63 protein-coding genes and 1 riboswitch (2 of these 64 only partly in view) are annotated in these 54035 nt (G+C 77.1%); of the genes, 33 read left to right on the forward strand and 30 right to left on the reverse strand.

Features of this window, described 5'->3' with window-relative positions; translation table 11 throughout:
- Nucleotides 1-1773 carry the 3' portion of a SpoIIE family protein phosphatase gene (locus ACWIZO_RS07145; RefSeq protein ID WP_448641801.1) on the forward strand. 312 nt of this gene lie to the left of the window's left edge, so the window shows 1773 of its 2085 coding nt (coding positions 313-2085); its start codon lies off the left edge, out of view; the stop codon is at nt 1771-1773.
- A 56-nt stretch (nt 1774-1829) separates the two neighbouring features.
- Here ACWIZO_RS07145 and ACWIZO_RS07150 read toward each other — a convergent pair whose 3' ends face one another.
- From ACWIZO_RS07150 to ACWIZO_RS07175, 6 genes are all read right to left on the reverse strand, one after another.
- Complete coding sequence (locus ACWIZO_RS07150; protein ID WP_448641802.1) at nt 1830-2192, reverse strand: ATP-binding protein; 363 nt, start codon at nt 2190-2192, stop codon at nt 1830-1832.
- A gap of 186 nt (nt 2193-2378) precedes the next feature.
- Nucleotides 2379-2957: a thiamine phosphate synthase gene (locus ACWIZO_RS07155; protein WP_448641803.1), complete on the reverse strand. Its 579-nt coding sequence runs from the start codon at nt 2955-2957 to the stop codon at nt 2379-2381.
- On the reverse strand, nt 2954-3766 hold the full coding sequence (locus tag ACWIZO_RS07160; protein WP_448641804.1) for a thiazole synthase: 813 nt from the start codon (nt 3764-3766) through the stop codon (nt 2954-2956). Before ACWIZO_RS07160 ends, ACWIZO_RS07155 begins: the two co-directional genes overlap by 4 nt.
- Nucleotides 3767-3967, reverse strand: coding sequence for a sulfur carrier protein ThiS (gene thiS / locus ACWIZO_RS07165; RefSeq protein WP_448641805.1), 201 nt, complete (start codon nt 3965-3967; stop codon nt 3767-3769).
- Entirely contained in the window at nt 3968-5080 is a 1113-nt protein-coding gene (gene thiO, locus ACWIZO_RS07170) for a glycine oxidase ThiO (protein ID WP_448641806.1), read from the reverse strand. It lies immediately after the preceding gene.
- Nucleotides 5077-6405: a purine-cytosine permease family protein gene (locus ACWIZO_RS07175; protein WP_448641807.1), complete on the reverse strand. Its 1329-nt coding sequence runs from the start codon at nt 6403-6405 to the stop codon at nt 5077-5079. Before ACWIZO_RS07175 ends, thiO begins: the two co-directional genes overlap by 4 nt.
- Before the next feature lie 135 nt (nt 6406-6540).
- Here ACWIZO_RS07175 and ACWIZO_RS07180 point away from each other — a divergent pair, with 135 nt between their 5' ends.
- The 5 genes from ACWIZO_RS07180 (at nt 6541) to thiD (ending at nt 10092) form a co-directional block, all read left to right on the forward strand.
- A complete protein-coding gene (locus ACWIZO_RS07180) occupies nt 6541-7128 on the forward strand; it encodes a thiaminase II/PqqC family protein (protein ID WP_448641808.1) in 588 nt (195 codons plus the stop codon).
- Nucleotides 7125-7769 (forward strand): TenA family protein, encoded by a 645-nt coding sequence (locus tag ACWIZO_RS07185; protein WP_448641809.1) that lies wholly within the window; start codon nt 7125-7127, stop codon nt 7767-7769. The genes ACWIZO_RS07180 and ACWIZO_RS07185 overlap by 4 nt, the downstream gene beginning before the upstream one ends.
- Nucleotides 7762-7858: riboswitch (TPP riboswitch) on the forward strand. It overlaps the preceding gene by 8 nt.
- Nucleotides 7859-7865: 7 nt before the next feature.
- Nucleotides 7866-8636, forward strand: a complete 771-nt coding sequence (gene thiM / locus ACWIZO_RS07190) for a hydroxyethylthiazole kinase (RefSeq protein ID WP_448641810.1) — start codon at nt 7866-7868, stop codon at nt 8634-8636.
- Complete coding sequence (gene thiE, locus ACWIZO_RS07195; RefSeq protein WP_448641811.1) at nt 8633-9265, forward strand: thiamine phosphate synthase; 633 nt, start codon at nt 8633-8635, stop codon at nt 9263-9265. Before thiM ends, thiE begins: the two co-directional genes overlap by 4 nt.
- Nucleotides 9262-10092, forward strand: a complete 831-nt coding sequence (gene thiD / locus ACWIZO_RS07200) for a bifunctional hydroxymethylpyrimidine kinase/phosphomethylpyrimidine kinase (RefSeq protein WP_448641812.1) — start codon at nt 9262-9264, stop codon at nt 10090-10092. Before thiE ends, thiD begins: the two co-directional genes overlap by 4 nt.
- Nucleotides 10093-10101: 9 nt before the next feature.
- Here the strand turns inward: thiD and ACWIZO_RS07205 are convergent, their stop codons facing one another.
- A complete protein-coding gene (locus ACWIZO_RS07205) occupies nt 10102-11202 on the reverse strand; it encodes a MerR family transcriptional regulator (protein WP_448641813.1) in 1101 nt (366 codons plus the stop codon).
- A 209-nt stretch (nt 11203-11411) separates the two neighbouring features.
- On the opposite strand from ACWIZO_RS07205, the gene ACWIZO_RS07210 reads away from it, so the two are divergent.
- Nucleotides 11412-12410 carry an alcohol dehydrogenase catalytic domain-containing protein gene (locus ACWIZO_RS07210; protein WP_448641814.1) on the forward strand — a complete coding sequence of 333 codons (999 nt, stop codon included), beginning with the start codon at nt 11412-11414 and terminating at the stop codon, nt 12408-12410.
- A 79-nt stretch (nt 12411-12489) separates the two neighbouring features.
- Nucleotides 12490-13764 carry an FAD-dependent oxidoreductase gene (locus ACWIZO_RS07215; protein ID WP_448641815.1) on the forward strand — a complete coding sequence of 425 codons (1275 nt, stop codon included), beginning with the start codon at nt 12490-12492 and terminating at the stop codon, nt 13762-13764.
- Nucleotide 13765: 1 nt separating this feature from the next.
- Here ACWIZO_RS07215 and ACWIZO_RS07220 read toward each other — a convergent pair whose 3' ends face one another.
- Complete coding sequence (locus ACWIZO_RS07220; RefSeq protein ID WP_448641816.1) at nt 13766-14254, reverse strand: hypothetical protein; 489 nt, start codon at nt 14252-14254, stop codon at nt 13766-13768.
- Between the two features lie 165 nt (nt 14255-14419).
- On the opposite strand from ACWIZO_RS07220, the gene ACWIZO_RS07225 reads away from it, so the two are divergent.
- Nucleotides 14420-15055: a class I SAM-dependent methyltransferase gene (locus ACWIZO_RS07225; protein ID WP_448641817.1), complete on the forward strand. Its 636-nt coding sequence runs from the start codon at nt 14420-14422 to the stop codon at nt 15053-15055.
- A gap of 87 nt (nt 15056-15142) precedes the next feature.
- Here the strand turns inward: ACWIZO_RS07225 and ACWIZO_RS07230 are convergent, their stop codons facing one another.
- The gene (locus ACWIZO_RS07230; RefSeq protein WP_448641818.1) at nt 15143-15751 is read right to left on the reverse strand and encodes a TetR/AcrR family transcriptional regulator; all 609 of its coding nucleotides are present in this window, start codon (nt 15749-15751) and stop codon (nt 15143-15145) included.
- 75 nt (nt 15752-15826) lie between these two features.
- On the opposite strand from ACWIZO_RS07230, the gene ACWIZO_RS07235 reads away from it, so the two are divergent.
- Genes ACWIZO_RS07235 through ACWIZO_RS07245 form a run of 3 tightly spaced genes read left to right on the forward strand, consistent with a single transcriptional unit; the run spans nt 15827 to nt 17164 of the window.
- Nucleotides 15827-16774, forward strand: coding sequence for an alpha/beta fold hydrolase (locus ACWIZO_RS07235; protein ID WP_448641819.1), 948 nt, complete (start codon nt 15827-15829; stop codon nt 16772-16774).
- The gene (locus ACWIZO_RS07240) at nt 16771-16941 is read left to right on the forward strand and encodes a hypothetical protein (protein ID WP_448641820.1); all 171 of its coding nucleotides are present in this window, start codon (nt 16771-16773) and stop codon (nt 16939-16941) included. The genes ACWIZO_RS07235 and ACWIZO_RS07240 overlap by 4 nt, the downstream gene beginning before the upstream one ends.
- Nucleotides 16942-16993: 52 nt before the next feature.
- Nucleotides 16994-17164 (forward strand): hypothetical protein, encoded by a 171-nt coding sequence (locus ACWIZO_RS07245; protein ID WP_446758069.1) that lies wholly within the window; start codon nt 16994-16996, stop codon nt 17162-17164.
- A gap of 101 nt (nt 17165-17265) precedes the next feature.
- Here the strand turns inward: ACWIZO_RS07245 and ACWIZO_RS07250 are convergent, their stop codons facing one another.
- The 3 genes from ACWIZO_RS07250 to ACWIZO_RS07260 form a co-directional block, all read right to left on the reverse strand.
- Entirely contained in the window at nt 17266-18561 is a 1296-nt protein-coding gene (locus ACWIZO_RS07250) for an Nramp family divalent metal transporter (RefSeq protein ID WP_448641821.1), read from the reverse strand.
- A 152-nt stretch (nt 18562-18713) separates the two neighbouring features.
- Nucleotides 18714-19343, reverse strand: a complete 630-nt coding sequence (locus ACWIZO_RS07255; protein WP_448641822.1) for a superoxide dismutase — start codon at nt 19341-19343, stop codon at nt 18714-18716.
- A 112-nt stretch (nt 19344-19455) separates the two neighbouring features.
- The gene (locus ACWIZO_RS07260) at nt 19456-20133 is read right to left on the reverse strand and encodes a Mut7-C RNAse domain-containing protein (RefSeq protein ID WP_448641823.1); all 678 of its coding nucleotides are present in this window, start codon (nt 20131-20133) and stop codon (nt 19456-19458) included.
- A 94-nt stretch (nt 20134-20227) separates the two neighbouring features.
- Between ACWIZO_RS07260 and ACWIZO_RS07265 the strand changes: the two genes are divergently transcribed.
- From ACWIZO_RS07265 to ACWIZO_RS07285, 5 genes are all read left to right on the forward strand, one after another.
- On the forward strand, nt 20228-20659 hold the full coding sequence (locus ACWIZO_RS07265) for a lipocalin-like domain-containing protein (protein WP_448641824.1): 432 nt from the start codon (nt 20228-20230) through the stop codon (nt 20657-20659).
- A 107-nt stretch (nt 20660-20766) separates the two neighbouring features.
- Nucleotides 20767-21570: an SDR family NAD(P)-dependent oxidoreductase gene (locus ACWIZO_RS07270; RefSeq protein WP_448641825.1), complete on the forward strand. Its 804-nt coding sequence runs from the start codon at nt 20767-20769 to the stop codon at nt 21568-21570.
- Between the two features lie 25 nt (nt 21571-21595).
- The gene (locus ACWIZO_RS07275; RefSeq protein ID WP_448641826.1) at nt 21596-22186 is read left to right on the forward strand and encodes a GNAT family N-acetyltransferase; all 591 of its coding nucleotides are present in this window, start codon (nt 21596-21598) and stop codon (nt 22184-22186) included.
- A 74-nt stretch (nt 22187-22260) separates the two neighbouring features.
- Nucleotides 22261-22926: a GntR family transcriptional regulator gene (locus ACWIZO_RS07280; protein ID WP_448641827.1), complete on the forward strand. Its 666-nt coding sequence runs from the start codon at nt 22261-22263 to the stop codon at nt 22924-22926.
- On the forward strand, nt 22910-23932 hold the full coding sequence (locus ACWIZO_RS07285) for a 1-aminocyclopropane-1-carboxylate deaminase (RefSeq protein ID WP_448641828.1): 1023 nt from the start codon (nt 22910-22912) through the stop codon (nt 23930-23932). The genes ACWIZO_RS07280 and ACWIZO_RS07285 overlap by 17 nt, the downstream gene beginning before the upstream one ends.
- Here ACWIZO_RS07285 and ACWIZO_RS07290 read toward each other — a convergent pair.
- The 9 genes from ACWIZO_RS07290 to ACWIZO_RS07330 all read right to left on the reverse strand — a co-directional run bounded on the left by ACWIZO_RS07290 (nt 23911) and on the right by ACWIZO_RS07330 (nt 28735).
- The gene (locus ACWIZO_RS07290) at nt 23911-24045 is read right to left on the reverse strand and encodes a hypothetical protein (RefSeq protein ID WP_448641829.1); all 135 of its coding nucleotides are present in this window, start codon (nt 24043-24045) and stop codon (nt 23911-23913) included. The genes ACWIZO_RS07285 and ACWIZO_RS07290 overlap by 22 nt on opposite strands.
- Nucleotides 24046-24165: 120 nt before the next feature.
- Nucleotides 24166-24981, reverse strand: coding sequence for an alpha/beta fold hydrolase (locus tag ACWIZO_RS07295; protein ID WP_448641830.1), 816 nt, complete (start codon nt 24979-24981; stop codon nt 24166-24168).
- Between the two features lie 4 nt (nt 24982-24985).
- A complete protein-coding gene (locus ACWIZO_RS07300) occupies nt 24986-25459 on the reverse strand; it encodes a hemerythrin domain-containing protein (RefSeq protein WP_448641831.1) in 474 nt (157 codons plus the stop codon).
- Complete coding sequence (locus ACWIZO_RS07305) at nt 25456-25866, reverse strand: nitroreductase/quinone reductase family protein (RefSeq protein WP_448641832.1); 411 nt, start codon at nt 25864-25866, stop codon at nt 25456-25458. The genes ACWIZO_RS07300 and ACWIZO_RS07305 overlap by 4 nt, the downstream gene beginning before the upstream one ends.
- 158 nt (nt 25867-26024) lie before the next feature.
- Nucleotides 26025-26318 (reverse strand): hypothetical protein, encoded by a 294-nt coding sequence (locus ACWIZO_RS07310; RefSeq protein ID WP_448641833.1) that lies wholly within the window; start codon nt 26316-26318, stop codon nt 26025-26027.
- The gene (locus ACWIZO_RS07315) at nt 26315-26713 is read right to left on the reverse strand and encodes a DUF1622 domain-containing protein (RefSeq protein WP_448641834.1); all 399 of its coding nucleotides are present in this window, start codon (nt 26711-26713) and stop codon (nt 26315-26317) included. Before ACWIZO_RS07315 ends, ACWIZO_RS07310 begins: the two co-directional genes overlap by 4 nt.
- A 30-nt stretch (nt 26714-26743) precedes the next feature.
- Nucleotides 26744-27442 (reverse strand): alpha/beta fold hydrolase, encoded by a 699-nt coding sequence (locus ACWIZO_RS07320; RefSeq protein ID WP_448641835.1) that lies wholly within the window; start codon nt 27440-27442, stop codon nt 26744-26746.
- Between the two features lie 7 nt (nt 27443-27449).
- Complete coding sequence (locus tag ACWIZO_RS07325; RefSeq protein ID WP_448641836.1) at nt 27450-27650, reverse strand: hypothetical protein; 201 nt, start codon at nt 27648-27650, stop codon at nt 27450-27452.
- Nucleotides 27651-27712: 62 nt separating this feature from the next.
- The gene (locus ACWIZO_RS07330) at nt 27713-28735 is read right to left on the reverse strand and encodes an NADP-dependent oxidoreductase (protein ID WP_448641837.1); all 1023 of its coding nucleotides are present in this window, start codon (nt 28733-28735) and stop codon (nt 27713-27715) included.
- Between the two features lie 98 nt (nt 28736-28833).
- Here ACWIZO_RS07330 and msrA point away from each other — a divergent pair, with 98 nt between their 5' ends.
- The 4 genes from msrA (at nt 28834) to ACWIZO_RS07350 (ending at nt 33305) form a co-directional block, all read left to right on the forward strand.
- Nucleotides 28834-29487 carry a peptide-methionine (S)-S-oxide reductase MsrA gene (gene msrA, locus ACWIZO_RS07335; protein ID WP_448641838.1) on the forward strand — a complete coding sequence of 218 codons (654 nt, stop codon included), beginning with the start codon at nt 28834-28836 and terminating at the stop codon, nt 29485-29487.
- Between the two features lie 77 nt (nt 29488-29564).
- On the forward strand, nt 29565-30482 hold the full coding sequence (locus ACWIZO_RS07340) for a haloalkane dehalogenase (protein WP_448641839.1): 918 nt from the start codon (nt 29565-29567) through the stop codon (nt 30480-30482).
- Nucleotides 30479-31597 (forward strand): class I SAM-dependent methyltransferase, encoded by a 1119-nt coding sequence (locus ACWIZO_RS07345; protein ID WP_448641840.1) that lies wholly within the window; start codon nt 30479-30481, stop codon nt 31595-31597. Before ACWIZO_RS07340 ends, ACWIZO_RS07345 begins: the two co-directional genes overlap by 4 nt.
- A 115-nt stretch (nt 31598-31712) precedes the next feature.
- Nucleotides 31713-33305: a methyl-accepting chemotaxis protein gene (locus tag ACWIZO_RS07350; protein WP_448641841.1), complete on the forward strand. Its 1593-nt coding sequence runs from the start codon at nt 31713-31715 to the stop codon at nt 33303-33305.
- Between the two features lie 28 nt (nt 33306-33333).
- Here ACWIZO_RS07350 and ACWIZO_RS07355 read toward each other — a convergent pair whose 3' ends face one another.
- Nucleotides 33334-33774 (reverse strand): GNAT family N-acetyltransferase, encoded by a 441-nt coding sequence (locus ACWIZO_RS07355; protein WP_448641842.1) that lies wholly within the window; start codon nt 33772-33774, stop codon nt 33334-33336.
- 293 nt (nt 33775-34067) lie between these two features.
- Between ACWIZO_RS07355 and ACWIZO_RS07360 the strand changes: the two genes are divergently transcribed.
- The 5 genes from ACWIZO_RS07360 (at nt 34068) to ACWIZO_RS07380 (ending at nt 42366) form a co-directional block, all read left to right on the forward strand.
- Complete coding sequence (locus tag ACWIZO_RS07360; RefSeq protein ID WP_448641843.1) at nt 34068-34322, forward strand: hypothetical protein; 255 nt, start codon at nt 34068-34070, stop codon at nt 34320-34322.
- Between the two features lie 203 nt (nt 34323-34525).
- A complete protein-coding gene (locus ACWIZO_RS07365) occupies nt 34526-35452 on the forward strand; it encodes an alpha/beta fold hydrolase (protein WP_448641844.1) in 927 nt (308 codons plus the stop codon).
- Nucleotides 35453-35548: 96 nt separating this feature from the next.
- Nucleotides 35549-40651, forward strand: coding sequence for a SpoIIE family protein phosphatase (locus tag ACWIZO_RS07370; RefSeq protein WP_448641845.1), 5103 nt, complete (start codon nt 35549-35551; stop codon nt 40649-40651).
- A 170-nt stretch (nt 40652-40821) separates the two neighbouring features.
- Complete coding sequence (locus ACWIZO_RS07375) at nt 40822-41829, forward strand: anti-sigma factor RsbA family regulatory protein (protein ID WP_448641846.1); 1008 nt, start codon at nt 40822-40824, stop codon at nt 41827-41829.
- 33 nt (nt 41830-41862) lie between these two features.
- On the forward strand, nt 41863-42366 hold the full coding sequence (locus tag ACWIZO_RS07380; protein WP_448641847.1) for a MarR family winged helix-turn-helix transcriptional regulator: 504 nt from the start codon (nt 41863-41865) through the stop codon (nt 42364-42366).
- Here the strand turns inward: ACWIZO_RS07380 and ACWIZO_RS07385 are convergent.
- A complete protein-coding gene (locus ACWIZO_RS07385) occupies nt 42363-43376 on the reverse strand; it encodes an ATP-dependent DNA ligase (protein WP_448641848.1) in 1014 nt (337 codons plus the stop codon). The two genes, ACWIZO_RS07380 and ACWIZO_RS07385, sit on opposite strands and share 4 nt — an antisense overlap.
- Nucleotides 43377-43607: 231 nt before the next feature.
- Here ACWIZO_RS07385 and ACWIZO_RS07390 point away from each other — a divergent pair, with 231 nt between their 5' ends.
- Nucleotides 43608-44180: an NADPH-dependent FMN reductase gene (locus ACWIZO_RS07390; RefSeq protein WP_448641849.1), complete on the forward strand. Its 573-nt coding sequence runs from the start codon at nt 43608-43610 to the stop codon at nt 44178-44180.
- A gap of 29 nt (nt 44181-44209) precedes the next feature.
- On the opposite strand, the gene ACWIZO_RS07395 is transcribed toward ACWIZO_RS07390, so the two are convergent.
- Complete coding sequence (locus ACWIZO_RS07395; RefSeq protein WP_448641850.1) at nt 44210-44749, reverse strand: NUDIX domain-containing protein; 540 nt, start codon at nt 44747-44749, stop codon at nt 44210-44212.
- Between the two features lie 34 nt (nt 44750-44783).
- On the opposite strand from ACWIZO_RS07395, the gene ACWIZO_RS07400 reads away from it, so the two are divergent.
- Entirely contained in the window at nt 44784-45269 is a 486-nt protein-coding gene (locus ACWIZO_RS07400) for a hypothetical protein (protein WP_448641851.1), read from the forward strand.
- Nucleotides 45270-45303: 34 nt separating this feature from the next.
- Here ACWIZO_RS07400 and ACWIZO_RS07405 read toward each other — a convergent pair whose 3' ends face one another.
- Both ACWIZO_RS07405 and ACWIZO_RS07410 read right to left on the reverse strand, forming a co-directional pair.
- Nucleotides 45304-45555 carry a nuclear transport factor 2 family protein gene (locus ACWIZO_RS07405; RefSeq protein WP_448641852.1) on the reverse strand — a complete coding sequence of 84 codons (252 nt, stop codon included), beginning with the start codon at nt 45553-45555 and terminating at the stop codon, nt 45304-45306.
- Between the two features lie 22 nt (nt 45556-45577).
- Entirely contained in the window at nt 45578-45976 is a 399-nt protein-coding gene (locus tag ACWIZO_RS07410) for a hypothetical protein (RefSeq protein WP_448641853.1), read from the reverse strand.
- A gap of 87 nt (nt 45977-46063) precedes the next feature.
- Here ACWIZO_RS07410 and ACWIZO_RS07415 point away from each other — a divergent pair, with 87 nt between their 5' ends.
- The 4 genes from ACWIZO_RS07415 (at nt 46064) to ACWIZO_RS07430 (ending at nt 48160) form a co-directional block, all read left to right on the forward strand.
- Nucleotides 46064-46900 (forward strand): helix-turn-helix domain-containing protein, encoded by an 837-nt coding sequence (locus tag ACWIZO_RS07415; protein WP_448641854.1) that lies wholly within the window; start codon nt 46064-46066, stop codon nt 46898-46900.
- On the forward strand, nt 46897-47076 hold the full coding sequence (locus ACWIZO_RS07420; RefSeq protein WP_448641855.1) for a hypothetical protein: 180 nt from the start codon (nt 46897-46899) through the stop codon (nt 47074-47076). The genes ACWIZO_RS07415 and ACWIZO_RS07420 overlap by 4 nt, the downstream gene beginning before the upstream one ends.
- A gap of 113 nt (nt 47077-47189) precedes the next feature.
- A complete protein-coding gene (locus ACWIZO_RS07425; protein WP_448641856.1) occupies nt 47190-47384 on the forward strand; it encodes a hypothetical protein in 195 nt (64 codons plus the stop codon).
- Between the two features lie 11 nt (nt 47385-47395).
- A complete protein-coding gene (locus ACWIZO_RS07430; RefSeq protein ID WP_448641857.1) occupies nt 47396-48160 on the forward strand; it encodes a GPP34 family phosphoprotein in 765 nt (254 codons plus the stop codon).
- 106 nt (nt 48161-48266) lie between these two features.
- On the opposite strand, the gene ACWIZO_RS07435 is transcribed toward ACWIZO_RS07430, so the two are convergent.
- From ACWIZO_RS07435 to ACWIZO_RS07445, 3 genes are all read right to left on the reverse strand, one after another.
- Nucleotides 48267-50135: a hydantoinase B/oxoprolinase family protein gene (locus tag ACWIZO_RS07435; protein ID WP_448641858.1), complete on the reverse strand. Its 1869-nt coding sequence runs from the start codon at nt 50133-50135 to the stop codon at nt 48267-48269.
- A complete protein-coding gene (locus ACWIZO_RS07440) occupies nt 50132-52204 on the reverse strand; it encodes a hydantoinase/oxoprolinase family protein (RefSeq protein WP_448641859.1) in 2073 nt (690 codons plus the stop codon). The genes ACWIZO_RS07435 and ACWIZO_RS07440 overlap by 4 nt, the downstream gene beginning before the upstream one ends.
- An 81-nt stretch (nt 52205-52285) precedes the next feature.
- On the reverse strand, nt 52286-52483 hold the full coding sequence (locus ACWIZO_RS07445; RefSeq protein ID WP_448641860.1) for a hypothetical protein: 198 nt from the start codon (nt 52481-52483) through the stop codon (nt 52286-52288).
- Nucleotides 52484-52847: 364 nt separating this feature from the next.
- Here ACWIZO_RS07445 and ACWIZO_RS07450 point away from each other — a divergent pair, with 364 nt between their 5' ends.
- Nucleotides 52848-53708: a GGDEF domain-containing protein gene (locus ACWIZO_RS07450; RefSeq protein WP_448641861.1), complete on the forward strand. Its 861-nt coding sequence runs from the start codon at nt 52848-52850 to the stop codon at nt 53706-53708.
- Between the two features lie 56 nt (nt 53709-53764).
- On the opposite strand, the gene ACWIZO_RS07455 is transcribed toward ACWIZO_RS07450, so the two are convergent.
- Nucleotides 53765-54035, reverse strand: partial view of a DUF1707 SHOCT-like domain-containing protein gene (locus ACWIZO_RS07455; protein WP_448641862.1) — the 3' portion only. It continues 158 nt past the right edge of the window; the window shows 271 of its 429 coding nt (coding positions 159-429); the start codon falls outside the window, past its right edge; the stop codon is at nt 53765-53767.

Below are 54035 nucleotides of genomic sequence, written 5' to 3' on the forward strand. Positions count from 1 at the left end.
TCCGCGGAGTTCCGGGCGGTGCTGCCCTCCGGGGAGATCCGCTGGGTGCAGGGCCGGGGCCGGGCGCTCGCCGACGCCTCGGGCGTGGCTGCGCGGCTGCTCGGCGCCGGCATCGACACCACGGTGGTCCGCGAGGGCGAGGCCCGCGTCTCCCGGGTGCTGGAGACGATGCGCTCGGCGTTCTTCGCCCTCGACCAGGAGTGGCGCTTCACCTACGTCAACGCCGAGGCCGAGCGGGTGCTGCACCGCTCCCGCGAGGAACTGCTGGGCGGGGTCGTCTGGGAGCTGTTCCCGGCCGCCGTCGGCAGCGACTTCGAGGTCAACTACCGCGGTGCGGTCGAGGCCGGCGAGGAGCGGGTGTTCGAGGCCCACTACCCAGTGCCGCTGGACGCCTGGTACGAGGTGCGCGCCTGGCCCGGCCCCGACGGGCTGTCGGTGTACTTCCTCGACGTCACCGAGCGCCGGGCGGCCGAGCAGCGCGCCCGTGACGGTGCCGCGCGGCTGTCCCTGCTGGCCGAGGTGAGCGCGCTGATGTCGCCGTCGCTCGACTCGCCCGTCGCCGAGGAGGCGGCCCTGCAGCGGGTGGCCGAGGCCGTCGTCCCGGTGCTGGGCGACTGGGTGGTCATGACGCTGTCGAGCGGCCAGGACGGCCGGATGCACGACGTCGCCAACTGGCACCGCGACCCGGCGCTGCGGGCGGCCGCCGCCACCTACGCGCGTCTGCGGCTGTCCTCCGTCCCACCGGACGCCCCGGTGCTGCGGGCGCTGGAGTCCGGGCAGCTGCTCACCGTGCCCGACGTCCAGGCGGTCATCCGGCCGACGCTGCCCGAGGGCGAGGTGCGGGAGGCCTTCGACGCGCTGGCGCCCCGCTCGGCGCTGACCCTGCCGCTGCTCGCCCGTGGGCGCACGCTCGGCGCGCTGAGCCTCTACCGCGGCGAGGACCGCCCGGTCGCCGGGCCCGAGGACGTCGCCACGGCCCGCGAGGTCGCCGACCGGGTGGCGCTGGCGCTGGACAACGCCCGGCTGTTCGGCCAGCAGCGCCGGCTGGCCGAGGCGCTGCAGCGCAGCATGCTCACCGCGCCGCCGCAGCCCGACCACGCCGAGATCGTCGTGCGCTACCAGCCGGCCCTGGAGGTCGCCCAGGTCGGCGGCGACTGGTACGACGCCTTCCTGCAGCCCGACGGCGCCACGGTGCTGGTGATCGGCGACGTCGTCGGCCACGACATCGAGGCCGCCGCGAGCATGGGGCAGCTGCGTGGCATGCTCCGCGGCATCGCCCACCGCGGCGACACCCCGCCCGACGCCGTCCTCGCCGAGCTCGACGCCGCCGTCGGCGCGCTGGGGCTGCACACGATGGCCACCGCGGTGGTCGCCCGCGTGGAGCAGACGCCGGAGCAGCGCGCGGCCGGCCTGACCACGCTGCGCTGGTCCAACGCCGGCCACCCACCGCCGCTGCTGCTCACGCCGTCGGGCGCGGTGCGGACGCTGGGGGGCGGCCGCGGGGAGCTGATGCTCGGCGTCGACCCCGAGGCGCGGCGGACGTCGTCGCAGGTGGAGGTGCACCGCGGCTCGACGCTGCTGCTCTACACCGACGGGCTGGTCGAGGGCCGCGACCTGCTGCTCGACGAGGGCACCGAGCTACTGCGGACGGCGCTGGCCCAGCTCGCCGACCTGCCGCTGGAGCGGCTCTGCGACGCCCTGGTCACCCGGCTGCGCCCCGAGGGCCTGCAGGACGACGTCGCCCTGGTCGCCATCCGCCTGCACCCGCAGTAGCAGCGGGCCTCGGGACGGGGCCTCGGGACGGGGCCTCGGGACGGGGCCTGGGGCGGTCAGCGCGGGGGGAGGACGGCCCAGACGGTCTTGGCGTCGCCGTCGACGTACCAGCCGTGCGCCGTGGACAGCTCGGCGATGAGGTAGAGGCCCAGGCCGCCCTCGCTGGGGTCGCGGTCGACGGCCGGGGTCGGCGGGGTGGCCGCGTCGCCGTCGGAGACGGCGACGAGGAAGGCGTCGCCGGTGCGGCGGACGGCGGCCTGCACGCGACCGCCGCCGTGGCGCAGCGCGTTGGAGGCCATCTCGTCGAGCACCAGCAGCAGCCGGTCGCGCAGGTCGGCCGTGCCGTCGGCGTCCAGGCGGAGCCGCACCTCGTGCCGCACGCGGGGCAGCTCGGTGACGTCGGAGAGCTGCCACGCCATGCCGTCCCCCGCCGGAGGAGGGGACGCCGCGGGCCAGCCGAGCCCGGCCGATCCGCGTCCCACCCCGTGACTCCCCGTGCGTCGAGCCCGCGGCAGGGGCTGGATGTCGAACACCTGCGTATGACTCGGCAGACCTCACCGCAAACCTGACTGCGAGCCGGGTCACAGCCGGCCGGCGGCCGGTCCTCAGCCGGCCAGGGCGGTCAGGTGTTCCCGGACGACGGACGGGTCGCGCATGACCGGGCCCATGACGGCGACCCCGTGCGCGCCGGCGGCGAGCAGCGCGGGGACGTCGGCGGGGGTCACGCCACCCAGCGCCAGCACCGGTGGGGCACCCGGGGCGAGTGCGGCCAGTCCCCCGGTGCCCAGCGCCGGGCCGTACCCGGGCTTGGACGCGGTCGGCGCGAACGGCGACAGCGTCACCCAGTCGCAGCCCTCGTCGGCGGCCCGCGCCACCTCGGCGGCCGAGTGGCAGGACCGGCCCACCAGCGGGGGGCGCACGGCGGGGAACGGGTCGGCGGCCGCCAGGTGCACCGCGGTGCCCTCCGGCGCCCCGGCCGCGCCGCCCCACACCAGCAGCCCGCCCACCGGGTCGAGCACCACCTGCAGCTCGCCGGCCAGCGCCCGCCGCTCGACGGGGGGCAGGTCGCGGTCGCGCAGCCACACCGCGCGGGCGCCGGCGTCCACGGCGGCGGCGACCACCTCGGGCAGCGGCCCGGCGGCCTGTGTCCGGTCGGTGACGACGAGCAGCCGCGGCGGCCTCACAGCTCCGGCAGCCCCTCGAAGGGGGTGGACGCCTCGGCGTGCCAGCGGCGGGGGATCCGGCCGGCCAGCTTCGCCAGCCGCCCGCCCTCCACGGCCTGCCGCATGGCCAGCGCCATGCGCTCGGGGTCGCGGGCGCGGGTCACCGCCGAGGCCAGCAGGACCGCGTCGCAGCCGAGCTCCATCGCCAGCGCGGCGTCCGACGCGGTGCCGATGCCGGCGTCGAGCACCACCGGCACGGACACCGCCTCCCGCAGCAGCGCGACGTTGTGCGGGTTGCGGATGCCCAGCCCGCTGCCGATCGGCGAGCCCAGCGGCATCACCGCCGCGCACCCGGCGTCGGCCAGCCGGCGGCCGAGCACGGGGTCGTCGGTGGTGTAGGCGAGCACGGTGAAGCCCTCGGCCACCAGCTGCTCGGCGGCGTCGAGCAGCTCCACGGCGTCGGGCAGCAGCGTGCGCTCGTCGCCGATCACCTCGAGCTTCACCCAGTCGGTGCCGAAGGCCTCACGGCCCAGCCGGGCGGTGCGCACCGCTTCCCGCGCGGTCATGCAGCCGGCGGTGTTGGGCAGCAGCCGGACGCCGCAGCGGTCGAGCACGTCCATCATCGAGCCGCCGGCCGACGCCTCCACGCGGCGCAGGGCGACGGTGACCAGCTGGGTGCCCGAGGCGCGCACCGCGGCCTCCAGCGCCTCCAGGCTGGGCACGCCGCCGGTGCCCAGCAGCAGCCGGGAGGTGAAGGTCTGCCCGGCGATCCCGAACGGGTCGGTGGCCTCCTCGCGCTCGAGTGCCGGCGCGAGCTCGGACGTGCTCATCTAGCCTCCTGCGGTCGGAGCCAGCACCTCGACGGCGTCGCCGGGTGCCAGCGGGGTCTGCGCCCAGCTGCTGCGGGGGACGACGTCGCCGTTGCGCGCGACGGCGACCCGGTCGTGGCCGGGCGCCCGCTGGGCCACGAGGTCGGCCACGGTCGCGCCGTCGGCCAGCTCGGCCGGGGCGCCGTTGACGGTCAGCTCCACTCAGTCCCTCCGGAACCGCTCGGCGGAGAAGGCGGCGGCCACCTCGGGCAGCGCGCCGCCAGCCAGCAGGTCGGCGACGGCGTCGGCGGTCACCGGGGTGAGCAGCACGCCGTTGCGGTGGTGCCCGGTGGCCAGCACCAGCCCGGGCAGCGCCGAGGCGCCCAGCAGCGGCGCGTTGTCCGGCGTCCCGGGCCGCCAGCGGGCCAGCGTCTCGGTCAGCTCCAGCTCGGTGATGCCGGGGACGACGTCGATCGCGTCGTGCAGCAGGTCGTGCACCCCGCCGGCGGTGACCGCGGGGTCGAAGCCGCGGTCCTCGGTGGTGGCGCCGACGACGAGCCGGTCGCCGCCGTAGGGCACGAGGTAGACCTGCCGGCCGCGGACCAGCGCGCGCACCGTGCCGTCGAGCAGCCCGTCGGCGCCGGCCAGCCGCAGGATCTGCCCCTTGACCGGCCGCACCGGCAGCGGCGGGACGCCGGGCAGCTGCCCGCTGCGGGCGCCGAGCGCCAACACGACCTGCCCGGCCGGCAGCGTCGTCCCGCCCGCCAGCCGCAGCCCCGCCGCGCGGCCGCCGTCCACCACGAGCTCCTCGACCCGGTCGCGCACCAGCTCGACGCCGGTCGCCCCCGCGGCGGCGAGCAGGGCGGCGTGGACGGCGCGGCCGTCGACGGAGTGGTCGCCGGACACCAGCAGCCCGCCGCGCACCCGCGGGGTCAGCGAGGGCTCGCGGCGGCGGGCGGCGCGCGGGGTCAGGCGCTCGGCGGCCAGGCCCAGCTCGAGCTGGAAGGCGTGCAGGGCGTCGAGCGCGCGGACGTCGTCCTCGTCGAACCCGACCACCAGCGTGCCGGCGGTCCGCAGCCCCACGGGCCGGCCGGCGGCGGCCTCGAGCTCGGCGGCGAAGGACGGCCAGCGCTGCAGCGAGGCCAGGCCGAGGCGCAGCAGCGGCTCCTCGCGGTAGCCGGCCTCGGTGACCGGCGCGAGCATCCCGGCCGCGGCGGCCGAGGCGCCGGTGCCGGGGGCGTCGTCGACCACGGTCACCGACAGCCCCCGGCGGGCGGCCTGCCAGGCGACCGCCAGCCCGATCAGCCCGCCTCCCGCGACGGCGACGTCGGTCACCGCCGCCGGCTCCTGAGCAGCAGCGGCAGGGTGAGGACGACGGCGACCGCCAGCCCGACCAGCGACGCCGACCAGCCGTTGGCGGGGTCGATGCCGAGGTCGGCCTGCCGCGCCGTCCACCACGCCGTCCAGCCCGCGCCCGCGCCGGGGAGGTACGTGGGCAGGGTGAGCTGGTAGGCGACGAAGCCGGCCAGCCACGGCAGGAGCAGCAGCGGGCGGGCGGGCGCGGTCCCGGAGGTGTCCCAGCCGCCGCGCGGGGTGGTCCAGTAGGCCACGATCAGCACACCGGCCAGGGGCACGAACACCGCGCCGATGAGGAACAGGAACGGCTCGTAGGCGGTGACGTCGACGGTCAGCGCGAGCAGCGTGGCGAGCACGCCGACGCCCAGGGCGAGCACCCGCCGGTCGAGCCGGGCGACGACGTTCTGCGCCGACACCGCCGTCGAGTAGAGGTTGGCGAAGGCCTCGTCGAGCTCGACGGCCACCAGCACGAGCACCGCCACCGCGCCCAGCGGCACGGCGAGCAGCGCGTCGATGACGTCGAGGCCGGCGCTGCCGTACGCGGCCAGCGCGAGCACGCCGAGCACGAACATGAGCACGGTGGCCAGGCCGTAGCCGACCGCCGAGCCGACGCCGGCGGCGCGGGCGCTGCGCGCGTGGCGTGTGTAGTCGGCGGCCAGCGGCAGCCAGGAGACCGGCAGCGCGACGACGACGTCGGCGGCGGTCCAGAACGACGTCGCCCCGCCGCCCTCGACCGGCGGCAGCGGCTCGCGCAGCACCCCGACGAACAGGTAGGCGACGGCGGCCAGCGCGGCCCACACCGCGTACCGGGAGAGCACCCGGACGACGCCGAGGGGCTTGAGCGCCATCGCGGTGGCCAGCACCCCGGCGGCGACGACGAACGGCCAGCGCGGCGCGTCGAGCACCCGGGCGGCGGCCTCGGCGATGACGACGATCTCGAAGGTCGCCCAGCCGACGCACTGCACGAGGTTGAACGCCGTAGGCAGCCAGGAGGTGCGCCGGCCGAGCAGCCCGCGCAGCAGCACCATCCCGGGCACGCTCTCCCGCGCCCCGGCGGCGGCGACCAGGCCCAGCAGCGCCGACCCGATCGCCGCGCCGACGACGACGGCGGCTCCCGTCACCCACAGCGGCCGTCCCGGCAGGACGACGAAGACCGCGGCCACGGGCAGCAGCACGCTGACGCCGAGGTTGGCCCACAGGCCCAGGTTGGCCCCGAACCCGAGCGTGCGCGGCGGCGCCTGGTCGAGGGTGAGGGGCGCGTCGGTGCTGGTCGCGGAGCCGGAGGCCCGGACGTCGGTGCTCACGGCTGCTCCCTACGCCGGCATTACCCGGTCAGGTTCCAGCGGTCGGCGGCGCGCTCAGCCGCCCTCTCAGCCCGGTCGCCCCGAGCTCCCGCACATGGCGGGGCCCACTGTAGGCCGGGCGTAGGGTCGCCCGCCGTGCCGGTCGCCGAGCTGCCCTCCCGCCACCCCGACGCCTGGCGGGGCGCCACCACCTCCCCCTTCCTCGACGCCGTCCGCGACGGGACGCTCCCCGCCGGGGCCCTCGACACCTGGCTGGTGCAGGACGCGCACTTCGTCGCCGACCTGCTGCGCTTCCAGGCCCGGCTGCTGGCCCGCGCCCCGCGGCCGGCGCGGGCGGTCCTGGCCGGCGGCTGCGTCGCGCTGGTCGAGGAGCTGGACTGGTTCACCCGCGTCGCCACCGAGCGGGGACTCGACCTCGCCGTGCCGCGGCTGCCGGCCACGATCGCCTACGGCGACCTGCTGTACCGGCTCGACGCCGCCGACGTCGGGGTCGCGCTGACCGCGCTGTGGGCCGTCGAGCGCGCCTACCTCGACGCCTGGTCGACCGCGCGGCCCGGCGCCCCGCAGTACCGGCAGTTCGTCGAGCACTGGACCGTCCCTGGCTTCGCGTCCTACGTCGCCGCGCTGGAGGCGGCGGCCGACGAGACGGGCCCGGCGGACGACGCCGTGTTCCTGGAGGTCGTGGCGGCCGAGACGGCGTTCTGGGAGACGGCGCTCCCGTGACCTCCCTGTCCGCCGGGCTGTGGGCCGGCAGCGCCGACCTGGCCGCCGCGGCGCTGGCGCACCCGTTCGTCACCGGCATCGCCGACGGGGCGCTGCCGCGGGAGCGGTTCGCCGGCTACGTCGCCCAGGACGCGTTCTTCCTCGAGGCCTTCGCCCGCGCCTACGCCCTCGGGGTGGCGCACAGCCGCGACCGCGCGACGCTGGAGGCGTTCGCCGACCTGCTGGCCGGCGTCCGGGAGGAGCTGCGGCTGCACGACGGCTACGCGGCGCGGTGGGGGATCGACCTGGCCGCCGTGACGCCGGCGCCGGCGACGCTCGCCTACACCGACTTCCTGCTGGCCACCGCGGCGCTCGGCGACGTCGGGGAGGTGGCTGCTGCGATGACGCCGTGCATGCGGCTCTACGCCCACCTCGGCCGGGCGCTGGTCCCCCGTGCGACCGGGCCGTACCGGGAGTGGGTGGACACCTACGCCGACCCCGGGTTCGCGGAGCTGGCCGCCACGCTGGAGGCGCTGCTCGACCGGCTGGCCGCCGACACCCCGGCGGTGCGCCGGGCCTACCGGCGGGCCATGGAGCTCGAGCTCGGGTTCTTCGCCGCGGCCTGGGACCCCGCGGCCTGGGGTACCGTCGGCGGCCAGTGACACGGGGTGTCCGCCGTCGGGCGGGCTGAGAAGACACCCGTCGAACCTGACCAGGTCATGCTGGCGGAGGGATGTCACGGCGTGGATGCCGCTGCGTTGAGTTCTGCCCGGTCGGCGCTGAGCGCCGCCGCCCCGCTCGTGCACTGCCTGACCAACACGGTGGTGCAGACGCTCACCGCCAACGCGCTGCTCGCCGTCGGCGCGGCGCCGGCGATGGTCGACGAGCCGCTGGAGGCCGAGGGCTTCGCCGCCGTGGCCTCCGCGGTGCTGGTCAACCTCGGCACGGTCGACCAGCGCACCGCGGAGGCGATGCGGCTCGCCGCCCGCTCGGCGTCGGCCGCCGGGACGCCGTGGGTGCTCGACCCGGTCGCCGTCGGCGGGCTGGCGTTCCGCACGGAGCTGGCCGCCGAGCTGCTGGGGTCCCGTCCCGCGGTGGTGCGCGGCAACGCGAGCGAGGTGCTGGCGCTGGCCGGCGCCGGGTCCGGCGGGCGCGGGGTGGACTCCACCGCGTCGGCCGACGACGCCCTCGAGGCCGCGGTCGCGCTGGCCGGGCGCACCGGCGGGGTGGTGGCGGTGAGCGGGGAGGTCGACGTCGTGACCGACGGCTCGCGCACCGTGCGGGTGGGCGGCGGGTCGGTCCTGCTCACCCGCACCACCGGCGCCGGGTGCGCGCTCGGGGCGCTGGTCGCGGCCTACGTCGCCGCCACCGGCGACCCGCTGACCGGCGCGGTCGCCGCGCACGCCCACGTCGCGCTGGCGGCCGAGGCCGCGGCCGCGGTCGGCCCCGGGCCGGGCACCTTCGCGCCGCTGTGGCTCGACGCGCTCGACGGGGTCCGGGACCTCTCCGCCGCGCAGGTGACCGCGTGAGGCCGCCGCTGGATCCGACGCTCTACCTGGTCACCGACACCGCGCTGTCGGCGCCGCGCACCGTGCCCGACGTCGTCCGCGCGGCGGTGGCCGGCGGGGTCACCGCGGTGCAGGTGCGCGACAAGACGGCGTCGCGGCGGGAGCTGTACGAGCTCACGCTCGCGGTGAAGGCGGTGCTCGACCCCGGCGTGGCCCTGTTCGTGAACGACGCGGTCGACGTCGCGCTGCTGGCCGGCGCCGACGGCGTGCACGTCGGCCAGGACGACCTGCCGCCGGCCGAGGTCCGCGCGCTGATCGGCCCCGACCGGCTGCTGGGGCTCTCCGCCGGGTCCGACGACGAGCTGGCGGTCGCGCTGGCGCTGCCGCCGGGCACGGTCGACGTCGTCGGCATCGGCCCGGTGTGGACGACGCCGACCAAGCCCGACGCCGGCACCGGGCTCGGGCCCGAGGGGGTGGCCGCGCTGGCCGCGGCCGCCCGGGACGGCGGGCTGCGGTCGGTGGCCATCGGGGGGATCTCCGCCGAGCGGGCGCCGCAGGTCACCGGCGTCGACGGGATCTGCGTCGTCTCGGCGGTCTGCGCCGCGCCCGACCCGGCCGGCGCGGCCCGCACGCTCCGGGCGGCCCGGTGACCGGGCGGGCGGGGGTGCCCGTCGCGCTGACCGTCGCCGGCAGCGACCCCAGCGGCGGCGCCGGCATCCAGGCCGACCTCAAGACCCTCAGCGCGCTGGGCGTCTACGGCACGGCCGTGCTCACCGCGCTGACCGCGCAGAACACCCGCGGCGTCACCGGCGTGCACCCGGTGCCCGCGGCGTTCGTGGGCGAGCAGATCGCCACCCTGCTCGACGACGTGACCGTGCACGCCACCAAGACCGGGATGCTCGGCACCGCCGACGTCGTCCGGGAGGTCGCCGCGGCGCTGGCGTCCCGCGCGGCCGGGCCGGTGGTGTGCGACCCGGTCATGGTGGCCACCAGCGGGGACCGGCTGGTCGACGACGACGCGGTGGCCGCCGTCCGCGAGGTGCTGCTGCCGGTCACCGACCTGGTGACGCCGAACGTGCCCGAGGCCGCCGCGCTGCTCGACGTGCCGCCGGCCACGACGGTCGACGAGCTGCCCGGGCAGGCGCAGGCGCTGCTGCAGCTCGGGCCCGGCGCGGTGCTGCTCAAGGGCGGGCACCTGGGCGGGAGCGAGAGCGTCGACGTGCTGGCCACCGCCGACGGCGTCGTCGTCACCCGGCGGCCGCGGGTGGACACGACCGCCACGCACGGCACCGGCTGCACGCTGTCCTCGGCGATCGCCGCGCTGGTGGCCCGCGGCGTCGGCGGCCCGGGGGAGTGGGAGCCGGTGGTCGAGCAGGCGCGCGACCACCTGCAGCGGATGCTCCAGGCGGGGGAGTCGCTGGGGATCGGCTCGGGCCACGGCCCGGTGCACCACTTCGCCGGCATCTGGCCCGCCTGAGCCCGCCGGTCACCTCCGGGGGCGACCGGGAGGTCGACCACGAGGATCGTGGCGTTGTCGGGGGCACCGGTCGCCGCGACGGCGTCCTGCACCCGGCCGACGACGTCCTCGGGACCGGCACCGTCCACCAGGAGCGACGCGAGCCGGCCGGCCGGCAGCACGGCGTGCACGCCGTCCGTGGTGAGGACGAACCGGTCGCCCGGCCGGGTCCGGTGCAGCGAGACGTCCGCCGCCGTGGACGCGCCGGGCACGAGCGCGCGGTCGAGGTCGGCGCGGCGCCGGTGCGAGCGCGCCTCGTCCTCGGTCAGCCGTCCCTCGTCGACGAGGGACTGCACGTGGGTGTGGTCCCGGGTGAGCCAGGTCAGCCGGCCGTCGCGGACGAGGTACGCCCGGGAGTCGCCGCCGTGGGCGAGGGCCAGCCTCCCCGGCGCCGAGGACGAGCGCGGTCAGGGTGCACCCCGATCCCTCGCCGGAGGCGTCCCCGGACGGGCGCTCCGCGACGGCCGCCGAGGCCGCGGTGACCGCCTCGTCGATCACCCGGACCGGGTCGCCGAGGCCGCTGACGCGTTCGAGCACCGCCAGCGCGCCGAGCGCGCGGGTCGCCACGCCCGGGTCGCTGCCGAACCCGTCGGCGACGGCGAACACGCGGCGGCCGGCCGTGACGGCGTCCAGCTGGTCGTCCCGGGACCCGACCAGGGTGCGGGCAGCCGCCACGGGCCGGGGGTCGTCGTCGACGAACACGTCGCTCTCCTCGCTGCGCATCTCCTCGACGAGGACGGCGACCAGGGCGCGCCGGGACGCCGTGTCGGCCTCCACCTGGCGCCAGTACGACCCCAGCTCGGCCGCGCCGGCCCCGGACGGCAGGTCGGCGACGACCTCGATGCGGGGCAGGGGCATCCCGACCAGGCGCAGCCGGGCGACCAGGCGGGCCCGGTCGAGCTGCTCGGCCCGGTGGTACCGGTAGCCGCTGAGCTCGTCGACCTCCGCCGGGCGCACCAGACCCATCTCGTCGTACAGGCGCAGCGCCCTGGGCGTGAGGCCGGCCGCCCGGCCGAACTCCCCGATGCTCATCAGGTCCACGGTCCCGTCCTCGTCACCGGTGAGGCTCACCGGTCACCGCAGCCTGTGCTCTGCCCTGGGGGGAGGGTCAACACGGGCAGGAGCGGGCCGTCCGGTGGCAGCGCCCACCGCGGCGCTCCCAGGCCCGAGCGGCGTGTGCCCCGGGCGTCGGCCTGGGTAGGCGTGGTGGGGGCGGCGCGCGGGCGTCGTCCCGTTCGACGTCCCGGGCGGTGCGCCACGGCGTCGAGGAGGAGGACCAGATGCGGGCAGTGCAGGTGGCAGCGCCGGGAGCGGACTTCGAGCTGGTCGAGCGGGACCGCCCGGAACCGCGGCGCGACGAGGTCCTCGTGCGGGTCGCCGCGTGCGGGGTCTGCCACAGCGACGCCATGGCCAAGAACGGGCTGGCCAGCTCCTATCCGCGGGTGCCCGGTCACGAGGTGGCCGGCATGGTGGAGGCGGTCGGCGAGGGCGTGACGAACTGGACGCCCGGCCAGCGCGTCGGCGTGGGCTGGTTCGGCGGCGCCGACCACACCTGCGACTCCTGCCGCCGCGGGGACCCCATCTCCTGTGCCAACGGCGCGGTCACCGGGCTGACCGGCGACGGCGGCTACGCCGACCACCTGCTGGCCCCGGTCGACGCGCTGGCCGCGATCCCCGACGCGCTGACCGACGCCGAGGCCGCGCCGCTGATGTGCGCCGGCGTGACCACCTTCAACGCGCTGCGGAACAGCGGGGCGCGCGCCGGGGACCTCGTCGCCGTCCTCGGCCTCGGCGGTCTCGGCCACCTCGGCGTGCAGTTCGCCGCCCGGATGGGGTTCGAGACCGTCGCGGTCGCCCGCGGCCCGGAGAAGGCGTCCTTCGCGCGCGACCTCGGCGCCCACCACTACGTCGACAGCACCGCCACCGACGTCGCCGAGCAGCTGACCGCGCTCGGCGGTGCGGCCGTCGTCCTGGCCACCGTCACCGACGCCGCCGCGATGAGCGCCACCGTCCCCGGGCTGCGGCCCCGCGGCCGGCTGATGGTGGTGGGCGCGCCGGAGGAGCCCCTCCGGATCAACTCCGTCGACCTGATCCTCGCCAGCCGGCTCGTCGCCGGCCACGCCTCCGGCACCGCCAAGGACTCCGAGGACACGCTGCGCTTCGCCGCCCTCACCGGCGTGCGGCCGATGGTCGAGACCGTCCCGATGGAGGAGGTCTCCACCGCCTACGAGCGCATGATGGCCGGCCGGGCGCGCTTCCGCATGGTCCTGACCACCTGAGGGTCGGCCCGCACGGAGCCGGCCCGCCCCGGTCGGATCGGCGGGGCCGCCCGGGCGGGTGCCCTCCTACGGTGGGTCCGTGCGGGTCATCGTCGTCGGCGCCGGCATCGGGGGCCTCACGCTGGCCCAGGCGCTGCACCGGGCCGGTGACGACGTCAGCGTCCACGACCGCGACCCCTCCGCCTCGGCCACCGGTGGCTACCGCCTGCACCTCGACGAGCGCGCCTGCGCCGCGCTGCGCCGCCACCTGGCTCCCGCGCACCACCAGGCCCTGCTGGCCAGCTCGGCGGGCCCCGGGTCGTTCCGCCGGCTCGCCGTCACCGACCACCGGCTGCGCGTGCTCCTGCTCGCGCGGCAGGACCCCTCGGGCGAGCGGCTGCTGATCGGGCGGGTCCCGCTGCGCCGGCTGCTCGCCCACGGCCTGGACGGCGTCGTGCGCTTCGGGCAGGAGTTCACCGGCCACGAGGTGCACGCCGACGGCAGCGTCACCGCGCGCTTCGCCGACGGCAGCAGTGAGCGGGGCGACCTGCTCGTCGGCGCCGACGGCGTGGGCTCCCGGGTGGCGCGGGCCCTAGCCGGACGGCCCACCTCGGCCCCGGTCGGCGTCACCGGGATCGCCGGTCGCACCCCGGTCGACGCGCGCACCCGCGAGCTCGTCCCCGACCTGCTGCGCGCGGGTCCGGCCCTCGCCTTCGCGCCCGACGGGGTGGGGGCCTTCCTCAGCCTGCACGACCCGGCCACGGTCCCCGCGGTGGACCCCGCGGCCTGCCGGGACGTGCCGGCCGACGTCGAGGCCCCCGGCGTGGTGTGGGGACTGCACGCGCTCGACCACCGCCTGCCCGGCGACGTGCGGGAGCGCGACCCCGCCGGCCTGGCCGAGCTCGTCACCGACCTGCTGCGGAGCTGGTCACCCGAGGTGCGGGCCCTGGTCGCCGCCGCCGACCCGGGCAGTCCGGCGTCCTTCCGCTTCTCCGCCGTCGACCCCGACGCCGACCTGACGCCGTGGCCGGCGGGTCCGGTGACCTGCCTGGGCGACGCCGTCCACGCCATGCCCCCGACCGGCGGCTCGGCCGCGGCCACCGCGATCCGCGACGCCGACCTCCTCGCCGGCCACCTGGCCGCCGTGCGCACCGGGTCGACCACGCTGCCCCTGGCCGTGCACGACTACCAGCGGCAGATGGCCGCCTACGCGCCCGACGCCGTCCGTGGGTCACTGGCGCCACTGCGGTGGATGCGCGCGGCCGGACACCCGGCCGGGAGCGTGCTGGCCCGCGGGGCGCTGCCCGCCGCGGCGCTCGCCGCGCACGCCGCCCGGTCCCTCCGCGAACGGGGTCGCCCGGGACGGGCGACGTGACTCACCCGGGCTCGTCGAGGCGGGTCTCGGTGGCCGCGTAGCCGCCGCCGGGCCACTCCCACCGCCCCGCGACGGTGCCGGCGGCGCGGTCGATCCTGCCGCTGAAGCGCGCCGGGGAGTCCCGGGACCCGTGCCAGATCGTGAGGTCGTCGCCCTCGATCCGCCAGACGTACTCCAGCGCGAACGAGCAGAACGGACCCGGTCCCTCGCGGCTGAAGAGCATCGAGCGCAGCGTCTCCTGGGCGTGGTCCCAGCCGATGTACTCGGTGCCCTCCTGCTCGTCCCCGTCGATCCTCATCTGCTGGACGAGGAAGTGGCCGCCCGGCAGCCAGCGCCGCGTCACCGTGCCGGTGAAGGGCGCGCCGCCGCCGAGGTCGTGGCCCTCGAGCCGCCAGCTGCCCTCCAGCACGTCGAGCCTGCGGAGCTCCGGGTGGGGAGCCGGCGCGCGGGGGCCGCCCGCCTGGTCGGTGGGGTCGGGTCCGGTCGTCACGACGGTCCTCCTCGCGGGTCGGTGGTGGTCGGGACCGGCGGGGCAGGCGGAAGTCATCGCCACGACGTCGTCCGACGGGCGCGGAACGCTCGACAGCCCGACGCCCCGCGTCGCCGGCGTCCGGCCGGCTTGACGCGGCCGTGGCGCTCCCGCGACCGTGCGGGCATGGCGACCGACCTGCCGCGTCCCGTCTTCAGCCGCTGCTACGAGCGGCTGAGCCCGCGGCTGGAGGAGGCCGGGATGGCCGGCCTCCGCCGCGAGCTCCTCGACGGGGCGCGCGGCGGAGTGGTCGAGGTCGGCTGCGGCAACGGGCTGAACTTCGCCCACTACCCGTCGACGGTGGGCCGGGTGGTCGCGGTCGAGCCCGAGCCGCGGCTGCGCGCCGCCGCCGAGCGGGCCGCACGGGCGGCGGACGTCGACGTCGAGGTCCGCGCCGGCACCGCCGCGGAGCTGTCGCTGCCGGACGCCTCGGTCGACGTCGCCGTCCTCTGCCTCGTGCTGTGCAGCATCGCCGACCGCGCACGGGCACTGCGGGAGCTGCGCCGGGTCCTGCGTCCGGGCGGCGAGCTGCGCTTCCTCGAGCACACCGTGGCCGAGGACCGGCGGCTGCGCGGCGTCCAGCGGGTGGTCGACGCGACCGTCTGGCCGCTCCTGGCCGGCGGCTGCCACACGGCCACCGACCAGGTCGGCGACATCGAGGCGGCGGGCTTCACCGTGGCCCGGGTCCGCCGGTTCGACTTCCCGCCGGCGCGGGTCCGGGCGCCGGCCAGCCCGCACGTGCTGGGGACGGCGGTGGCCTGACCGGTCCGGCGACGGTGTGCGCACCAGCCCGGTCCCCCGCAGCGGAACGGTGCGCCGGCGCACCCCGTCGGGGCCGGGACGCCTAGGTCAGCCGGCCGCCGGGCCGAACAGCCGGTCCAGCCGGTAGCGGACGACGGCGAGGGCGTCGTCCACGGTGCGCTGCCGGCCCAGCACGCTGCTGACCAGGCCGTTGGTGAGCGCCAGCAGGCTCACCACCTCGATCCGCGGGTCGGCGTCGGCGGCCACCTGGCCGTCGTCCACGGCCCGGCTGACGACGCCGGTCAGCCACCGCTCCAGCGCGTCCGGGGCGTACCGGCCGTCGACCGCCTCGGCCGGGTCGGTGAGCCCGGCCGCGTAGTAGGCGGTCCAGGCGAGCTGGTCGGCGCGGCTGTCGTCGTCCGTGGGCAGGATCGCGCCGAGGACGACCTCCAGCACCGTCCGTGGCGGGAGGCCGGTGCCGAGCACCGCGGCACGCTCGCGCACGCGCCGGTCGAGACGCGCGGCCAGCTCGGTGATGCCCGAGGCCATGAGGGTGGCCTTGTCGGTGAAGTAGTACTGGACCACCCGCAGCGACACGCCCGCCTCCGCGGCGACCTCGCGCATCGACACCGCCTGCAGCCCACGGGTGCTCGCGATGCGCAGCAGCGCGGCGGTCAGCTCCCGCCGCCGCTCGTCGTGGTCGACCCGCCGGGGCACCGCACCTCCTTCGGGATACACGTGTACCGAAACCTGTGGTACGACTGTATCCCGACACCGACCGAGGAGGCAGCCGTGGCCGTCCTGACCGCCCGTTCCGGAGACCTGGAGATCGCCTACGAGGTGATCGGGGAGCCCGGCGGCGAGCCGCTCCTGCTGGTCATGGGCCTGGGTGCCCAGATGGTCGGCTGGCCCGACGGGTTCTGCGCCGAGCTGACCGCCCGCGGCTTCCGCGTCGTCCGGTTCGACAACCGCGACGTCGGCCTGTCCACCCACCTCGACGGCCCCGTGCCGAGGCGCGCGTGGTCCCGGGTGCCGGCCGCCTACACGCTGTCGGACATGGCCGGCGACGCGGTCGCGGTGATGGACGCCGTCGGCTGGCCGGCCGCGCACGTCGTCGGCGCCTCGCTCGGCGGGATGATCGCCCAGCTGCTCGCCGTCGAGCACCCCGACCGCGTGCTGTCGCTGACGTCGATCATGTCGAAGCCCGCGCCGCGGATCGGCCGGATGCGCGCGCGGACGACGATGGCGCTGGTGCGTCGCGCCCGGGCGCTGGCGAAGGAGCAGGGCCGGCCGACGACCCCCGAGGCGATGGCCGACTTCATGGTCGCCATGCAGGAGGTCACCGGCTCTCCCGGCTACCCCACCGACCGCGAGGACCACCTGGCGATGCTGCGGGTGGCCATGGCCCGCGACGACCAGGGGCTGACCGGGCCGGGCGTCAAGCGGCAGCAGGCGGCGGAGCAGGCCGCCCGCGACCTGCGCGCGGAGCTGGCCGCCGTCCGGGTGCCGACGCTCGTCGTTCACGGCGACGGCGACGTGGTGATCCGCCCGGAGGGCGGGGAGGCGACGGCGGCCGCGGTGCCCGGCGCCCGGCTCGTCGTCCACCCGGGGATGGGGCACGAGCTGCCCCGCGCGCTGTGGCCGGGGATCGCCGACGACGTCCGCGCCACCGCCGACCGGGGGGAGCCCCGGCCCGGGCGCCCGGACGGCGAGGCCGCGGGGACCCGGAGCTCCTCGTGAGGTCCGTCCTGGTGACGCTCGTCCTCGCCCTGGCGGTCGGCGGGCTCGCCGCCGCGGTCGTCCACCCGTCCGCGCCGCAGGAGCCGTGGCGCCGCCGCCTGGTCCGGCTGGTGCCGCTGTCCCTCGTCATGGGTGCCGTGCTCGCGAGGTGCAGCGCCGGGGCCTGAGGAGATGCCCGGTCGCTGGCCTGCCGGCGTGCGTCGCTGGTTGACTCGGTGGATGGTCTCGCCGATCCCCGAGCCGGAGCCCGTCATCGACCCGACCGAGCCGGTGCCCGACGACCCGGGGGAGCTGCTCCCGGACGCCCCGGAGCCGCTGCCGCCCGCGCCGGTCGAGCCGACACCCGACGACCCCGGCGGCGACCCAGGCGGCGTGCCGGAGCCCGCCTGAGGACCCCGCCCCGGCGACGGTGTGCGCAGGTGCACGGTTCCGGCACGGGAACTGCGCACCAGCGCACACCGTCGGGCGGTTGCCCCTGCAGGTCGCCGCCGTCAGAGCACGAAGCCGAGCAGCAGGTGCGCGTTCAGGCCGATGATCAGCGCGGCCACGACCGCCCCGACCGCGGTGGTGACCCGCCGGTTCACCCACCCGCCCATCAGGTCGCGGCGGCTGGTCAGCCACAGCAGCGGCACCAGCGCGAACGGGATGCCGAAGCTGAGCACGACCTGCGACCACACCAGCGCCGTCGTCGGGTCGCCGCCCAGGACGAGCACCGCCAGCGCCGGGGCCAGGGTGATCAGCCGCCGGGCGAGCACCGGGACGTGCCGCTTGAGGAAGCCGGCCATCACGACCTGGCCGGCGTGGGTGCCGACCGAGGAGGAGGCGAAGCCGCTGGCCAGCAGCGCGACCGCGAAGGCGAGCGCGGCGCCGGTGCCGAGCTGGTCGCCGAGGCCGGCGTGCACGCCCTCCAGCGAGGTCGCCTGGTCGCTGCTGCCGGTGAACAGCTGCGCGGCGATCACCAGCATCGCGGCGTTGACCAGGCCCGCGAGCCCCATGGCGAGCAGGACGTCGAGGCGCTGGGCCCGCAGCAGCCGCCGCCGTCCCTCGTGCGTGCGGCCGGCGGTGACGACGTCGCCGTAGCGGCCCGGCGTGAGCGCCGAGTGCACGTAGATGACGTGCGGCATGACCGTGGCGCCGAGGATGCCGGTGGCCAGCACCAGGCTCTCCGGGCCGTCGAAGGTGGGCACCATCCCGCCGGCGACGCCGCCGAGGTCGACGCCGGAGCCGACCAGCGTGTAGCCGAAGCCCAGCCCGATGACCAGCAGCAGCCCGGTGATGACCCGCTCGAAGGGCCGGTGCCCGCGTGACTGCGCCCCCAGCAGCACGAAGGCGACGACGGCGGTGATCAGCCCGCCGATGGGCAGCGGCACCCCGAACAGCAGGTTCAGCGCCACCGCGCCGCCGACGATCTCGGCCAGGTCGGTGGCGATGGCGACCGCCTCGGCCTGCACCCACAGCCCCCAGGTGACCGGCCGGGGCAGCCGCTCCCGGCACAGCGTGGCCAGGTCGCGGCCGGTGGCCAGGCCCAGCTTGGCGGTGAGGCTCTGGATGAGCATCGCCATGAGGTTGGCCGCCACGATCACCCACAGCAGCGTGTAGCCGAAGGAGGCGCCGCCGGAGAAGTTCGTGGCGAAGTTGCCGGGGTCGACGTAGGCGACGGCGGCGACGAAGGCCGGGCCGAGCAGCGGCCAGATGCGGCGTCGTCGTGCGGTCGGTGCCGGCGACGGGCGGGGGGTGCCGACGAGCGTCGTCGGCAGGACGGCGGCCTCGGTCTTCGACAGGTACACGGGGGCCTCGCAGGGGACGGGGGAGGGGGCGTGCTCCGGGTCTGCCCACCGCGGGTGTCACGGGCGGGCCAGGCGGTGGCCCCTGCGGGCCGAGGTGAGCCTGACCTCAGGCGCCCCGGGGCCGCGGCACGTGCCGGGGCCCCGGGGAGCGCTCAGGCCGCCGGGACGACGAGCCCGGCCGTGGCCGTGCGCGCCGTGGTGAACCGCTGCGTGACGTCGGCCCAGTTGACGACGTTCCACCAGGCCTTCACGTAGTCGTTCTTCACGTTGCGGTACTGCAGGTAGAACGCGTGCTCCCACATGTCGAGCATCAGCAGCGGCACGAGACCGACGGCGAGGTTGCCCTGGTGGTCGTGGAGCTGGCAGATGAGCAGCTTCTGGCCCACCGAGTCCCAGGTGAGAATCGCCCAGGCCGAACCCTGCACCCCGTTGGCGACGGCGTTGAAGTGCGACTGGAAGGCCTCGAACGACCCGAACTGGTCGTCGACGGCCGCCGCCAGCTCACCGTCGGGGCGGTCGCCGCCGTCCGGGCTCATGTTGGGCCAGAACACCGAGTGGTTGACGTGCCCGGCGCGGTTGAACGCCAGGTTCGTCTCGTACAGGTTGGCCGCCCACAGCCCGTCGCCCTCCCGCGCCTCGGCGAGCTGCTCCAGCGCCGTGTTGGCCCCGGTGACGTAGGTCTGGTGGTGCTTGTCGTGGTGCAGCTGCATGATCTCGCCGGAGATGTGCGGCTCCAGTGCCCCGTAGTCGTAGGGCAGGTCGGGGAGCACGTACTCGGGCACGGGGTTCCCTCCGTCGGGGCCGGCTCTGACGTCCGTCGTCCTGCCCGGCCGGGGTGTCACGCCCGGGCCGACCCGTGGCCCCCGCGGGCCAGTGCCGCCGGTCGGCCGCCGCTCAGCCGCCCGTGAGGCGGCGGGCGCGCTCCACCAGCGGGTCGATGCGGCGGGCGTGGGCGCCGCGCCAGTGGACCCGCCCGCACCCGGTGCAGCAGGAGGAGTCCGTGGCCGTGCGGCGGGTGCCGGGCTCGAGCCGGTCGGCCACCTCGGCGGCGCCGACGGCGGCCAGGGTGCCGTTGCACGGGGAACACCGGGTGAGCGGGGCCAGCGCCGGGCGGAAGCGGTCGAGCACGTCGGCCAGCCGGTCGTCCGGCGTCGCGCCGCGCACCCACGCCCCGGCCGGCAGCGCCCGGCGCACGAGCAGGCCGCGGTCCTGGGTGAGCAGCACCCGGTCCTCGGTGACGGCGGCGGCGACCGGCTCGGCGTCGTCGGCGTCCGGGGCGCGCGCCTCCGGCGACCACGCGGTGTCCAGGCCGAGCAGCCGCATCCGGCGGGCCAGGGCGCCCAGCCCGGCGTCGAGCAGGAAGCCCCCGGCCGGCTCCGGCTGCGGCCGGGGAGCCGCCTGCACCGCGACCGTCGCGCCGGGCGGCGGCCGGCCGGCCTCGGTCAGCAGCACGCCGGCGGCCTGCACCCGGTGCCCGACGGTCGCGTCGGGGTCGGCGGCGAGCACCCGCCGGCCGGCCGCGCGGTCGCGGGCCGGCAGCAGCGGGCGCAGCGCGTCGTCGACGACCGTCACTCGTCGACGGCGTCCCGCGCCGGGTCCGGTCACGGCGCCGACGTCCGGTACCGCGATGACCCACACGGACGACGCCTCACCTCCGGAGGTCCCCGTGACCGACGCGCGGCAGCTGGCCGGACGGTGGCGCCTCGTCTCCTGGACGGCCGTCCACGACGACGGGCACGTCGGGCACCCGTTCGGCGAGCGGCCCGAGGGGGTCGCCGTGTTCGAGGAGGACGGCTGGGCGGCGGTGCAGATCGCGGCCACCGGGCGGCCGGAGATGAGCGGCCGCGACCCGTTCGGCGCGCCGGAGTCCGAGCAGGCACGGGCCTTCGCCACCTACCTGGCGTACGCAGCCAGGTACGAGGTGCACGAGGACAGCGTGGAGCTGCACGTGGAGCTCAGCCTCCACCCGCCGTGGGTGGGCACGACCCAGGTGCGTCAGTACGCGTTCGACGACGGCGAGCTCGTCCTCCGCCCGCCGGTGCTCGAGACGCCAGGCGGGCGCGTCACCCACGAGCTGCGCTGGCGGCGCGAGAGCTGAGCCGGCAGCGGCGTCCTGCCGGCCGCGGATCCCGGCCCGAGGGGTCGGACGGCGGCAGGGTGGGCATGCCCACCGGGACCGTCCGCGTGCGACCCCGGGAAGCTCCCGTGACCCTGCCCACCGTCCGTCCCCTCGCCCTCGTCACCGGCGCCTCCAGCGGCATCGGGCTGGAGCTGGCCAAGCAGTTCGCCGAGCACGGCTACGACCTGGTGATCGCCGCCGAGGACGACGAGCTCGACGCCGCCGCCGAGCAGCTGCGCGGGATGGGCGCCGCCGTCTCGCCGGTCCGCGGTGACCTGACGCGCTACGAGGACCGCGAGGTGCTGGTGGCCGCCGTCCGCGGCTCGGGCCGGCCGCTGGCCGCCGCCGCGATCAACGCCGGCGTCGGCGTCGGCGGGGCGTTCACCGACACCGACCTCGACGCGGAGCTGGGCATCGTGGCGCTCAACTGCGGCTCGACGGTGCACATCGCCAAGCGGGTGGCGCAGGACATGGCTGTCGCGGGCGAGGGCCGCATCCTGTTCACCTCCTCGGTGGCCTCGCAGGCGCCGCAGCCGTTCCAGGCCGTGTACGGCGCGAGCAAGGCGTTCGTGCAGCACCTGGCGCTGTCGCTGCGCGAGGAGCTCTCCGACCGCGGGGTCAGCGTCACCGCGCTGCTGCCCGGGCCCACCGACACGGAGTTCTTCGACCGCGGCGACCTCACCGACACCCGCCTGGGCGCCACGGACCAGAAGGACGACCCGGCGCTGGTGGCCCGCCAGGGCTACGAGGGACTGATGAAGGGCGAGGCGTCGGTGTTCGCCGGGTCGCTGGCCAGCAAGGCGATGGGCCGGCTGTCGGCCCTGACGCCGGGCAACGTGGCCGCCAAGCTCAACCGGAAGATGGCCGAGCCGGGCTCCGGGGAGAGCTGAGCCGCCGCCCGGGACGGCCGGCCCCGTGGAGCCGCTCCCCGTCGAGGTGCCCGCCGGGCCACTGCTGCTGCGGCCGTGGCGGGCCGGTGACGCCGGTGCCGTCCGTGCCGCGCTGACCGACCCGGCCACCGACGTGTGGAGCAACCCCGGCCGGGTCCGCTCCACCGCGGACGCCGAGGTCTGGGTGGCCCGCCGGGCCGACTGGAGCAGCGGCACCCAGGCCACGTGGGCCGTCGTCGACGCTGCGACCGGGGACCTGCTCGGCTCGCTGTCGCTGCACTCGATCGACGTCTGCCAGGGCAACGCCGAGGTGGGCTACTGGGCGGTGCCCGCCGCCCGCGGCTGCGGGCTGACCGCCCGCGCCGTCGACGCCGCCTGCCGCTGGGGCTTCGCCACCCTGCCGGTGGACCGGGTCGAGCTCGTGCACGCCGTCGACAACCCCGCGTCGGGGCGGGTGGCCGAGAAGGCCGGCTTCACCGTCGAGGGGCGGCTGCGGCAGTCGCACCGGTACGGCGACGGGGTCAAGCGCGACGAGCTGCTGTGGGCCCGGCTGGCCGACGACGACGTCCCCGACCTCGCCCGGGTCACGCCGACGCCACCCGGCCTCGGGCGGTAGGGGGCCACCGGTACGGACCGGTCCGGCAAGCGGGGGTCTTGACGGCGGGACGACTGACATCTGAGATGTCAGTGGTGACCGCTCCGCTCGCGCCCGTCGGACGGGTGCTGCTGCGCGACACCGCGCTGGCGCGCATCCGGGCGGCCATCGTCAGCGGCGAGCTGCCGCCGGGGAGCGTGGTGAAGGACGCCGCCCTCGCCGCCCGCCTCGGGCTGTCGGTCGCCCCCGTCCGTGCCGCGCTGGCCCGACTGGCCGACGAGGGGCTGGTCGAGGCCAAGCCGCAGAGCCACACCCGGGTCACCCCGCTGCGGCCGCGGGAGGTGCGCGACGCCGCCGTCGTCGTCCGGGCGATGCACGAGCTCGCCGCCCGCGAGGGGGCCGGCCGGGTGACCGCCGACGACGTCGCCGCCATGCGCGCGGCCAACGAGCGGTTCGCCGCCGCCGTGGACGCCGGCGACCTCGACGCCGCGCTGGCCGCCGACGACGACCTGCACGCCGTGCTGCTCGACCGCGCCGGCAACACCGCGCTCACCGCGACCGTCGAGCGCCTCACCCCGGCGATCCGCCGGCTGGAGCGGGCCCGCTTCGCCGCGGCGCACGGCCGGGAGTCCGTCGCCCTGCACGACCGGCTCGCCGACGCCTGCGCGACCTGCGACGTCGACGCCGCCGTCGCCACCACCCGCGAGATCTGGACGGCGCTGCTGTCCGAACTGGAGGAGACCGATGACGACGCTGGCTGACTTCCCCCGGCACCCGCTGCTGTTCGGCCCCTCGCCGGTGCACCGGCTCGACCGGCTGACCGCGCACCTCGGCGGCGCCGCCGTCTGGGCCAAGCGGGAGGACTGCAACTCCGGCATCGCCTACGGCGGCAACAAGACCCGCAAGCTCGAGTACCTCGTCGCCGAGGCGCTCGCCCAGGGCTGCGACACCCTCGTCTCCATCGGCGGGGTGCAGAGCAACCACACCCGCCAGGTGGCCGCCGTCGCCGCGCACCTGGGGCTGTCGTGCGTGCTGCTGCAGGAGAGCTGGGTCGACTGGCCCGACGCCGTCTACGACAAGGTCGGCAACATCCTCGTCAGCCGGCTGGCCGGCGCCGACGTGCGGCTGGTCGAGGCGGGGTTCGGCATCGGGTTCAAGGAGAGCTGGGAGGCCGCGCTCGCCGAGATCGAGGCGCGCGGCGGCCGGCCCTACGCCATCCCGGCCGGGGCCAGTGACCACCCGCTGGGCGGGCACGGCTTCGCGAACTGGGCGCTGGAGGTGGCGCAGCAGGAGGCCGAGCTGGGCGTCTTCTTCGACACCGTCGTCGTCTGCTCGGTCACCGGGTCGACGCAGGCCGGGATGGTCGCCGGGTTCGCGCTGCTCGAGGAGCAGGGCGGCCGGCCGCGCCGGGTGCTCGGCGTCGACGCGAGCGCCGAGCCGGCCGAGACCCGTGACCAGGTGCTGCGCATCGCCCAGCGGACGGCGCGGGCCATCGGCGTCCGGCGCGAGCTCACCCTCGACGACGTCGAGCTCGACGAGCGCTTCCACGGCGGCGTCTACGGCATCCCGGACCAGGCGACGATCCGCGCAATGGAGACCGCCGCCCGCACCGAGGGCATGGTCACCGACCCGGTGTACGAGGGGAAGTCGATGGCCGCGGTGCTCGACCTCGTGGGCCGCCGCGAGATCGACCCGTCGTCGACCGTGCTCTACGCCCACCTCGGCGGCCAGCCCGCGCTCAACGGCTACAGCGCGCTGTTCTCCTGAGCGGCGGCGCGGGTGTAGGTGCAGTCGGGCTCGCGCTCCTCGACCAGCACGAACCCCGCCGCCTCGGAGAACCGGCCGGCCCGCGTGTTGCGGGGACGACGTGCTCCACCCACCACCGGGTCTCCGCCGCGGTGTGCGGCACGGCCGGCCACGGCATCGCAGGCTCCCGCGAGCGGAGAACAGCGCGGTGAGCTCGTCGGCGTCGCCGGCCACGCCGTCCCGGAGCCGGACCGTCACCGCTGCCGGTGCAGGAAGCCGCGCAGCGTGCCGGCCACCAGGCCGGGCGCGGTGCTCGTGGCGAAGTGCGTCTGCCCCTCCCACACGACCCGCTCGGCGTCGGGGAGCACGGCCGCCAGCGCGTCCGTGGTGGCCGGCACCGGGTCCCAGGTGTCCGCGCCCTGCGTCAGGAGGGTGGGCACCCGGACGGCGGCCCAGCGCGAGACGGCGGTGTGGTCGGCGACGAGGGCCTCCAGGTCGCGCAGGGAACCGCGTGCCGAGCGCCGGGCCTCGGCCGGGTCGCCCGGCGGGCTCCCCGTCAGCGCGGCGAGCAGGGCGGGCGGCACCTGCGCCACCCGCTCGGCCCACAGCGCGCCCGCACCGGCGAGGTCGTCGTCGGCCAGGCGCGCCCGGTACTCCGCCAGGACCGGCGCGAGTTGCGGACCAGCGGCGAACAGCGGCGGCTCGTGGAGCGCGAGCGAGCGCACCTCGCCGGGAGCGGCGAGCGCCGTGTGCAGCGCGACCTGGGCGCCGTAGGAGGAGCCGACCAGGTGCGCGGAACCCGTGGACGACGACGCACCGGCGGCTGCCAGCACCGCGCGCGTGTCCGCGACGTCGTCGGCGAACGAGCCGGGCCGGTCACCGACGTCGCTCGGACCGTGCCCGCGCCGCGCCACCAGCCACAGCGCGAACCCGTCGGCCAGCCGGTCGGCGACCTGCGCCCAGGAGTGCAGCCCGCCACCGGACCCGTGCAGGAGGACGACGGGCTCGCCGCTGCCCACGCGGCGCACCACCAGCCGCGTGCCGTCCGCCGACGTCACGACCTCGTCCACGCCGTCAGTCTCCCCGCGGGGCCCCGAGCAGCTCCGCGGCCGTGCCCGGCAGCCGGTCGAGCGCGTCGGCGATCCGCCGCTCCTCGAAGGAGAAGTGCGACTCCACGATCGCCGCGAGCCCGTCGAGCTCGACCGCCAGCCGCGGCGAGGTGCCCGCGGCGGCCAGCTCCCCGGCGAGCTCCTCCACCCGGGCGAGGATCCCGGTGATCCACCCGTGGTCCTCGGCCGTCTTCTCCAGCACCGGCGCCAGCTCGGGGAAGCGCTCCGCGAGCGCGGGGAAGGCGCCGGCGTCCTCGCCGGTGTGGTGGGCGGTGAGCGCGGCGCAGAAGGCCAGGCAGTGCGCCGGCAGCCGGCGGCGGACGTCCGGGGGAGCGCCGCTCGCCGCGGCCACCCGTAGCGCGCGCAGGTCGGCGCGCAGCCCGTCGTGGATCCGCCGCAGCTCCGCGCCGAGGGCGGCCGGCCGGGCGGCCGCCGTCACCGGGGCTCCAGGACGACGACGGGCAGCACCCGCGCCGTGCGCTCCTGGTGGGCCGCCCAGCCCGGGTCCGCCGCGGCGGCGCGGGCGAAGGCGGCGTCGCGCTCCGGCCCCTCGAGGACCACGGCCCGGCCGGGCCAGGTCGGCGTCCCGTCCTCGACGGTCACGTGCGGGTCGGCGAGGAGGTTCGGAAACCACTGCGGGTGGTCCGGCGCGCCGCCGGCCGAGGCGATGACCAGGGTGCGGCCGCCGTCGTCGGTCAGCCGGCCGACCGGGGTGGTGTGCAGGCGTCCGGTGCGGGCGCCGGTGGTGGTGAGGAGCAGCAGGTGGGCGCCCGCGAAGGGCCCGCCGACGCGGCCGCCGCGGGCGCGGAACTCGTCGACGACGTGCTGGTTGAACGGGTGTGGCATGCGTGTCCTGTCCGGGAGGGGGTGCGGCGGGCAGCCGCGGGGGAGGGCGGGGACAGGACGACGCCGGCGGGCTGCGGGCCCGCCGCGGGCTCACCCGGCGGCCGGGGACCCGATCCGTGCGCGGCGCGAGGCCGACCCGGCAGTCACGGGCGGGGAGGCTAGCGGTCGCGGGCGGGGCGGGCAACGACCGTCGCGGAGAACGCCCGGCCCCCGGTGCGCAGGCCGGCACCGATCAGCCGGCGCAGCGCGACGACGGCGGCCGCGGTGGCCAGTGACGTCCAGGTCGGCTCGGCCGCCAGCCGGAGCAGCCCGGCGGCCAGCAGCAGGTCGAGCAGGACGCCGAGGGCCAGCGCCGGCCGCCGGGTGGCGACCAGCGCGACCGCGCCGGCGACGAGGGCCAGGCCGCTGACGACGAGCGCCAGCAGGCCGGGCAGCGGGCCCAGCGAGGTCACACGGTCCGCCCGCGGGCCTGCGGGGACGCCGCGTCGGGGACCGCGTCCTGCGCCTCCTCGGCCACCTGCCGCCGCTCCTCGGCGATCTCCTTGGACAGGAAGTAGTTCAGCGCGGTCCGGATCGCCGCGACCGCGGCCAGCTGACCGAGCTCGCGGAAGCTCGGCGCCACCGCCGTCCGCAGCACGTCGCTGGCCAGCTGGAACTCCAGCCCCAGCGCCAGGAACCGGCCCAGGGTCAGCCGCACGGGCACGAACGCCCGCGACCCGCCGCCGCGCACGCCCGCCCACACGAACCGGGCGAAGGCCCACACCGCGCCGACGAGGATGACGGCGGCCCCGCAGGCCTCGACGACGGTGACCAGGACGCCGACGACCTCGGCGAGCAGCTCCTCCACGGCAGCGGCCCTACCCGCGGCGCCGCCGGGTCACAGCGGAACGGCGAGGCCCTCCGGCGGCGGTGCGTCCAGCGCGGCCCGGACGTCGTCCCGCCAGGGCGCCAGCCCGGCCCCGGCCAGGACGACGTCGCGCACCAGCGCGTGCCACCGGCCGACCGCACGCACCATGCCGTGCCCGCCGGGCAGGGTGAACCGGGCGACCCGCACCCCCGCCGCGGCCGCCCGGACGGCGAAGTCGGCCGACAGCCGCGCCGGCACCCACCGGTCGCCGCGGCCGTGGGCGAGCACGATGGTGCGCCCGCGCAGGTGGCCGACCGGCTCGCCCGGCGGCGTCCACGGCGCCAGCCCGCAGACGGCGGCGACCGAGGGGTCGTTCCCTGCCCGCAGCGCCGCCCGGCCGCCCATCGAGTGCCCGACGAGCACCACCGGGACGTCGCCGTGCCGCTCGCGCACCCGGTCGAGCGCCCAGCGGACGTCGGCGTGCGCGTCGGCGGCGATCCCGTTCCAGCCGGCCACCCGGTAGCGCAGCAGGTAGGTCTCCACACCCCGGCCGGCCGCGGCCCGTGAGACGGCCTCCTGGATCGCCCGCATCCGGATCAGCGACAGCGCCCGCTCGCGCGGCGGCTCGACGCTGGCCACGGTGCCGCCGTGGGCGAAGACGGCCACCGCCCGGGTGGGGGCGGCGGCCGGTGTGTGGTCGAGCGCGGGGACCCGCGCCGCGGTGGTCACGGAGCGGTCAGCGGCGGCGGCCGCCGCGCAGGCGGGCGCGCGCCCGGTCGCCGAGGTCGCCGGCCTGCAGCAGGGCACGGCTCACCGGGTCGGGCCCGCGGCGCTGCTCCAGCGCCTGCCCGACGCGGCGCAGCAGCCCGGTGGCCAGCGGCACCAGGACGGTCACGACGAACCAGACGCGCAGCCGGCGGGTGAGGAACAACCACATGGTCGGGCCCTGTGCCCGGCTCCGGGACGGCGCAACCACGCTCGCTCGGGAGCGACCGCCGCTCAGTCCGGGTCCGGTGCCAGGCGTACGACCATCTTCCCGGTGTTGGCGCCCCTCAGGAGGTCGAGGAAGGCCGGGACGGCCTTGTCCAGCCCCTCGTAGACGGTCTCGCGGACGACGAGCTCACCCGACCGGATCCACCCCGACACCGTCCCGGTGAACTCGCCGTGCAGGTCGGTGTGGTCGCCGACGAGCAGGCCGGTGACCGCCAGGCGCTTGGCGATCATCAGCGAGCTGAAGTTCCGCGGCCCGGGCACCGCCTCGGTCGCGTTGTAGGAGGAGATGGCGCCGCAGATCGTCGTCCGGCCGTGCAGGCGCATCGCGCCGAGTGCGGCGTCGAGGTGCTCGCCGCCGACGTTGTCGAAGAAGACGTCGATGCCGTCGGGCGCCGCCTGCGCGAGCAGGTCCCGCACCGGCCCGTCGTGGTAGTCGAAGGCGGCGGTGAAGCCGATCTCGCGCAGCCAGGCGACCTTCTCCGGGGTGCCGGCGCTGCCGATCACCGCCGAGGCGCCGCGCAGCCGCGCGAACTGCCCGACCGCGCTGCCCACGGCCCCGGCCGCACCGGAGACGAACACCGCGTCGCCCTCACGGAAGGCGGCCACCCGGAACAGCCCGGCCCAGGCGGTCAGCCCCGGCATGCCGAGGACGCCGAGGGAGTAGGTGAGCGGCAGGTCCTCCGTGGCGGGGAGCTGCCGGACCGCGCGGGCGTCGAGGACGGCGACGTCGCGCCAGGCGGCGTCGGTGAGCACCAGCGCGCCCACCGGGACGTCGGGGGAGCGGGACTCGACGACCCGGCCGACGGCGCCCCCCTTCATCACCTCGCCGACCTCCCACGGCGCCGCGTACGACGGCCCCAGGCGCATCCGCCCGCGCATGTAGGGGTCGACCGACATGGCGACCATCCGCACCACCACCTGGCCCTCGGCGGGATCGGGGTGCTCGACCTCGACCAGCGCGAAGTCCTCGGGGGTGGGCTCGCCGTGGGGCCGGTTGGCGAGGTGCCACTCGCGGGCGGTCACGGGCACGGGGCGCCTCCTGCGTCGTCGGGGGTCGGCTGCCCGATCCTGCTCCCGCGGCCGGGACGGCGCCCCGCCGGGTGGCGCGACGGTCCTAGGCTCGGAGCATGTTGTTCTCCCGGTACAAGACCCAGCCGGTGACGCCGGAGAACGCGCTGCCGGGCCGGCCCGACCCGCTGCCGTTCGTCCCGGAGACCCACGCGGTGAACGGCAACCGCATCCAGCCGCCGTTCCCCGAGGGGATGCAGACCGCCGTCTTCGGTGCGGGCTGCTTCTGGGGCGTCGAGAAGGTGTTCTGGCAGACGCCCGGCGTGTACTCCACCGCCGCCGGCTACGCGGGCGGCTACACGCCCAACCCCACCTACGAGGAGGTCTGCTCCGCGCAGACCGGCCACACCGAGGTCGTCCTCGTCGTCTTCGACCCCGCCGTCATCAGCTACGAGCAGCTGCTCAAGGTGTTCTGGGAGGACCACGACCCGACCCAGGGCATGCGGCAGGGCAACGACGTCGGCACGCAGTACCGCTCGGCGATCTACCACGCCTCGCCCGAGCAGGAGGCCGCCGCCCGGGCGAGCCGCGACCAGTTCCAGGAGCGGCTGGAGGCGGCCGGCTACGGCGAGATCACCACCGAGATCGCCCCGCTCGGCGACTTCTACTACGCCGAGGACTACCACCAGCAGTACCTCTACAAGGTGCCCGACGGGTACTGCCCGATCCACTCGACCGGCGTGAGCTGCCCGGTGGGCCTCCCCGGCGTGTGACCCGCGAGGCATAGGAAGCTCTCCCCACGTCCTGGGCGTCAGGACGTGGGGAGAGCTTCCTTCGCCTGGGGGACCGCATGGACGTCGTCCGCACGCCGGAGGAGCGCTTCGCCGCGCTGACCGGCTCCGCCCACGAGCCGCGGTACGTCGAGGTCGGCAGCGGGGACGGCGGGACGCTGCGGGTCGCGTACGTCGAGGCCGGCCCGGCCGACGGCGAGGTCGTGGTCCTGCTGCACGGCGAGCCGTCCTGGTCGTTCCTGTGGCGGCACGTCGTCCCGGAGCTGACCGGCGCCGGGCTGCGCGTCGTCGCCCCCGACCTGGTCGGCTTCGGCCGCTCCGACAAGCCCACCGACCCCGCGGCCCACTCCTACGCCGCGCACGTCGAGTGGGTGCGCGAGGCGCTGTTCGACCGGCTGGACCTGACCGGCGTCACGCTGGTCGGCCAGGACTGGGGCGGGCTGATCGGGCTGCGGCTGGTCGCCGAGCACCCCGACCGGTTCGCGCGGGTCGTCGTCGCCAACACCGGGCTGCCCACCGGCGACACCCCGATGGGCGAGGCGTTCCTCGCCTGGCAGCGGTTCGCCACGACCGCGCCCCGGTTCGACGTCGGTCGCGTCGTCGCCAACGGCACGGTCACCGACCTGCCGGCGGAGGTGGTCGCCGCCTACGACGCGCCGTTCCCCGACGAGGCGTCCAAGGCCGGCGCCCGGGTCTTCCCCGCGCTGGTGCCCACCGCGCCGGACGACCCGGCGTCGGCGGCCAACCGCGCGGCGTGGGAGGTGCTCAGCCGCTGGGAGAAGCCGTTCCTCACCGCGTTCAGCGACTCCGACCCCATCACCGGCGGCGGCGACCGGGTGTTCCAGCGGCTCGTGCCCGGCGCGCAGGGGATGCCGCACACCACGCTGCGCGGCGGCGGGCACTTCCTGCAGGAGGACGTCGGCCCCGAGCTCGGCCGGGCGGTCGCCGCGTTCGTCGCCGCCACCCCGCGGACGTGACCGGGGACCTGCTCGCGACGCTGCGCCGCGAGCCCGACGTCGAGGCGCCCGACCTCGTCGCTGTCGACGCCACCGACCGGCTGCTGCTCGACACCGCGGCGCCGCACCTGCCGGCGGAGCCCGGCCGCGTCGTGGTCGTCGACGACTCCTACGGCGCGCTCACCCTCGGCGCGGTCGCGGCCGGCGCCACCGACGTGCGGGTGCACCAGGACCTGCTCGTCGGGGAGCGCGCGCTGGCCCGCAACGCCGCGCGCACCGGGCTGGCCGGCACCTACCGCCCCCTGCCCCTGGACGCCGCCCTGGTCGCCGGCGCCACGCTGGTGCTGGCCAAGGCGCCCCGGGCCCTGGAGGCGCTGCGCGAGCTCACCGAGCTGGCCGCGGCCGCAGCCGACCCCGGGGCCGTCCTGCTGGTCGGCGGGCGGGTCAAGCACATGACCCTCGGCATGAACGACGTCCTGCGCACCGGGTTCGGCGAGGTCTCGGCCACGCTGGCGCGGCAGAAGTCGCGGGTGCTGGTGGCCCGCGGGCCACGGCCGGGCGTGCGGCCGTCCTTCCCCCGCTGCCGGCACGACGACGCCCTGGACCTCGACGTCTGCGCGCACGGCGCCGCCTTCGCCGGCACCCGCGTCGACGACGGCACCTGGCTGCTGCTCACGGCGCTGCCCGGCGCCGCCCCGGACGCCCGCGCGGCGCTCGACCTCGGCTGCGGCACCGGCGTGCTGGCCGCCGTCCTCGCCCGCTCCCGGCCGGAACTGGCCGTCACCGCCACCGACCAGTCGGCCGCGGCGGTCGCCTCCGCGCGGGCCACGCTCGCCCGCGCCGGGCTCGAGCGGGTCCAGGTGCGGCGGGACGACGCCGCGGCCGGGGTGCCCGACGGGAGCGTGGACCTCGTCGTCTGCAACCCGCCGTTCCACGTGGGCGCCGCCGTCGTCCCCGCTGCGGCCGACCGGCTGTTCGCCGCCGCGGCGCGGGTGCTGCGGCCCGGCGGTGAGCTGTGGGCGGTCTACAACAACCGGCTGCCGCACCGCGCGGCGCTGCGCCGGCTGGTCGGTCCCACCCGCGTCGCGGCCGCCGACCGCCGCTTCACGGTGACCGTCTCCACCCGGCGCGGATAGCGGAACCACAAAGGCCCCCCGCGACGTGGGATTCGGTTGCAGTCGACCGGGTGCCGGCCGAACAAGGAGGCAGCGGCGCCTCCCTGCGCCGTCCACCGCGCTCCGGGAGAGCCCCATGCCGCGCAACACCTGGTCCGACCGCCCCCTGGGCGTCAAGCTGTCCGCGCTCGTCGGGGCCGGGGCACTGGCCCTCGGCGCGGTCACCCTCATCGCCGTGCAGGAGTTCTCGGGGGCCGGCGACCGCACCCAGGTCCTGCTCGACACCACCCACGCCACCGCCGAGGGGCTCGAGGCGGACATGATGCACGACGCCGTCCGCGCCGACGTGCTGCAGGCGCTGCAGGCGGCCCAGGCCGGCCGGGTCCAGGACCTCCAGGCGGCGCAGGCCGACCTGCAGGAGCACTCGGCCGCCCTGCAGGAGCACCTGGACGCGGTCGTCGCCGACGGTCTCGGGACCGACGTCGAGCAGGCCGTCACGGCGGTCACGCCCGCCGTGGACGACTACCTCGCCGCGGCCGCCCAGCTCGTCGCGACGGCGGGACGGGACGTCCGGGCGGCGCAGAACGCCTATCCGCAGTTCCTGACCGCCTTCACCGACCTCGAGCAGGAGCTCCCCTCGGTCGGCGACGCGGTCGGCGCGCACGCCCGGCGGGCGGCGGACGAGACGACCGCCCAGCTGAGCTCGGCCGGACCCCTGGTGCTCACCGTCGCCGGCGCCGCCGTCCTCGTGCTGGGCCTGCTCGGCTGGGCCGTCACCCGCTCGGTGGTCGGTCCGCTGCGCCGGGTGGGGGCCGTGGTCGCCGCGATGGCCGCGGGCGACCTGCGGGGCGCCACCGGGGTGGACAGCCGCGACGAGGTGGGGCGGATGGCCGTCGCGCTGGAGACCTCGATGGGGGCCGTGCGCACCGTGCTCGCCACGATCGGGGACAGCTCCACCACGCTGGCCTCGGCGACCGAGGAGCTGTCGGCCTCGGCGCAGGACCTCTCCCGGCTGGCCGTGGAGTCCGCCGACCAGTCGGGCATCGTGGCCGGCGCGGCCGAGCAGGTCTCGCAGAACGTGCAGACCGTGGCCGCCGGTTCGGAGGAGATGGGCGTGTCGATCCGCGAGATCGCCCAGAACGCCAGCGAGGTCGCCCGGGTCGCCTCCCAGGCGGTCGTCGTCGCCGACTCCACCACCTCGACCGTCGCCAAGCTCGGCGAGTCGTCGCTGGAGATCGCCGGCGTCGTCAAGGCGATCACCACCATCGCCGAGCAGACCAACCTGCTCGCGCTCAACGCCACCATCGAGGCCGCCCGCGCCGGGGAGGCCGGCAAGGGCTTCGCCGTCGTCGCCAACGAGGTCAAGGAACTCGCGCAGGAGACGGCCAGGGCCACGCAGGACATCACCACCCGGGTGCAGGCCATCCAGACCGACACCGAGGGCGCGGTCACCGCGATCGGCGAGATCTCCTCGATCATCGGGCTGATCAACGACTCGCAGGGCACCATCGCCGCGGCGGTGGAGGAGCAGACGGCCACGACGACGGAGATGAACCGCAACGTCGCCGAGGCGGCGCTCTCGGCCGGTCAGATCGCCGAGAACATCCAGGCGGTCGCCGGCGCCAGCACCTCGACCACGCGGGCGATGCAGGACGCGCGGTCGGCGATCGACGAGGTGGCCCGGCTGGCCTCCGGCCTGCAGGCCTCGGTGGCGCACTTCCGCTGGTGACCGGGACGGCGGCGTCGGCGGGGAGAGCTCAGAGGGTCAGGGCGTACACCGGCTCGTCCTCGCCGGCCATCTCCCCGGTGGGGACGAAGCCCAGCGAGAGGTAGAAGGGGGCCGGGCTCCCGTCGCCGTCGTGGGCGCTCACCTTCAGCACCGCCGCGCCCTGCGCCCGCACGTGCTCGGCGACCAGCGCCACCACCTGCCGGCCGATCCCCTGTCTCTGCGCGGAGGCGTCGACCATGAGGCGCCACAGCATGTGGCCCGGTGGCTCGGCGGAGTCCCACAGCATCACGAAGCCGACCAGCTCCCCGCCCGAGCGCACCGCCCGGCACCACGCCTGGGGGTGCACGTACGCCTCGGCGATCGAGACGGCGGGAGGCGCGACGAAGTGGTCCTGGCCGGGTCCCAGCCGCAGCTCGCACACCGCCCGGACGTTGTCGGGGGTGAGCGGTTCCAGCTCGACGGCGGCCACGGCAGCAGATGCTCCCAGGGGAGGGCGGTGCTGGTCCCCGGAGTCCGCTGCGGCCACCCTGGAGGGCATGCCGACGACGCACCCGACCCCGTCCCGCCTGCGCCGGGCCCTGCCGTGGATCGGCGGGGGCCTGGCGGTGCAGGGCGTCCTCGCCGCCGCCGGGCAGGTGTGGGCCTGGCGCGCGGACGAGGGTGACGACAGCACCGCCGGGATCCGGCGGGTGCGGGTGATGGGCGGCGTCCAGCTCAGGCCGCGCCACCCCGAGCTTCTCCCGGGTCCGGCTGGACGTCGTCATGGGCGGCGGCGAGGTGGACCTGACCGGCCTGGCGCCGGTGCCGGGGGGCGTCGACGTCACCGTCCACGCGGTGATGGGCGGTGCGGCGGTGCGGGTGCCGCCGGGCTGGCGGGTGTGGAGCGGGGTGCGCGCCGTCGCCGGCGGCGCCGGGCTCGGACCCGGGGTGCAGCGGACCGACGACGAGCGCGGCGCCGACCTGCGGCTGCACGGGTGGGCCGTCATGGGTGGCGTCGGCGTCGAGACCCCGCGCTGACCGCGGTCGCGGGTCCCGGCGAGCGTCGTGCAGCGGTCGCGCGGGAAGCCCCGGGACCGCGAGCCGGTGGCCGTCGTGTTGCACGTGGAACCGGCGCGTCACGAGCCCCGGTACGTCGAGTACGCGAACGGCGAGAGCAGCCGCCGACCCCGTCCCGGTCGCCGGGGCCGCGGGTCGCAGCGACCGCCGATAGCGTCGGGATCGTGGGGGCGATCGGCGCGGCCGTGATCCCGGGCTACCGCCGCGACCTGGCGGCGGCCCGGCGGCGTCTGGCCGAGCCGCCGGTCCCGGTGCGCCGCCTGTCGTCGGCCGAGGGCGTCGTCGAGTACGCCCGGTACGGGCACGGGCCGGCCGTCCTCGTGCTGCACGGCAGCGGCGGGGGCTGGGACCAGGGCGTGGACTGGGCCCGGCGCCGGCTCGGCGAGGACCGCGACGTCGTCGCGGTCTCCCGGTTCGGCTACCTGGGCTCCACGCTGCCGCGGGGCGCGACGACGGCGGCGCAGGCCGACGCCTACGCCCGGCTGCTGGACGCCCTGGGCATCGACCGGGCCGACGTCGCGGGGGTGTCCGCGGGGTCGATGACCGGGCTGCACCTCGCCGCGCGGCACCCCGACCGGGTGCGGCGGCTGGTCCTGGAGTCGCCGGTGCTGCCCACCCGCAGGCCCGTCCGGCTCCCGCCCGCGGGCGTCTACCGGCTGCTGGTGACCCTGGAGCCGCTGCTGTGGGCGCTCGTCCGCTCCGGGCCCCTGACCCGGATCGCCGCCGGTGTGCCCGCCGGCGAGCTGGACGACGCCGGGCGCGCCGAGCTGGCCGAGATCAACGCGACCGCGTTCCCGCTGGCGCCCCGTCTCCCCGGGATGGTCTTCGACCGGGCGGTGGCCGCGCCCGAGCTGTACCGGGGGGAGCCCGCGCCCGAGGCGGTCCCGGCGCCCACGCTGGTCGTCAACGCCGCCGAGGCGGTGCTCACCCCGCACGACGACGCCGAGGCCTTCGTCCGGCGACTGCCCCGGGGACGGCTCGTCGAGCTCTCGACCGGCGGCCACGTGCTGGTCGGCAACGTCGAGCACCTCCGCCGGGTCCTCGCCGGGTTCCTCGACCAGCCCCCTCCGGACGCCGCCCCCGGCGGCTGAGCCGGCGCCCCACCACCCACTCTCCCGGGTGCCGGTCCGGCGGCCGCGTCGGCGTCGGCGGCAGGACCCGCCTAGGCTGCCCTGCGTGGTGACGCGGTGACCCCGGACGCGTCCTCCTCCCTGTTCGCCAACGGCGGGGAGGTGGGCCGGGAGATGGCCGCCCGGGACTGGGCCGCCACCCCGGTGGGCCCGCCCGAGCAGTGGCCCTCCGCGCTGCGCAACCTGGTGCGCATCGTGCTCACCTCGCGGTTCTCGATGTGGGCCGCGTACGGCCCCGAGCTGACCGCCTTCTACAACGACGCCTACCTGCACGACACGCTGCGGGACAAGCACCCGTGGGCGCTGGGCCGGTCGGCCCGCGAGATGTGGTCGGAGATCTGGGACGACATCGGCCCGCGCATCGAGTCGGTCCTCGAGACCGGCGTCGCCACCTGGGACGAGGACCTGCTGCTGTTCCTGCAGCGCAGCGGCTACCCGGAGGAGACCTACCACACCTTCTCCTACAGCCCGGTCGACGACGACGAGGGCCGCACCGCCGGGATGCTCTGCGTCGTCACCGAGAACACCGACCGGGTGCTCGCCGAGCGGCGGATGGCCGGTCTGCGCGACCTCGCGACGGCGGTCTCCGCCAAGCGCACCGAGGCCGAGGTGCTGGCCGCGGTGGGCGAGCAGCTCGCCCGCAACCCCCACGACCTGCCCTTCAGTGCCACCTACGTGTTCGACGAGGACGGGACGGCGCGTCTGGGTGCCACGACCGGCCTGCCCGCGGGCTCCCCGGCGGCGCCGCACGCGATCCCGGCCGGCACCGCCGACCCGGTGTGGCCGGTCGGGCGGCTGCGCGCGGGGGATCCCCTGGTCGTCGTCGACGGGCCGGCGCAGCGCTTCCCCGGCCTGCCCACCGGCGCCTGGGACGCCCCGCCCGAGCAGGTGGTCGTGGTGCCGGTCGCCTCCGCGGCGCCCGGCGCGGCCGCGCTGGCCGGCTTCCTCGTCGTCGGTCTCAACCCCCACCGGCGTCTCGACGAGGCCTACCGCGGCTACCTGGAGCTGCTGGCCAACCAGATCGCCTCGGGCCTGCTCAACGCCGGGAGCCACGAGGCCGAGCGGCGCCGCGCGGAGGCGCTGGCCGAGCTCGACCGCGCCAAGACCGACTTCTTCAGCAACGTCAGCCACGAGTTCCGCACCCCGCTGACGCTCATCACCGGACCGGTCAGCGAGCTGCGCTCCTCGCCGGTGGCGGCGGCCGACGCGCGGGTGGCCGAGGAGCTCGAGGTGGTCGAGCGCAACGCGCTGCGGCTGCAGAAGCTGGTCAACACGCTGCTGGACTTCTCCCGGCTGCAGGCCGGGCGCATCGAGGCCCGCTTCGAGCCGGTCGACCTCGGCGCGGTGACCGCCGAGCTGGCCAGCGTCTTCCGCTCCGCGTTCGACCGCGCCGGCCTGACGCTGACCGTCGACTGCCCGCCGCCGGCGGAGCCGGTGCACATCGACCGGGACATGTGGGAGAAGGTCGTCCTCAACCTGCTGTCCAACGCCCTGAAGTACACCTTCACCGGCGGTGTCACCGTGCGGCTGCGGGAGCGGGACGGCGCGGTCGTCCTCACCGTCGCCGACACCGGCACCGGCATCCCCGCCGCCGAGCTGCCGCGGCTGTTCGAGCGGTTCACCCGCGTCTCGGGCGCCCGCGCCCGGTCCGGCGAGGGCAGCGGCATCGGCCTGGCCATGGTGCGCGAGCTGGTCGGCCTGCACGGCGGGTCGATCGACGTCGACAGCACACCCGACGTCGGCACCACGTTCACGGTCACCGTGCCGCTGGGCACCGCGCACCTGCCGCCGGAGCGGATCGCCCCGCCGGCCGCCGAGACGCCCGCCGTGTCGGCGGCGGCCACCCCGTACGTCACCGAGGCGCTGCGCTGGCTGCCCAGCACGGCCGAGGAGGTCCGCGAGACGGTCCCGGAGGTCCCCGCGGCCCGGGCCGGACGGGTGCTGGTCGCCGACGACAACGCCGACATGCGCGACTACGTCGTCCGGCTGCTGGCCCCCGCGCACCGGGTCCGGGCCGTCGGGGACGGGCAGGCCGCGCTGGCGGCGGCGCTCGCCGACCCGCCCGACCTCGTGGTCAGCGACGTGATGATGCCGGGCCTCGACGGCGTGCAGCTGCTGGCCGCGCTCCGCGCGGACTCCCGCACCTCGCGCGTGCCGGTGGTCCTGCTGTCGGCGCGCGCGGGCCAGGACGAGGCGGTCGAGGGGCTGGCCGCCGGCGCCGACGACTACCTGGTCAAGCCGTTCTCCGCGCAGGAGCTGCTCGCCCGGGTCGACGCGCACCTGCACCTGGGCCGGGCCCGCCGCGAGGCCGAGGAGCGGTTCACCGCGATGGCCGACCTCGCCCCGGCCCTGATCTGGGTGGCCGACGCCGACGGCCGGCGGGTGTTCCTCAACGCCGGCTGGTCGGCGTTCACCGGCCGCGCGGTCGAGGAGGAGCTCGGCGAGGGCTGGCGCGCCGGCCTGCACCCGCAGGACCGCGACCGCTACGCCGGGGCCGTCCGCGCGGCCGCGGCGCGCGGGCAGGGCTGGGAGGTGGAGTTCCGGCTCCGCCGCGCCGACGGCGCCTACCACTGGCTGCTCGAGCGGGGGGCCCCGATCGGCGCGGACGGCGCGACGGCGCGCACCGGCGGGTACGTCGGCAGCTGCACCGACATCAACGCCCGCTACCGCGAGACCGAGCGGCAGACGCTGCTCGCGGCCGTCGGCACCGCGCTGGACCGGGAGACCGAGGTCGAGGGCCAGCTGGCCACGCTGGCCCGGCTGGTGGTCGACCGGCGGCTGGCCGACCTCTGCACCGCCCGGGTCGTGGGGGACGACGGGCGGCTCCGCTACGTCGGCACCGCCGCCGTGGACGACGAGGTGGTCCGGGCGGTCGACTCCCTGGAGCCGCACGGGGGGCTCGGGCGGGTGGTCCTCGAGACCGGCGTCCCGGCGCTGCGGCCGCACCTGACCGGGGCGGGGGACGGCGGCGTCCGGCTGGACCTCAGCTCCGCCCTGGTCGTGCCGCTCACCGTCCGCGGGCGGGTCCGGGCCGTGCTGGCCCTGGGCCGACGGTACGACGCGCCGCCGTTCCACGAGGACGACCGGGCCGTCGCCGAGGACATCGCCGCCCGCGCGGCGCTGGCGCTCGACAACGCGCTGCTGCTGGCCGACGAGCGGGCCACCGCCCGGAGGCTCGGGCTGCTGCAGCGGGCCACCGCGGAGCTGTCGGCGGCGACCTCACCGGTGGACGTCGCCGAGGCGGCGGCCGGCCACGTCACGGCGCTGACCGGCCACGGCAGCCGGGTCGGCGTCTTCGAGCTCGACGACGCCGGCCGGGGGCTGCGCCTGCTCTGCATCGCCGGCGCGGGCGCCGACGAGCACCGGTTGTGGGCCGACGTCCCGCTGTCGGCACCGCTCGCGGTGACCGCCGCCGTCGCCGAGCGGCGGGCGCAGTGGGTCGAGGACCTGGCCGACTGGCCCGGTGCCCGCGGCGGCCTGGCGCCGGACCAGGCAGGCGCGCTGGCCGCGTTCGGGCTGGCCTCGACCGTGGCCCTGCCGCTGCTGGTGGCCGGCCGGGTGGTCGGCGTCGTCGGCGTCGGCTTCGCGGAGGCCCGCCGGTTCGGCGCCGTCGAGCGCGGCATGCTGCTCGCCGTCGCCGAGCAGTGCGCCCAGGCCCTCGACCGCGCCCGCCTCTACCGCGCCCAGCAGGACATCGCCTCGACCCTGCAGCGCGACCTGCTGCCCCAGCGGCTGCCGCAGCTGGAGCGGCTCGCGCTGGCCGCGGAGTACCTGCCCGGTGCGGCCGGCACCTCCGCCGGCGGCGACTGGTACGACGTCGTCGAGCTGGGCGGCGGGCGGGTCGCGGTCGCCGTCGGCGACGTCGTCGGCCAGGGGCCGTCCGCCGCCGCGGTCATGGGGCAGCTGCGCAGCGCGCTGTCCACCGCCCTGCTCCAGGGCAGCCCACCGGCGGAGGCGCTGGAGCTGCTCGACCGGTTCGCCGCGCGACTGCCGGGCGCGCTGGCCTCCACGGCGGCCTGCCTGGTCCTCGACTGGGTGGCCGGCACGGTGCGGTGGGCCCGCGCCGGCCATCTGCCGCCGCTGCTGGTCACCGACGGCGGGGCCCAGCTGCTGGAGGACGGCGCCGGCTCCGTCCTCGGCGCGCCGGGACGGCCGCCCTACACCGAGGGCAGCGCCGTCGTCGCGCCCGGGACGACGCTGCTGCTCTACACCGACGGCCTGGTCGAGCGGCGCGGCGAGGTCCTCGACGTGGGCCTGCAGCGGGTGACCGACGCAGCCGCCCGGCTCGCCGACGCCGACCCGGCCCGGCTGACCCGGGCGCTGCTCGGCGAGGTGCTCGACGCGTCGGCCCTGCCCGACGACGTCGCGGTCATCGCCGCGCGGCTGACCCCCCCACCGGTGCAGGAGACCCTGCCGGCCGACCCCGCCCGGCTGGCCCGGGTGCGCCGCACGGTCACCGCCTGGGCGCGGGCCGCCGGACTGTCCGAGGACGGCGTCGACGACCTGCAGCTGGCCCTGGGCGAGGCGCTGGCCAACGCCGTCGAGCACGCCTACGCCGCGAGCGGCGGGGCGGGCCGGTGCGAGTACCGGCTGGCGCGGACCGCCGACGGCAGCGTCGACGTCTGCGTCCGGGACGAGGGCGTCTGGCGGCCCGTGCCGGCCGACCCCGGGCACCGCGGCCGCGGGCTGGAGCTGATCTCGGCGCTGGCCACCGACGTGGAGGTCGCCCGCACCACCGACCTGCGCGGTGTCGAGGGCGCCGGGACGACGGTGCGCTTCCGCTTCGTCCCGGCCGGTCCCGGGCCGGCCGACCCGCCGGTGCGCGGGCCGCGGGTGCCGTCGGACACCGGGCCGGCCCGGCTGCAGGCGCACCGGGACGGCGACGGCCTGCGGCTGGAGGTCACCGGCGAGGTCGACCTGGCCGTCACCCCGGGGCTGCGGGCCGAGGCGCTGCGGGCACTGGAGGAGCTGCCCGCGGGCGCGCGGGCGGTGCTCGACCTGACGCCGGTGACGTACCTGGCCAGCGCCGGCGTGGGGCTGGTCCTGGAGCTGCAGGCCGCGGCGGCCGCCCGCCGGGTGGTCCTGCAGGTGCGCACGCGCCCGGGCTCGGCACCGGCGCGGGTGCTCGCGCTGGGGGACCTCGGCGGCGACCGCTCCTAGCCGGCCGGGTCCCTCCGCAGGGTGGGCAGCGCCACCCCGACGCGCCCGCCTGTGCGCGGTGCCTGACAATGGGAGAAGTGGCCGGAGTCGTTCCGGTGTCGAGGCGGGTCGAGGGGCCAGTGGATCCAGTCGCAGGGGCCTCCGCCACGGAGGCGGAGCCGGGCGGAGCCGTGCCGCGGCCCGGGTCCGGCGCGCCGGGCCCCTCGCCCGGAGGAGCGGCCTTCCGGCACACGGCCGCCCTGGTCCGCTCCGCCGACGAGACCGTCGCCGTGGCCGCCGCGTTCCTCGAGGAGGGCCTGCGCGAGGGGGACCTGCCCGTGCTCGGCTGCGTCCCCGACACCGCCGACGCAGTCCGCCGGGCCCTGGGCACCGGTGTCGGCACGGTGGAGGACGACGCCCGCATCTGCCTCGTGGGCGCGCGCTCGCCCGACGCGGTGGTCGTCGTGCGCCGCCTGCTGGAGCGGGCGGGGGCCACCGGCTCGGGCCGGCTGCGGATCCTCGCCGAGCCGCAGTGGGACGCCGACCCCCGGCGCCGGCGCGAGGTCCTGCGCTACGAGGCGGCGAGCAACGTGTTCATGGCCGGCGCCCCGGTGACGGTGATGTGCGTCTACGACCAGGAGCGGCTGCCGCCCGAGGTCGTCGCGGGCGCCCGGCACACCCATCCCGAACTGGCCCACGACGGCGTGCGGGTCCCCAGCCCCGCGTTCCGCCCGCCCGCGGACCTCCTGCGCGGGCTCGGCGCCGTCCGCGAGCCGCTGCAGGCCGGCGAGCCGGTGTACGCCGTCGACGCGGCGCCGACGCTGCCCACCCTGCGCGGCGACCTGCGGCGGGTCCTCACCCGGTGGGTGCCTGACGCCGACCAGCGGGCCGACCTGCACCTGGCGGTCAGCGAGGTGGCCGCCAACGCCTTCCGGCACGGGCGGCAGCCGGTCTCGGCGCGGGTGTGGACCGACGGCGACGCGATGGTCTGCACGATCAGCGACGCCGGCACGTCCTCCGTCGACCCCCTGACCGGCTTCGTGCCCGCGCACGGCGACGACCTCGCCGCGGGCGGCATGGGGTTGTGGCTGGCCCGCAAGCTGTGGGACTCCGTCGACCTGCTGCCCGGCACCGGCGGGTTCACCGTCCGGCTGAGCACCACCCTCGTACCCCCGGCGGCCGGCATCGGCGCGGCTTGACGCTGCTGTTTCCTCACTGCTGAGCTACCTGCCGTGGAGGACGCCGTCGACCTCATCCTCGAGCAGTGGGCCCGGGAGCGTCCCGACCTCGACTGTTCGCCGATGGGCGTCATCGGCCGGATCAGCCAGCTGCAGCGGGAGGTCCACCTCGCCCAGCGCGAGACCTTCGCCCGGCACGGGCTGGACGCGCCGTCCTTCGACGTCCTCGCCGCCCTGCGCCGGGCCGGCGACCCCTACCAGCTGACGCCGACCGCGCTCATGCGCACGGCGCTGGTGACCTCCGGGGCGATCACCCAGCGACTGGACCGGCTGGAGGAGAAGGGCCTGATCACGCGCACCCGCAGCGAGTCCGACGGGCGGGCCGTCGTCGTCACCCTCACCGCGGCCGGCCGCACGGCGCTGGACGCCGCCCTGCCCGACCACCTGGAGACCGAGCGCGGCCTGCTGGCCGGGTTGTCCGAGGACGAGCTCGCGCAGCTGGCCTGTCTGCTGCGCCGCTTCCTCGTCACGCTGGGCCGGGTGCCGCAGCGGCCCTAGCCGACGGGCGGGACGTCCCCGGGGTGCAGGTCGGCGCGCACGCGGAGGAAGCGCAGCGGGTGCCGGAAGACGCCGGCCTGCAGCGCGGCGTCCGCGCTGACCTCGACGACGACGTCGGGCACCACGCGGGTGAGCGCGACCGACAGCCGCCCGCCGCCGAAGCGGCCGGTGCCGATCCGCTTGGGCCAGGGGTGGTCGGGACCGGCGGGGGTGAGGACGGCGGCCAGCTCGGCGGCGGCCGCGGGGGACAGCGGGCTGGTGCGGCCGACGACGACCAGCTCGCCGTCCCGGTAGCGCCCGGCGACGAGCTGGCTCGGGCGCTCGAGGGTCCCGATGACGCCGCCGGCGAGCACCTCCGTCGTCTCCCAGGACTTGACCTTGAGCCACTCCCGCCGTCCCCCGGCGTAGCGGGTGGCCGCGCCCTTGGCGACCAGGCCCTCGACGCCCAGCGGCCGCAGGTCGGCGGCCCAGCCGCGGGCCTCCTCGCGGTCGGCGGTCACCGGGGAGAGCTGCAGCGGCGGCGCCCACGGCCGGGCGAGCTGCTCGAGCCGGGTGCGGCGGGTGCGGAACGGGCGGCCGCGGAGGTCCTCGCCGGCGGTGGCCAGCAGGTCGAAGGCGACGTAGGAGGCCGGGTGGGCGGCGGCCTGGGCGGCCATCCGGCCGGGCGAGGTGACCATGCGGCGCTGCAGCAACCCGAAGTCGAGGCGCTCGCCGTTCCAGACGACGACCTCGCCGTCGAGGACCGTGCCGGCCGGCACCTGGGCGAGCGCGGCCGCGGCGACGTCGGGGAAGCGGTCGGTGAGGTCGCGGCCCTGCTTGGACCACAGCCGCGTGCCCGACCGGTTGCGGACGACGACCATCCGGTAGCCGTCCCACTTGGGCTCGTACCGGCAGCCGCCGGGCAGCGCGCCGGCGGCGGGGAGGTCCCGCACCGGCTTGGCCAGCTCCACCGCGACCGGTCCGGCCAGGTCCGGCGGCAGGCCCGGCAGACCGGGGACGGAGAGCGGCACGCGGTCAGCGTCGGGGCTGCCGGGCCGTCGCGCAGGCCCCCGGGCCGCGGACTCCCCCGTTCGGGGCACCCGGAGGACCCGCTGCCCCACGGCCCGGAGCCCGCGGCAGGGCGCTGCAGCGGCGCCGACGGGTCGGCGACGGTGCGGGGGAGGTCACTCGCGGTCAGGGAAGGACGGGCGGGCGCGGTCGTTGAGAACTGGACGAACACCCCGTCGTCCCGAGGAGTCCCGGTGTCCCGTCCCGTCCTGCAGGTGGTCGCCGCCAGCACGCGTCCCGGTCGCCGGGGTCTCGCCGTCGCCGAGTGGGTCCGGCGCCTGGCCGAGGAGCACGGCGGCTTCGACGTCGAGCTGGTGGACCTCGCCGAGGTCGGCCTGCCGGTCTTCGACGAGCCCCACCACCCGCGGCAGCAGCGCTACGTGCACCAGCACACCAAGGACTGGAGCGCCACGGTCGCCCGCGGCGACGCGTTCGTCTTCGTGACGCCGGAGTACAACCACTCCTTCCCCGCCGGGCTGAAGAACGCCCTGGACTACCTGTCGGTCGAGTGGGCCGACAAGGCCGCCGGCCTGGTGACCTACGGCGGTGTCTCGGCCGGGCTGCGGGCGTCCTCGGCGCTCAAGCCGGTGCTGGCCGCGCTGCGCGTGGTGCCCGTGGTCGAGGCGGTCTCGGTGCCCTTCTTCGCCCAGTTCCTCGACGACGAGGAGCGCTTCGTCCCCAACGCCGAGCTCGAGGCCGGCGGCAAGGCGATGCTCGACGAGCTGCTCCGGCTCACCACCGCGCTGCGCAGCCTCCGCGCCGCCTGAGCGACAGGCCCCTGCGGCGGGGCCGGCGGTCAGCGGCGGAGCAGGAGCAGCGCGTAGGCGGCCAGTGAGGGGCCGTCGGTGAAGCGGCCGTCGGCGACCATCGCGCGGAGCTCCGCCTCGGTCACGAACGCCGTCACCATGTCGGCCTCGGTGGCCTCCCGGGCGGTCGGGCCGGGCGTGAGGTCGGTGGCCAGCCAGACGTCGAACTCCTGCGTGGACAGGCCCGGCGCCAGGTCCAGGTGGCCGAGGTGCTCGACCCGGCCGGCCCGCAGCCCGGTCTCCTCGGCGAGCTCGGCGCGGGCCAGCTCCTCCGGCGCCCCGGCGCCGCCCGCCGTCAGCACCTCGGCGGACCAGGTGCCCTGCGGGAACTCCCACGCGCGGCGGGCGACGGGGTGGCGGAACTGCTCGACCAGCCAGAACCCGTCGCGCTCGGCGGCCAGCACCACGGCGAAGTGCGGCTTCTCGACGACGCCGTACACGCCGGTCGAGCCGTCGGTCCGCTCGACGGTGTCCTCGCGCACCCGGATCCACGGGTTGCGGTAGACCTCCCGGCTGCCCGTCGTCCGCATGCAGCCGAGCCTGGCAGAGGCGGAGCATGGAGCGGTGACCGACCGCAAGCCACCCGGCGTGTCCTTCGAGACCTGGGTCGAGCGGCAGGTGAAGGACCTCGCTGACCCCCCACCCCTCGCGAGCTCGGGGCGGGCCCCTGCAGCGAGGCCGTTGGCGTTCGACCCCGAGGAGACCGTCTACGACTGGGCGATCGCCAAGGCCCGCCGCGAGGGCATCCGGCCCGCCGACATGCTGCCCCCGGGGCTGGCGCTGCGCCGCGAGCGCGACGAGCTGCCGCAGCGGGTGGCGGGCCTGCCGTCGGAGGGCGCCGTCCGCGCCGTCGCCGAGGACTACAACGCCCGGGTCGAGGCCTTCTGGCGCCGTCCGCAGGAGAGCCGCTGGTCGCCGGTGCCGGGGCTGGCCGACGTCGAGGCGCTGGTCGAGGGCTGGTACCGGGACCGCCCGCCGCCCCCGCCCGCCGTCGAGGCCCCGCCCGCCCCGGCGCCGCGCCGCCGCTGGTGGCAGCGACGACGCGGCTGAACCGCGCGGGAAGCCCCCGCGATGCATGGCGGCTTCAGGGCGCGGCGGGCACCCGGTCGAGGAAGCCGAGCACGGTGCGGATCCGCCCGTCCCCCCAGCCGGGGAACTGCGCCTGGACGGCGGCGATGGCGGCGTCCAGCCCGTCCCGGCCGGCGACGTCGGCCAGGGGGTCGGTGTAGGTGACGTCCTCGGTGAACACCTGGTCGAGCAGCGCCCGCCGGGCGGCGGTGTCGGTCTCGTTCCAGGCGGCGAGGTAGCAGTCGGCCAAGTCGGTCGATGCGGTCATGGCGGGGCTCCTGTCGGGTCGTTCAGCGGCGGCGCAGGCCGGCGGCCTGCAGGACGGCGAAGCTGGCGACGACGGCCGCCTGCAGCAGCACCCAGGCGGTGCCGACGGCGGTGAGGTCGAAGCGGTCCGTGGCGACGGCGGCGACGCTGCCGGCCGCCCAGAGCAGGTTGGCGCCGACGACGGCCTCGACGGCGCCGGCCGGGACGCGAGGGCGGGCCGCGACCAGCGCGACCCCGGCGGCGAAGACGACGAGGAAGGCGCCGAGCCCGCGCAGCGTCCCGGGAGGGACGCCGAGCAGGCCGGCCAGCAGCGGCGCGGCGGCCAGGTAGGCCAGGCCGTTGGCGCCGGTGACGACGGCGTCGAGCCGCAGTGCCAGGCGCAGCAGGTCGAGGGGACGGCGGGTGCCGACGGTGGTGGTCATGGCGACGACCGTGGCGCCGGCGGGGAGGCACGTCGATTACCTCGCGGGTAGGCGACTCCGGCCGCCGCCGTCACTAGCGTCGCCGCCGTGACCACGCTGACGCGCCCGCCGGTCAGGGAGCTGCTGCGCGGCTGGCGGCAGCGCCGCCGGCTCTCCCAGCTCGACCTCGCCGGCGACGCCGGGGTGTCCGCGCGGCACCTGAGCTTCCTGGAGACCGGGCGGGCGCGGCCCAGCCGGGAGATGCTGCTGCGCCTGGCCGAGCAGCTGGAGGTCCCGCTGCGCGAGCGCAACGAGCTGCTGCTGGCCGCCGGCTTCGCGCCCGTCTACGCCCGCCGCGGCCTCGACCACCCGGACATGGCCGCCGTCACCCGGGCCCTGGACCTGGTGCTCACCGCCCACGAGCCGTTCCCGGCGCTCGCCGTCGACCGGTCGTGGGAGCTGGTGGCGGCCAACGCGAGCGTCGCGCTGCTCACCGACGGCGTGGCCCCGCACCTGCTCGAGCCGCCGGCCAACGTGCTGCGGCTGAGCCTGCACCCCGAGGGGCTGGCACCGCGGATCCGCAACCTGCCGCAGTGGCGGGCGCACGTCCTGCACCGGCTCGGCCGGGAGGCGCACCTGACCGGCGACCCCGGGCTGGTCGCCCTGCACCGCGAGCTCGCCGCGCTGCCCGGTGGCACCGACCGCGCGACGCCGGACGGGATCGCCGTCCCGCTGCGCCTGCGCGCCGGCGACACGGTGCTGTCCTTCCTCAGCACCGTGACCACCTTCGGCACCGCCGTGGACCTCACGGCCGCCGAGCTCAGCGTCGAGGCCTTCCTGCCCGCCGACGAGCACACCGCGCAGACGTTGCGCCGCATCGCGGGCGGCGCGGGGAGCGCGCACAGCGGACCCCTGCGTCCCGTCGACGGAGGGGGAGTCCCGTGACCGAGAGCACCGGGTCCGGCGGAGGCGACGCCCAGGAGGGCGCCGCGGCCGTCCGGTCGACGCCGAGCGGCACGGCCGGCAGCGAGGCAGACGACCTGCACGGCACCGCCCGCGAGGTCCACCGGGACAACGAGGAGGGCGGCGCGGAGCAAGCGGCCAGGACCCCTGGGGCCTGAGCCTCCCCCCGCGGAGGCGCCACCCCGGTTCCGCCGTCAGCGGAAGCCGCGCGGCCCCGGTTGGGTCGGCGGGCGGGCCGGGTACGCGACCCTCCGAGGCAGAGGAGGCCACCATGACCGAGGTACCGGGCACCGACCGCGAGCAGGCCAGGGAGCAGGTGCTGCGCGAGACCCCGCTCGTCCCCGAGGACGTCGAGGGCGCCGACGACGACCCGCGCAGCGGCGGGCAGCAGGACCACACCGGCGACGAGGGCCAGACCGGCGATCAGGCCAAGCCGGCGCCGGGGAGCACCGACCCCGTTCCCTAAGCGCGACTCCCGTGCCCGAGGACCACGAGCGGCCGGACCCGACGCGGGGCCGGCCCGGTCCGGGCGGCGTCCCGCGGGCGCCCGCCCTGTCGCTGCCCGAGCAGCTGCTGCTGCTGGCCGTCGACCCCGACCGGGGCCGCCTCCGTGGGGCGCCGGTCGTCTACGTCGCCGTGGCCGGCGGCGTGGTGCTCGACCTGCTGGACGGCGGGGTCGCGGTCGTGCAGGACGGCGCGGTCCGGGTCCGGCACCCGGCCGCCGCCACGGCGCTGCCCGGCCCGCTGCAGGAGGCCGCCGTCGCCGCGGTCCCCGGCGGCTCGTCGGACGTCCGCCACTGGGTGCGCGACCTCGCCGCACCGCGGTTCCGGCTCGGGCAGCACGTCACGGCCGGCCTGGCGCAGCGCGGCGTGCTGCGCACCGGGTGGGGACTGCGGTTAGGGCTGGTCCCCGCCCGGCGCCACCGCGTGCTCGACCGCGCCGCACGGGAGGAGCTGCTCGCCGGGTGCCGCGCCGCGCTGGCCGGTACCGCGCCCCCGCCGCCGCGCGTACGGGAGCTCCTGGTGCTCACCGGGGCCGCGGGACTGGTCGACCTGCTCGTCGACCGGCCGCAGCGGGCGGCCGCGCGCCAGCGGGTCGACCGGCTGACCCTCGAGGTGCCGGGCGCCGCCGCGGTCGCTCGGGCCGTCGCGGACGTCGGGGCGGAGGTGCGGGCGGCCGCGAGGAGGCGGGCCCGGGCCGCGGCGATCGCGGCGTCCATCGGCGGTACCCACGGCTCGTGACGGACCCCGCTCCCCCGGTACCGAGGCCGCAGCGCCGACCTGTCCCCTGACGTCCTCGTGCTCTGCCCACACCTGTGGGCAGAGCACGAGGACGCCGGACACGTCCCTACAGGACGTCGAACTCGTTGAACGCCGCCCCACCGGAGAGCCGCGCGTAGCCGGGGCCGCGGTCGAAGAACGGCTCGTCGCCGGTGCGGGCTGCCCGCAGCTGCGCACGCAGCGCGTCGGTGGCGGCCTCGTCGGCCGACCCGTCCTCGCGCAGCACGACGCCGTAGTCCGTGCGGGCGCCGTCGACCGACACCTTGCGCCAGGCGACGTCGCGCACGACCTCCTCCACCGGCCGCTGCAGCGGGTCGCCCCACCCGCCGCCGCCGGTCGTCCGGATGCGGACGACGGTGCCGGCCGGCAGCGGCTCGGCGTCGGCCAGCGCGTCGACGTCGTGCTCGTCCGGGCCGCCGGGGTCGACGGTCACCTGGAACGGCCGCCCGGCCCGGCCGCCGTGCACGCCCCAGCAGGACAGGATCGAGCGGTCGGCGATCGACATGAAGTGCGCGTCGCGCAGCACCCGGACGTGCTTCTCGTACCCGCAGCCGCCGCGGTGGCGCCCCGGCCCGCCGGAGTCCACGGCCAGGCCCAGCCGCTCTACCCGCAGCGGGAAGCGGGACTCGGTGAACTCGGTGGGCAGGTTCCGCGAGTCGGGGACGACGTGGATGGTGTCCTCGCCGTCGGCGTACCAGCGCCCGCCCGAGCCCCCGCCGAGCACCTCGCGCATGAGGTAGGGCTGCCCGTCGGAGTCGGTGCCGTAGAAGCCGGTGTAGCGGATCGTCTCCTGGTCGGCGGGCATCCGGCCGCCGGTCGCCTTGGCCAGCACCCCGGCGAGCACCCCGAGCAGCCGCAGGATGACGAAGGTGCGCGCGTTGGTCGGCGCCGGGAAGACCGGGGTGAGCAGCGTGCCCTTCTCCGGGAAGCGCATCTCGATGAGCGGGACGACGCCCTCGTTGACGTCGAGCTCGGCCATCCGCTCGGGCGTCTCGGCCAGGTTGCGCAGGACCGGCGCCAGCCACTTCTTGAGGAAGTTGCCGTCGGCGTGGTCGCCGCAGTGGTTGATCGGGCCCTTGGCCTGCGGGCCGGTGCCGGTGAAGTCGATGACCAGCGGGACGTCGGCGGAGCCGTCCATGGTCAGTGTGATGCGCTGCCGGTGCAGCTTCGGCGGGTCGACGCCGTCGTGCTCGGCGTAGTCCTCCCAGACGTAGGTGCCGTCGGGGATCTGCGAGAGGACCTCGCGCCGGTAGACCTCGGTGGAGGTGGCGAGGACGGCGTCGAAGCACGCCTCGACGGCGGCCACGCCGTAGCGGTCGAACAGCTCCCCGAGCCGCCGCGCCCCGGCCAGGCAGGCCGAGCACTCGGCGTCGAGGTCGGCGGCCAGCGAGTCGGGCATCCGCGAGTTGCGGGTCATGATCGTCAGCGCCGCCTCGTTGCGGACGCCGCGGTCCCACAGCTTGATCGGCGGGACCATCAGCCCCTCCTCGAACACGCTGGTCGCCGCGCTGGGCATCGACCCGGGGACGGACCCGCCGATGTCGTCGTGGTGCCCGAACGCCTGGACGAACGCCACCACGGTCGGCGTCCCGTCGACGTCGGCGAAGACCGGCACCGTGACGCACAGGTCGGGCAGGTGCCCGATGCCGCCCTCGGAGAGGTAGACGTCGTTGTGGAAGAAGACGTCGCCGGGCTGCATCGTCGCGATGGGGTGGTCGCGGACGACCGGGTGCACCAGCGCCGAGTACGAGCGCCCGGTGAGCTTGCGCAGCCGCCGGTCGTGGATGCCGGCGCGGAAGTCGTGCGCGTCGCGGATCATCGGCGAGCGCGAGGTGCGCCCGATGGAGGTCTCGACCTCCTTCTCGATCGCCGCCAGCGTGCCGGCGACGATCTCCACGAGCACCGGGTCGGCGGGTGTTCCGTCGGTGCGGCTCATCGGGCGGCCCTCTCGACCAGCAGGTTGCCGTGGCGGTCGACGGTCGCGGTGAAGCCGGGGTGCAGCGGCACCGTCGAGCCGAACTCCTCCACCACCGCGGGGCCGGTCACCACGTCGCCGGGCGCCAGCAGCCTGCGGTCGTAGGTGGGCGTCGGCGACCACTCGTCGAAGCAGACCGGCCGTGAGCCGGTGACGGCGCGGGAGACGTCGCCGTCGCGGGCGGGCAGCTCCACCACGTCCGGACGGCGGATCGGCCCGATCCCGCTCACCCGCAGGTTCACCCACTCGACGGCCTGGCGCGGGTCGCCGGCGAGGTCGTAGCCGTAGAGCCGGCGGTGCGCGGCGTGGAACGCGGTGGCGACGCCGTCGGCGGCCGCGGGCGTCAGCTCACCGTCGGGCACCGGCACCCGCACCTCGAAGGCCTGGCCGACGTAGCGCAGGTCCGCCGTCCGCTGCACCACCTGCTCGCGGCGCGCGAACCCCTCGCCGTCCAGCGACTCCCGCGCCCGCTCCTCGAGGCCGGCGAACAGGCCGCGGACCCGGTCGAGGTCGAGGTCGGCGTGCCGGCTGACGGCCGTCTGCACGTGGTCGTTGCGGACGTCGACCGTCAGCAGCCCGAACGCGCTGACGGTGCCCGGTTCCGGCGGCACCAGCGTGCGGGGGAGACCGAGGACGTCCATGAGCCGGCAGGCCAGCAGTGAGCCCGACCCGCCGAAGGTGGTCAGCGTGAAGTCGCGGACGTCGAGGCCGCGGGCCACGGTCACCTGGCGCAGCGCGTTGGCCTGGTTCCACGCCGAGATCTCCAGGATGCCCAGCGCCGTCCGCTCCAGCGACAGCCCGAGCTCCGCGCCGAGAGCCTCCAGGCCGGCGCGGGCGGCGTCCACCGACAGCGGGATCTCCCCACCGAGCAGGTGCGGGGGGATGCGGCCGAGGACGACGTGTGCGTCGGTGACCGTCGGCTCGCTGCCGCCCGAGGGGTAGCAGATCGGCCCGGGGTCGGCGCCGGCCGAGCGCGGCCCCACCTTGAGCGTCCCCTCCGGCGAGAGCCAGGCGATCGAGCCGCCGCCGGCGCCGACGGTGACGACGTCGATCATCGGGATCTTCGACGGGTAGGCGCCCACCGAGCCCTCGGTGGTGAGCGCCGGCTCGCCGCCGACCACCACCGTGACGTCGGTCGAGGTGCCGCCGCCGTCGAGGGTGAGCACCCGGTCGAAGCCCGCGGTCCCGGCGAGCAGCGCGGCACCCAGCGCCCCGGCGGCCGGCCCGGACAGCATCGTGGTGATCGGCTGGTGCACGACCTCCTCGGCCGACAGGACGCCGCCGTTGCTCTGCATCACGTAGAACGGCACCCCGGGCGCGATGCCGTCGAGCCGCTCCCGGATGGCGGTGACGTACGCACCCACCCGCGGCTTGACCGCCGCGTCGACCAGCGTGGTCACCGAGCGCTCGTACTCGCGGTACTCGCGCAGCACCTGCGAGCTGATCGAGACGACGGCGTCGGGGTGTTCCACGGAGAGCACGTCGAGCACCGCCCGCTCGTGCGCGTCGTTCGCGTAGGAGTGCAGGAGGCAGACGCCGATCGTGTCGGCCCCCGCGTCGCGGAGCGAGCGGGCCGCCGCGACGGCGTCGTCCCGGCAGAACGGGCGGACCTCCGCGCCGGTGGGGTCGAGCCGGCCGCGCACGGTGCGCACCAGGTCGGCCGGGACGATCCGCGGCGGCTTGACCCAGAAGTAGCTGTTGCCGTAGCCGTCGGGCACCGACTGCCGGGCGATCTCCAGCACCGACTCGTAGCCCTCGGTGGTGATGAACCCGATCCGGTCGAGCCGGCCCTCGAGCAGCTGGTTGGTGGCGACCGTCGTGCCGTGGCTGACCGCGGTCACCGCCCCGCCGTCGAGCCCGAGCAGGCCGAGCACCTTGGCGACCCCGGCGAGGAAGCCCTCCGCGGGGTCGGCCGGCGTGGACGGCGTCTTGGTGGTGGTCGTCGCGCCGGTGTCCTCGTCGACGGCGACGACGTCGGTGAAGGTGCCGCCGGTGTCGATGCCGATCCGCACCCGGCGGGTCCCTGCCATGCCCGATACCTTAGGGCTGAGGTACCTCGCGGGGAAGGCGCCGGCCGCCGACCGGCCGGCGCCGTGCAGCGGAGGCGGCCGCTACTCCTCGGTCCCGCCGTCGGTGGAGCCGGCGGAGCGGCCGGCGTCCTCGACCGCGGCCCCGGCGGGGTTGGGGCGCTCGACGTCGTCCGCGCCGGGACGCTCGGCACTGCCCGTGCCAGCTTCGACGTCGCTGTCGTCGTCGAAGCCGCGCAGCGCGTCGTCCGGTGCCAGGAAGGCGTCGTCGGGACCGGTCATGGCTCCTCCTCGCTCGGTGGGGACGTCCTCGGTCAGCACCCCGCGGAGCGGCCGGGGCGCCGGCGGCTCCGGTGACCGCGTCCCGTCCCACCGGGGCGCACGGCTCGACCGCCAGGGTCAGTGTCGAGCCGGCCGGGCGCGGCCGCCAGGCGCTCGCGGCCGACGTCCACGCGGAAGGGGGGCCTCCGCCGCGCCGCATCGACGGAGCGCGACGTCCGTGGTGTCATGCAGTGCCGGCGCCCACGGGGGGTGCGCCGTCGGAGGAGGCGAGATGGCGACCGGGCACACGACGGACCGCACGGGCCCCGGGCCGGACGGCCCGCACCGCCGCCCGGCCGGCGGCGGTCCCGACACGCGAGGCTGAGTGGACGGCCGGCTGGCCCGCGAGTTCGTCGAGGGCACCGACGCCCTCGTCTGCGTGGTGGACGGGGGCGGGCGGATCCTGCTGGCCAACCCGGCGCTGCAGCGGTTCACCGGGCGGGCGCCGGGTGAGCTGCTCGGCCGCGTGTTCGTCGACGTCCTCGTCGTCCCCGAGCACCGGGAGCTCGCGCGCGACGCCGTCGAGCGGGCCATCGCGACCGGCCGCGCCTACCCGCAGGAGGGCGACTGGCTGACCGCCGACGGCGGGCGGCGGCTGGTGTCGATGCGGAACAACGTGCTCACCGACGACGACGGCCGGCCCTACGCGGTGGCCTGCGTGGGCCTCGACGTCACCGACCAGCGGCGGTGGGAGGCGCAGCTGTCGGAGCGGGCGCGCACCGACCGGCTGACCGGCATCCCCAACCGCGCCACGTTCTTCGAGGAGCTGGACCGGTCCCTGGCCCCCGGGGCCACCGCGGCCTGCGGCGTCCTGTTCTGCGACCTCGACGGCTTCAAGGTGGTCAACGACGTGCACGGCCACGCGGTCGGCGACGCCGTCCTCGTGGAGGTCGCCGCGCGGCTGCGCGCGCTGACCGGGCCCGACGAGGTGGTCGCCCGGTTCGGCGGCGACGAGTTCGTGGTGCTCTGCCCGGGCTGCGACGACGAGGCGCTGGCCCGGCTGGCCGACCGCGTGGAGGAGCAGGCGGCCGCCCCGGTGCCGACCGTGGCCGGCCCGCTCGTGGTCGGGGTGAGCGTCGGCCGCGCCCTGGGGCGGCCGGGGGAGACGCCCGACGCGGTGATCGCCCGCGCCGACCGGGCGATGTACGGGGCCAAGACCCGTCAGCGCCGGCGCGCGGAGCGCTGACCCCGAGACGCGGGCCGGTGGCGGGGACTCAGCGGCGGGGACCCAGCGGCGGGGACTCAGCGGCGGGGGCGGCCGATGCCGGTGGCGTACAGGACGGCGAGGACCGCCCCGGACGGCGCCAGCCAGATGAACCACGGGTAGACCGGCTCGCCGTCGCCCAGCGACACCAGCGTCCACACCACGAGGTTGACGGCCAGCACGCTGGCCCAGACGGTGGCCAGCACGCGCATGGTGGTGCCGCCGGGAGTGGCGGCGAAGAACCGGTGCCGCGGCGCGGGCGGCGGCGGGGGCGGGGGCTCGGGCAGGTCGCGGGTGACCCGGTCGAGC

It is taken from the genome of Geodermatophilus sp. URMC 63 (genome assembly GCF_053502565.1).

Coding starts and splice junctions, on each gene's coding strand:
- ACWIZO_RS07210 (WP_448641814.1), top strand. CDS start 11,412: ATGCGGGCAGTGCAGGTGGCAGCGCCGGGAGCGGACTTCGAGCTGGTC.
- ACWIZO_RS07225 (WP_448641817.1), top strand. CDS start 14,420: ATGGCGACCGACCTGCCGCGTCCCGTCTTCAGCCGCTGCTACGAGCGG.
- ACWIZO_RS07395 (WP_448641850.1), bottom strand. CDS start 44,749: ATGCGGACGACGGGCAGCCGGGAGGTCTACCGCAACCCGTGGATCCGG.
- ACWIZO_RS07425 (WP_448641856.1), top strand. CDS start 47,190: ATGACCGAGGTACCGGGCACCGACCGCGAGCAGGCCAGGGAGCAGGTG.
- ACWIZO_RS07245 (WP_446758069.1), top strand. CDS start 16,994: ATGGTCTCGCCGATCCCCGAGCCGGAGCCCGTCATCGACCCGACCGAG.
- ACWIZO_RS07325 (WP_448641836.1), bottom strand. CDS start 27,650: ATGTGGTTGTTCCTCACCCGCCGGCTGCGCGTCTGGTTCGTCGTGACC.
- ACWIZO_RS07305 (WP_448641832.1), bottom strand. CDS start 25,866: ATGCCACACCCGTTCAACCAGCACGTCGTCGACGAGTTCCGCGCCCGC.
- ACWIZO_RS07435 (WP_448641858.1), bottom strand. CDS start 50,135: ATGAGCCGCACCGACGGAACACCCGCCGACCCGGTGCTCGTGGAGATC.
- ACWIZO_RS07405 (WP_448641852.1), bottom strand. CDS start 45,555: ATGACCGCATCGACCGACTTGGCCGACTGCTACCTCGCCGCCTGGAAC.
- msrA (WP_448641838.1), top strand. CDS start 28,834: ATGTTGTTCTCCCGGTACAAGACCCAGCCGGTGACGCCGGAGAACGCG.
- ACWIZO_RS07160 (WP_448641804.1), bottom strand. CDS start 3,766: ATGAGCACGTCCGAGCTCGCGCCGGCACTCGAGCGCGAGGAGGCCACC.
- ACWIZO_RS07285 (WP_448641828.1), top strand. CDS start 22,910: ATGACGACGCTGGCTGACTTCCCCCGGCACCCGCTGCTGTTCGGCCCC.
- ACWIZO_RS07340 (WP_448641839.1), top strand. CDS start 29,565: ATGGACGTCGTCCGCACGCCGGAGGAGCGCTTCGCCGCGCTGACCGGC.
- ACWIZO_RS07350 (WP_448641841.1), top strand. CDS start 31,713: ATGCCGCGCAACACCTGGTCCGACCGCCCCCTGGGCGTCAAGCTGTCC.
- ACWIZO_RS07410 (WP_448641853.1), bottom strand. CDS start 45,976: ATGACCACCACCGTCGGCACCCGCCGTCCCCTCGACCTGCTGCGCCTG.
- ACWIZO_RS07445 (WP_448641860.1), bottom strand. CDS start 52,483: ATGACCGGTCCCGACGACGCCTTCCTGGCACCGGACGACGCGCTGCGC.
- ACWIZO_RS07150 (WP_448641802.1), bottom strand. CDS start 2,192: ATGGCGTGGCAGCTCTCCGACGTCACCGAGCTGCCCCGCGTGCGGCAC.
- ACWIZO_RS07440 (WP_448641859.1), bottom strand. CDS start 52,204: ATGGCAGGGACCCGCCGGGTGCGGATCGGCATCGACACCGGCGGCACC.
- ACWIZO_RS07360 (WP_448641843.1), top strand. CDS start 34,068: ATGGGCGGCGGCGAGGTGGACCTGACCGGCCTGGCGCCGGTGCCGGGG.